The following is a 57,374-nucleotide window of genomic DNA, read 5'->3' as shown; positions in this document are numbered from 1 at the left end:
AGTTCACCAGGGCTGGGGTCGATCGCCAGTACTTTCTGACTGACCTCACGTTCACTCCGGTACTCAAGCCGAATGGCAAGAGCGTCATTCGCGTGACCTCAAGCAAGCCGGTACGTGAGCCTTACCTGAATTTCTTGGTCGAGGTGCTGTGGCCCAATGGCCGCCTGTTGCGCGAATACACGTTGCTGCTCGATCCGCCTCTCTACTCGCCGCAAACCGCTGCCGCCGCTGCGCCACAGCTGCCAGTAGCTGCCCCGGCGCCACGCCCGCTAGCCGCTCCCATTCAGCGTTCCGCCCCGCCAGCCAGTGCTCCGGTAGCGCGTGCGCCAGTCGCCGCGCCAAGTGCCCTGCAAGGCAGTGAATACAAGACCACCGCCAATGACACCCTGTGGGAAATTGCCCAGCGTGTGCGCGGTGGCGGCAGCGTGCATCAAACCATGCTGGCCATTCAGGATCTGAATCCTGATGCCTTTATCGGTGGCAATATCAATCGCCTCAAGAAAGGCCAGGTGTTGCGTCTACCCGAAGAGCAGCAGATCAAAAGCCGTGCCCAGACCGAAGCCGTGGCCCAGGTTGCTGAGCAGAATGCGGCCTGGCGCGAGGGGCGCAGCGTCGCTGCCAGCGCCCGTCAGTTGGATGCGACTAGGCGCAGTGTCGCTGGTGCCGCACCAGCCGAGGCCAAAACTCAGGACAGCCTGAAGCTGCTTTCCGCCGATAGCGGCAAGGCCGCCAGTGGCAGTGACGCAGGTGCTGCCGACAGCAAGGCACTGAGCGACAAATTGGCGGTGACCCAGGAAGGCCTGGATTCCACTCGCCGCGAGAACGAAGAGCTGAAAGGGCGCATGAGTGACCTGCAAGGTCAGCTCGAAAAATTGCAGCGTTTGATTCAACTGAAAGATGATCAGTTGGCCAAGCTGCAGGCGGATCTGGCCGCGCAAGGGCAGGCTCCTGCCTTGGAAGCTCCGGCCTTGGCGGCAGTACCTGCAGCTGCGCCGGTTGCCCCTGCGGAAGCCGAAGCTCCCGACTTTAACTACAGCGAGGAACCCGCGGCGCCAGCTGCTGAGCCCCAGCAGCCGGACGCTCAGCCTGCTGTAGCCGTTGAGCCTGCCGCGGCGCCCGTCGCCGAGGCGACGCCAGCTCCGGTGGTAAAAGCTGCTGCGCCAGTGGCTCCGGCCAAACCTGTTGAACAGCCGCCACAACTCAGCGCTCTCGATGATCTGCTCGCCAATCCTATGCTTCTCGGGATTGCCGCTGGTGGCGCTTCGCTCTTGCTGCTGATCGGGTTGATGATGTTGTCGCGCCGCAACGCATTGAAAGAAGCCGAGTTGCAAGAAAGTCTGGCCGCCGAGAGCAGTGGCAATGATTTCGATAGCGATATGGAACTGCCGGCCGACAGCTTCCCCGATGACCTTCTCGACAGCGCCGACAGCGCCGACAGCGCTGAACCAGGCGATGAGCGTGTGATTGCGCAGACCAACGATGCGCTGGGCGAGGCAGACATTTATATCGCCTATGGTCGCTTCAATCAGGCTGCCGAGTTGCTGCAAAATGCCATCAACGATGAGCCGCAACGCAGTGACCTGCGACTCAAGTTGATGGAGGTTTATGCCGAGTTGGGTGATCGCGATGGTTTCGCCCGCCAGGAAAGCGAATTGCGCGAAATAGGCGGTGCCGCCGCCGAGGTCGATCAACTGAAAGGCAAGTATCCGGCAATAGCCGTTATTGCCGGTGCTGGTGTGGCTGCCAGCGCCTTGGCCGATGATGATTTTTCCAGCTTCAGTCTGGATGATCTGAGCCTGGATGAGCCTGATCAGCCGGCCGCAGCGGTAGATGACCTGGATGATGCCTTCGATCTGAGTCTGGATGATCTCGAATCCGACCTTGAAGCCGATCTTGAGCGTGAGCTGCATGCTCCTGGCACCGATGCTTTACTGACCGACTGGGACAGCCTGTCATTGGCTAGTGATCTGGATTTGACTGCCCCGGCCGAGTCGCTGGCGGATAAAGACGATGACCTGGAATTCGATCTGAGCCTTGACGATGAGTCCGCCGATAGCGTGGAGTTGGAGGGGGAGCTGGCGGATTTCAGCCTGGAGTTGGATGCCGAGAGCAAGTCGGCAGTAGCCGAGGCCGAAGACGATGAGTTTCTGTTGAGCCTGGACGACGAGCCGACTGCCGAGCCAGCTGCTGATGAGTTGGCCGGGTTGGGTCTCGACCTGTCGAGCGATTCCGAGGTTGACGAATTCGACCTGTCCGATGATTTCGATCTGTCGCTAAACGCTGACGCTCCGGTTCAGCCCAACAGCGATAGTTTCGCTGCCCAGCTCGATGAAGTGACCGCGGAGCTGGATCAGTTCTCGGAGAGTCTGGATCAGCCCGCCGACTTGACTCAGCCTGCACCTGCACCTGCACCTGTCGCTGCGCTGCAAGGAATGGATCTGGATGGCGATGATGATTTCGATTTCCTCTCGGGCACCGATGAAACGGCGACCAAACTCGACCTGGCGCGCGCCTACATTGATATGGGCGATACCGAGGGTGCGCGTGACATCCTCGATGAAGTGATCGCCGAAGGTAACGATGATCAGCAGCAGGAAGCGCGTGAGCTGGTCACTAACTTGGTTTGATACATGTCTGATGCATTGCCCGCAACGGCAGCCGACTCGGCTGCCGTTGGCATTTACAGAGTCGCCCTCGGCGTCGAATATAAAGGCTCGCGTTACTGTGGCTTTCAGCGCCAGCGTGCCGGCGTGCCGACAATCCAGGCCTCCCTGGAAAAAGCCTTGTCGAAAGTCGCGGGTGGCGCCCCGGTCACCTTGAGTTGTGCCGGGCGCACCGATGCGCTGGTGCACGCCAGTGCTCAGGTGGTGCATTTCGATACGCCGGTCGAGCGTTCCACACTCGCCTGGGTCATGGGAGCCAACAGGAATCTGCCGACCGACATCAGTGTAGTGTGGGCCAAACTGATGCCGGCACACTTCGATGCGCGCTTCTGTGCCAAGGCCAGGCGTTATCGCTACGTGATCTACACCGATCAGGTTCGCCCGGCGCACATGGCTGAGGAAGTGACCTGGAATCATCGACCACTGGATATTGAGCGCATGCGCGAAGCGGCGAATGCCTTTGTCGGGACCCACGATTTCAGTGCCTTCCGCGCCCGCCAGTGCCAGGCCAAGTCGCCGATCAAGACGGTGCACCACCTGAAGTTGATCGAACATGGTCGCTTTATCGTGCTGGATATCCGGGCCAATGCATTCCTGCATCACATGGTGCGCAATATTGCCGGGGTATTGATGACCATCGGCGCTGGCGAGCAGCCGGTGGAGTGGGCGCGTGCGGTGCTGGAGACCGGAGTGCGGCGTACTGGTGGGGTGACCGCACATCCTCACGGGTTGTATCTGGTGCAAGTCGACTACCCGCAGGAGTTCGACTTGCCCACGCGTTATCTCGGGCCGCACTTCCTCGCGGGGCTGCCGGATGTGGCGGCAGACGCCTAGGCATTCCTTTGCTACCATCGGTTCTTTGCTGGAGGTATTCGCCCGTTGTCAGTCGTTCGCTGCAAGATCTGTGGAATTACCCGCGTAGAAGACGCATTGGCTGCTGTTGAGGCTGGTGCCGACGCCATTGGTCTGGTGTTTTATGCCAAGAGTCCGCGGGCCGTAACGGTGCCGCAGGCGCAGGCGATCCTCGCTGCGTTGCCGCCGTTCGTGACCACGGTGGGGCTGTTTGTCGATAGCACTCGCGGCGAATTGAACGCTATTCTCGATGCCGTGCCGCTGGATCTGTTGCAGTTCCATGGCGATGAAACTCCGGCCGCCTGCGAGGGCTTTCGGCGTCCCTACATCAAGGCGTTGCGGGTCAAGCCGGGCGTCGATATTGCTGCGCAGATCGGCCTGTATGGCTCTGCGGCGGGTGTTTTGCTGGATACTTTTGTGCCGGGCGTTCCGGGCGGTACCGGCGAGGCGTTCGACTGGTCATTGGTGCCTCGCGGCCTGCATATGCCGATTATCCTGGCGGGAGGCTTGACGCCCGGGAATGTACACGCCGCTATCGAGCAGGTGCAGCCCTATGCGGTGGATGTCAGTGGCGGCGTCGAGGCGAGCAAGGGGGTGAAGGATCGCGACAAGATTCATGCGTTCGTACGTGCAGTCAGGAGTGCCTGAACCGATGCTCATGCGATGTGACGACGCTGCAGGCTTGGCCGTCCATAACCCTGTTGCAGGTACTGTAATGATCGCCTTTGGCAGTCGAGATCAAGGTGGCGGGTGTTGCGCTTGCAGATGCCGGCCCCTATTGAGACTGCCTTCGTGAATTTGCTTGGATGTGCCGGTAAGGCCCTGTGCCAGACGCCTGTTCGAGCCCACTGTTTTGGAGAATCAAGAGCATGAGCAACTGGTTGGTAGACAAACTGATCCCATCGATCATGCGGTCCGAAGTCAAGAAGAGTTCGGTGCCCGAAGGCCTCTGGCACAAATGCCCGTCGTGCGATGCGGTGTTGTACAAGCCCGAGCTGGAGAAGACTCTGGATGTCTGCCCCAAGTGCAATCACCACATGCGCATCAATGCGCGTGCGCGCCTGGATATCTTCCTCGATGCCGAGGGTCGCGAAGAAATTGGCGCGGAACTGGAACCGGTTGATCGCCTGAAATTCCGCGACAGTAAGAAGTACAAGGATCGCCTGACTGGCGCGCAGAAGCAGACAGGCGAGAAAGACGCACTGATTGCCATGCGCGGCACTCTTGAAGCCATGCCGGTGGTGGCCTGTGCCTTCGAGTTCTCCTTCATGGGTGGTTCGATGGGGGCGGTCGTTGGCGAACGCTTTGTGCGCGCCGCCAATGTGGCACTGGAGCAGCGTTGCCCGTTCGTGTGCTTCTCTGCTTCGGGCGGTGCGCGCATGCAGGAAGCGCTGATTTCCCTGATGCAAATGGCCAAGACGTCTGCAGTGCTGGCGCGTCTGCGCGAAGAAGGCGTTCCGTTTATCTCGGTGCTGACCGATCCGGTCTATGGTGGCGTTTCCGCCAGCCTGGCCATGCTCGGTGATGTCATCGTCGCCGAACCCAAAGCGCTGATCGGTTTTGCCGGTCCGCGGGTGATCGAGCAGACGGTGCGAGAAAAACTCCCGGCTGGTTTCCAGCGCAGCGAGTTCCTCATCGAGCACGGTGCCATCGACATGATCATTCATCGCGAAGAGTTGCGCACGCGCCTGGCCAGGCTGCTGGCCCAGTTGATGGGGCTGCCGTCGCCTGTTACTGCTGCGTTGCCGGTCACGGCATGACCGAACGCTCCCTGGCCGATTGGCTGGCATACCTGGAGCAGTTGCATCCAAGTGCCATCGATATGGGGTTGGAACGGTCTGGGGCCGTGGCGCAGCGCTTGGGCTTGTCCAGGCCTGCGCCGCGGGTGATTACGGTCACCGGCACCAATGGCAAGGGTTCCACCTGTGCGTTTCTCGCTGCCTTGCTGCAGGCGCAGGGTCTCAATGTCGGGGTATACAGCTCACCTCACCTGTTGCGTTACAACGAGCGTGTGCAGATTGCTGGTGTCGAAGCCAGCGATGCCGAGCTTTGCCAGGCTTTCGCCGCAATCGAAGCCGCGCGCGGCGAGATTTCCCTGACCTATTTCGAGATGGGTACCCTGGCGGCGTTCTGGCTGTTTCAGCGCGCAGCGCTGGACGCCGTGGTACTGGAAGTTGGGCTGGGCGGACGACTGGATGCGGTCAATCTGATCGACGCCGATCTGGCCTTGGTGACCAGTATCGGCATCGATCATGCCGAATGGCTGGGCGATAATCGTGAGGCGGTTGCCTTCGAGAAAGCCGGTATTTTTCGTGCTGGCAAGCCGGCGTTGTGCGGTGATCTCGATCCGCCGCAGACGTTGCTGGAGCAAGTGGCGCTGTTGGATGCGCCGTTTTTTCTGCGCGGCCGCGATTACGACCTGAGCATCGAAGGGTCGGGCTGGTCCTGGTTTGGCTTGAATGGTCGAGGCGAGGTCTTGCGTCTTGAGCGTTTGCCATTGCTCGACCTGCCGATGGAAAACGCCGCGCTGGCCTTGCAAGCGTATGCGTTGCTCGATCTGCCCTGGCAGGCTGAGCAAATTGGCAGTGCCTTGTCGCGTACTCGGGTAACCGGTCGTCTGGATCGCAGAATACTGAATTGGCAGGGTAAGCCACTCACGTTGCTGCTGGATGTTGGGCATAATCCCCACGCGGCTGAGTATTTGGCGCAGCGCTTGTCTGGCAGGCCGTTGGCGGGCAGGCGATTTGCGGTGTTCGGACTGCTGGCCGACAAGGACTTGGCCGGGGTGGTATCACCCTTGCTCGATGAGGTCGTGGATTGGGCCGTGGCGCCGCTGCCGACCAGTCGCACGCGCTCGGCTGGCGAGTTGCAGGCGTATTTACACAATCGTGGGGCGCAGGTCACCGCCTATGCCGATGTGCAGGCGGCGTTGCAGGCGCAATGTACGCAGGCAACGGCGGGAGATGAAATACTGCTGTTCGGGTCTTTTTACTGCGTGGCCGAGGCCTTGGACTGGCTGGCCCGCCATGCCAAGGGGGATGTGCAGGATGGCTTTGCTGGATAAGGGGTTGAGGCAGCGCATTGTCGGCGCTTTGGTGTTGGTGGCCTTGGCGGTGATTTTTGTGCCCATGCTGCTGTCGCGTGAAGACGAGTTGCAGCGTGTGGTGGTCGATGCGCCGGCCATGCCGCAGGCGCCGGCCATGCCGCAGATTGAAATGCAGCCAGTGATCGTGCCGGAACCTCAGGTGTTGCCCGAGGATTTGCTGGCGGATGAGCCCATTGCCGAGGTCCCGGCCCCTGTGGATGTGGCGCCCGTGCCCGCACCACGGCCTGAGCCTGAACCGGTGGAGCCCCCCGCGTCAGTCAGTGCTCCAGCACAAGCTCCCGCCAGCCGTCTGGATGCCAACAGTTTGCCGGTCAGCTGGTCGGTGCAGTTGGCCAGTCTGTCCAGTCGGACGGGTGCGGAAACGCTGCAGAAAACCCTGCGCAGTCAGGGCTACGACGCCTATATCCGCCATGTGGATGGGATGAATCGGGTGTTTGTCGGCCCAGTGATCGAGCGAACCGAAGCCAATCGCTTGCGTGAGCAGTTGAACCGTCAGCACAAGCTCAGCGGCATTCTCGTGCGCTTTCAGCCGGAGCGCAGTTAGCGGGCTGTCGCGGTATTCTGCGAGCTGGCGACCCGCGCTTGCATGGTGCAACGCGCACGCGCTGAAAACAGTCAACGCCATCGTGGTAGCGGGGTTTTCGCGCGCGCGCCCAGCCCTGGCTTCAGCGCACAGGGTAATTTTCCTGCGGCCGGATAATCCTTTGCTTACCCCATGCGAGGGGCTCTGTTAAAATGCAGCGCCTTTTCCGTCGGTAACCTGCATCGTGGCATTCACTTGGGTCGATTGGGCGATTATCGCCATCATCGCCGTATCGAGCTTGATCAGTTTGAGCCGTGGTTTCGTCAAGGAAGCCTTGTCCTTGCTCACCTGGATCATTGCCGGTGTAGTTGCCTGGATGTTTGGTGGCGCGTTGTCCGAGCACCTTGGCGGATGGATCGAAACCCCTTCGGCGCGGGTGATAGCAGCCTGCGCCTTACTCTTCATCGTCACCTTGCTGGTTGGCGCGCTGGTCAATTACCTGATCAGCGAGCTGATCCGTGTCACCGGTCTTTCCGGCACCGATCGTTTTCTCGGTATGGTTTTCGGCGCCGCCCGTGGTGGCTTGCTGGTAGTCGTGCTGATTGGGCTGCTCAGCCTGGCGCCGGTACAGCAGGATCCGTGGTGGCAGCAGTCGACGCTGCTGCCGCACTTTTTAATGGTTGCGGACTGGTCGAAGAACCTCATTTTGGGGGTGTCCAGCCAGTGGCTTGCCAGCGGCATCAGCGTACCTGCTGAGTTGCCGTTCAAAGAAGCGCTGATGCAGCATAAACTGCCTTAAACGCATTCAGAATTAGCCTGTTTCACTTCAGTAGGGGTTGCGTCACATGTGTGGCATTGTCGGTATCGTCGGTAAATCGAACGTCAATCAGGCGCTGTATGACGGCCTAACCGTCCTCCAGCACCGCGGCCAGGATGCTGCCGGTATTGTCACCAGTCACGATGGGCGGCTGTTTTTGCGCAAGGACAATGGCCTGGTGCGCGATGTCTTCCATCAGCGTCATATGCAGCGCCTGGTCGGCCACATGGGCATCGGCCATGTGCGCTATCCCACCGCCGGCAGCTCCAGTTCGGCCGAGGCGCAGCCCTTCTACGTCAACTCGCCCTACGGCATCACCCTGGCGCACAACGGCAACCTGACTAACGTCGAACAGTTGGCCAAGGAAATCTACGAATCCGATCTGCGTCACGTGAACACCAACTCCGACTCGGAAGTGTTGCTCAACGTCTTCGCCCACGAACTGGCCCAGCGCGGCAAGTTGCAGCCGACCGAGGAAGACATCTTCGCCGCAGTCAGCCAGGTGCATCAGCGCTGCATCGGTGGTTACGCGGTGGTGGCGATGATCACCGGTTACGGCATCGTCGGTTTTCGTGACCCTAACGGCATTCGTCCGATTGTCTTCGGTCAGCGCCACACCGATGAAGGCGTGGAGTACATGATCGCCTCGGAAAGCGTGTCGCTGGACGTGCTCGGCTTTACCCTGATTCGCGATCTGGCGCCGGGCGAGGCGGTGTACATCACCGAGGACGGCAAGCTGTCGACTCGGCAGTGTGCGAGCAATCCGCATCTCTCGCCGTGCATCTTCGAGCATGTCTATCTGGCGCGTCCGGATTCGATCATGGACGGCGTCTCGGTGTACAAGGCGCGCTTGCGCATGGGCGAGAAACTGGCCGAGAAGATCCTCCGCGAGCGACCGGATCACGATATCGACGTGGTTATTCCGATCCCCGATACCAGCCGTACCTCGGCGCTGGAGCTGGCCAATCACCTCGGCGTGAAGTTCCGCGAAGGCTTCGTCAAGAACCGCTATATCGGGCGTACCTTCATCATGCCGGGTCAGGCTGCACGGAAGAAATCGGTACGGCAGAAGCTCAACGCCATCGAACTGGAGTTTCGCGGCAAGAACGTGATGCTGGTCGACGACTCCATCGTGCGCGGCACCACCTGCAAGCAGATCATCCAGATGGCTCGTGAAGCCGGTGCGAAGAACGTCTACTTCTGCTCGGCCGCGCCAGCAGTGCGTTACCCCAATGTGTACGGCATCGACATGCCGAGCGCCCACGAGCTGATCGCTCATAACCGCAGCACTGAAGAGGTCGCCGAGCTGATCGGGGCCGATTGGCTGGTGTACCAGGAGTTGTCCGATCTGATCGAGGCAGTTGGTGGCGGCAAGATCAAGATCGAGCACTTCGACTGCGCGGTATTCGATGGCCAGTACATCACTGGCGATGTCGATGAGTTTTACCTGAACAAGATCGAACAGGCGCGTAATGACGTCACCAAGGTCAAGTCCCAGGCGGTCAGCGCGATTATCGATTTGTATAACGACTAAGCGGCAAGCGTTAAGTCACAGGCTGCAAGGGTGTGGCCCAGATGCAATCGGGGCCACGGTTGGGTTGAAGGCGGAGAACATAGGCAATGACGATTGAATGGGATGCAGGTCGCCTGGATAGCGACCTCGACGGGGTGGGTTTCGACACCCTGGCGGTACGCGCCGGCCAGCATCGCTCGCCTGAGGGCGAACACAGCGAGGCGATTTACCCGACCTCCAGCTATGTGTTCCGCACCGCTGCCGATGCTGCCGCCCGCTTTGCCGGGGAAGTACCGGGTAACGTCTACTCGCGTTACACCAACCCCACGGTGCGCGCCTTCGAGGAGCGCATCGCCGCGCTGGAAGGTGCCGAGCAAGCCGTGGCGACCTCGTCCGGCATGTCGGCGATCCTGGCCATGGTCATGAGCCTATGCAGTGCTGGGGACCATGTCCTGGTCTCGCGCAGTGTATTTGGCTCAACCATCAGTCTGTTCGAGAAATACCTCAAGCGTTTCGGTGTGCAGGTCGACTATGTGCCACTGGCCGATTTGCACGCCTGGAGCGCTGCGTTCAAGCCCAACACCAAGCTGCTGTTCGTCGAGTCACCATCCAATCCGCTAGCCGAACTGGTGGATATCCGCGCGCTGGCGGAAATAGCCCACAGCAAGGGCGCTCTACTGGCGGTGGACAACTGCTTTTGCACGCCAGCGTTGCAGCAGCCGCTCAAGCTGGGGGCGGATATTGTCATGCATTCGGCGACCAAGTACATCGATGGCCAAGGCCGCAGCATGGGTGGCGTGGTGGCCGGCAAGGCGGAGTTGATGAAGGAGATGGTCGGATTTCTGCGTACCGCAGGGCCGACCCTCAGCCCGTTCAACGCCTGGATCTTTCTCAAGGGCTTGGAAACGCTACGTGTGCGCATGCAGGCGCATTGCGCCAGTTCCCAGCAGTTGGCCGAGTGGCTGGAACAGCAGCCGGGTATCGAGCATGTCTACTATTCGGGGTTGCCCAGCCACCCGCAGCATGAGTTGGCCAAGCGCCAACAGAGCGGCTTCGGCGCGGTGGTCAGTTTCGAAGTCAAGGGCGGCAAGGAGGCAGCCTGGCGCTTTATCGATGCGACGCGGGTGATTTCGATCACCACCAACCTGGGCGATACCAAAACCACCATCGCTCACCCCGCGACCACTTCCCATGGTCGTCTGTCGCCGGCCGAGCGTGCCAGCGCCGGTATCCGCGACAATCTGATTCGGGTGGCCGTGGGTTTGGAGGACATCGTCGATCTCAAGGCCGATCTGGCTCGCGGTTTGGCGGCGCTCTAACCGGCCGTTGAAAAAGGCCAGAGCGCTTTGTTCTGGCCAAACGTCGATCATGTTCTTCCTGCAGGCATCTGCGCCTAGCTCAGGCTGACTACGACCTGATCAACGATCAGGCCAACAGCATTGCGCTGCTACTCGGCCGCAAGTGGGTAGTCAGTGCCAGCTCAGAATCGGCCAGCCGGCCTGTTCGGCATGCTGGCGCAGCACCAGGTCCGGGTTGACCGCGCGCGGTTTGCTGACCCGTTGCAGCAGCGGTAGGTCATTGCGCGAGTCGGAGTAGAAGTAGGCGCCGTCCAGGCTTTCACCCTGTTGTTCGAGCCAGGCTTGCAGGCGCGTGACTTTGCCCTCGCGGTAGGTCAGCACCCCGTGGGTGCGGCCGCTGTAGGTGCCGTGTTGCTCCTCGAGGTCGATGGCCAGCACATCCTTGACCTTGAGACGCGCGGCGATGGCGCTGACCAGAAAATGCGCGGAAGCAGAGATAATCAGAATGCGGTCACCGGCGGCGCGGTGGTTGGCCAGGCAGCGGGTGGCGTCGCTGTACAGCAGCGGTTCGATCACATCCTCGACATAGGGCTCGACGACGAAGGCGACTTCCTCGGCGCTGCGCCCGACCAGAGGCGAGAGGCTGAAGGTCATATAATCCTCCATGGCCAGTTTACCTTCGGCATAGAGCGCCATCAGCTCATGGTCTTTCTTGATAAAACTCTCGCCGTCGACCCAGCCGAGCTTGGCCATTTCCGCGCTCCACAGGCTGGCGCAGTCACCGTGAATCAGGGTTTCGTCCAGATCGAAGATTGCCAGGGCCATTACGCCACCTCCCGGATCGCGTCGGCTTCGATGGTCAGCGCTATACGTTGGCCGCGGCCGTGCATGTCCTCGACCGAGCGGTTCAATACATCGACCAGCAACTCGACGCCACGGGCTTCGACGCGGTAACGGATGACGTTGCCGAGCAGGCTGTGGCTGCGGATTTGTCCCTCGATGCTGCCCTGGCTGCTGATCTGAATAGCCTCCGGGCGAATGGCGATACGGCTGCCGATCGGCCTGCCGAGCAAGCGGCTGGCGGCATCGGCATCGAGTAGGTTGTAGTTGCCGATAAAACCGGCGGCGAAGGCATCGATTGGCGCGGTGTAGAGGGTTTCCGCATCGCCGCTCTGGACGATCTTGCCGGCATTCATCAGAAAGATGCGGTCAGACATGACCAGGGCTTCTTCCTGGTCGTGGGTGACGAAGATGGTGGTCAGGCCGAGATCCTGCTGGATGGCGCGGATCTGTTCGCGCAGGTGTTTGCGGATGCGTGCATCCAGGGCCGAGAGCGGCTCGTCAAGCAACAGTAGGCGCGGGCGGGTCACCAGGGAGCGGGCCAGGGCCACACGCTGGCATTGGCCGCCGGACAGCTGATGCGGGTAGCGCGCGGCAAAGTCACCGAGTTCGACCATGTCCAGGGCTTCCTGAACACGCTGGACGCTTTCCTCCTTGCTGACCTTCTGCATACGTAGGCCGAAGGCGACGTTCTGCTGCACGGTCATATTTGGGAACAGCGCATAGCTCTGGAATACCATGCCGATGCCGCGCTTCTGCGGCGCTTGCGGCACCAGGTCTTCGCCATCGAGGAGGATCTGCCCACCGCCCACTTCGGTCAGACCGGCGATGCAGCGTAGCAGGGTGGACTTGCCGCAGCCCGAGGGGCCGAGCAGGGTGACGAATTCGCCCTTGCCGATTTCGCAGTTGATATCGCTGAAGATCGAGATATCGCCATAGCTTTTGTGCAGACTCTGGATGCTCAGGTAACTCATGACTTGTCCTTGTTCAGGCGGTTGGCGGCCCAAGTGAAGACCAGCACGAAGAAGAAGTAGGAAATCACCAGGGCGCTGTTGAAGTGGCCGCTGCTGTTTTTCATGTTGTTGAGGTAGACCTGCAGGGTTTCATAGCGGGTACCGACCAGCATGTTGGCGAACACGAACTCGCCGAACAGGAAGCTGAAGGAGAGGAACAGCGACACCATCAGGCCCTTGCGCAGGTTGGGCAGTACGACCAGAAATGCCGCCTTCCAAGTGCTGGCGCCGAGCAGGTGGGCGGCGTCCATCAGGTCCGGCAGGTTGATCGCCTGCAGGTTGTTGGTGATCGCCCGGTACATAAAAGGCAGGGCGATGGTGAAGTAGCAGCCGACCAGAATCCACGGTGTGCCGGTCATCGCCAGCGGCCCCGAGCCATACAGTTGCAACAGGCCCACCGAGGACACCACCGGCGGCACGGCGAAGGGCAGCAGGATCAGGATATTCATCAGCCCGTCGAGTTTGGGGAAGTGGTAATGCACCACGAACAGCAGCGGCAGAATCAACACCACCGACAACGCCAGGGCGCCAAAGCACACCAGCAGCGACCGGCCGAAGGCGTTGAGGAAACGCTGGTCGCTCCACAGCGCCAGGTACCACTTGAAGGTCAGGCCATCGGGCAGGATGCTCGCCGACCAACTGGTGGACAACGAATAGAGCAGGGTGCCGGCCAGCGGCGTCAGCAAAATCAGAAACAGCAGCCAGACCACTATGCGGTGGTAAAGCGCCGCTGGCGCAGGGTTAGCGCGAGACATGCTTGCTCCTCTTCAGCAACAGTTGATGGGCCACGGTGATCACTGCCATCAGGCCGACCAATATCATCGCCAGGGCGCTGGCCAGGTTTGGATCGAGGGAAATGTCGCCCGAAACCAGGCCGGCGATGCGGATCGGCATCACGTTGAAGTTACCGGTGGTCAGGTAGTACACGGTGGCGTAGGCGCCCAGGGCATTGGCCAGGAGGATGACGAAGGTGCCGAGCAGCGCCGGGGTCAGCACCGGCAGGCCGATATGCCGCCAGAAGTCCCAGGTGTTGGCGCCGAGCAGTGCGGCCGATTCGCGCCAGTCCTCGCGCAGGGCGTCGAAGGCCGGGTACAGCAGCAGCACGCCGAGGGGGATCTGAAAGTAGGTGTAGAGCACGATCAGGCCGTCCTTCGAGTAGAGGTTGAAGCTCTCGATTAGGCCGATCTTGATCAGCAGCAGGGTCAGCGCGCCGTTGAAACCGAGCAGGATGATGAAGGCGAAGGCCAGCGGTACGCCGGCAAAGTTGCTGGTCATGTTGGAGAAGGCCATGACGAAATCGCGCAGCTTTGAATCCACCTGATGCAGTGAATAGCTGCCGAGGATGGCAATGCTCATGCCGAACAGGCTCGACCAGAAGGAAATCTGCAGGCTGTGTTTGATCGCCTGCAGGTAGAACCTGGAATTGAACACCTTGGCGAAATTAGCCAGGCCCCAGCCTTCGGCGCTGTTCAGGCTGTTGACCGCCACCCACACCAGCGGCGCGATCTGGAATAGCAGAAAAAACACGGCGAAGGGCAACAGGCACAGTGCCGCCAACCATTTGCCCTTGAGCCGTGGCGATAGTCGAGCGCGCGGCGCGGCTATCGGCTGCGCTGCGCCGGGTAGCTTGGCGCTTCGTTCGAGTGACGCGCTCATTTCAATAGTTCTCTGCAAACGGGTTTGTCGTGGGCTGCGCCGAGCAGCTCACAGATGGTGCCGCACAGCTCGGTCTGCTTCGGCCGGGCGTCGAGGTTCAGGCTGAAGGCCGAGCCCAGCACGAACAGCGGCACTTCGCGTTCTTCGACGAGCAGGCCGTTGTGCGAGCGGTCGTTGTTCATGCCGTGGTCGGCGGTGACCAGCACCTGGTAGCCGGCATCGAGCCAGCCTTGCAGGTAGTCGGCGAGCAGGATGTCGGCGACCCGCGCGCTGTTGCGGTATTGCGCGCTATCGAGGCCGTGCTTGTGGCCGGCATCGTCGATGTTCATCGGGTGCACCAGGAGCAAGTTCGGGCTGTGGCGCCGGCGCAGGCTTTCCGCGTCGGCGAACAGGTGGGAATCGGGGTAGTGGTCGGCGTAGTAGAAATGGCCGTGCTGGATCGGCAGGTCGAGGTCATCGGTATGGCGGTCGCGGACGGCGTCGAAGGGCGCGCGGTTATACAGCTCGCTGACCCAGTGATAGGCCGCGGCGGCGGTGCTCAGGCCGGCAGCGCGGGCGTAGTGGAACAGGCTGCGCTGATTGGACAGGCGTACCACCTGATTGTGCACCACGCCACTGTCGATTGGCCTGACGCCGGTGAGGATGCATTCGTACAGCGGACGGGACAGTGAGGGCAGCTCGCATTCGAGCTTGTACAAGGCTGCGCGTTCGGCGCCGCAGTAGGCCTGCAGATGCCCCAGCGCATGCCGGGCCACCTCGTAATTCAGGCCATCCAGTACCACCAGGATGACGTTGTGCTTCATGGCAATCTCGATGGTTGCGTAGGATGGGTTGAGCTTGCGATACCCATCAAGGTGCGTGAAACATGGGTATCGCCGGCTCAACCCATCCTACGGCTGCTTATTACTCCATATTGATGATGACGTTCTCCTGCCATTGCTGCGGCAAGGCCTTGGAAGTGGCTTCCCAGGCGGCGGCATCCTTGATCGGCTGGACCTTGGCGTATTGCTCGTTAGGCAGCAGCTTGGCCTGAACCTCGGCCGGCAGGGTCAGGTGCTCGGCGCGGATCGGCCGGGCGTTGCCCTTGGCCAGGTTGATCTGGCCGGCGTCGCTGAGGATGTACTCGCGCGCCAGTTTGGCGGCGTTGGGGTTCTTCGCGTACTTGTTGATGATGGTGGTGTAGCCGGAGATCACCGAGCCGTCGGACGGAATCAGCACCTCGAAGCGACTCGGGTCGATCTGGTCGCGGTAGGAGAGGCCGTTGAAATCCCAGACCACGCCGACTTCCACTTCGCCTTTTTCCAGGGTCTGGATGGTCGGGTTGGCCAGCGACAAACGGCCCTGCTCGGCGATGGCGGCGAAGAAGTCCAGGCCCGGCTGAATGTTGGTCTCGTCACCGCCGTTGGCGATGGCCGCGGCCAGTACGCCATTGACCGCTTGGGCGGCGGCGCTGACGTCGCCGATGGCGATACGGTACTTGCCGGTTTTCAGGTCGGCCCAGCTTTTCGGCACATCCTTGACCAGCTGCTTGTTGACGATAAAGGCGATGGAACCGGTGTAGGCGAGCATCCAGTGGCCGTCGGCGTCCTTGGCCCAGCTCGGAATCTGTTCCCAGGTACTCGGTTTGTAGGCTTGGGTAACACCTTGCTGTACCGCAATGGGGCCGAACGCCGCACCAACGTCGCCGATATCGGCACTGGCGTTGTCTTTCTCGGCGGCGAATTTGGCGATCTCCTGGGCCGAGCTCATGTCGGTGTCCATGTGCTTGAGGCCGTAGAGCTTCTCCAGATCCACCCAGGTGTCTTTCCAGTTGGCCCAGCTGTCCGGCATGCCCACGCTGTTTACCGCGCCTTCTGCGCGTGCGGCTTGTTCCAGCGCTTGCAGGTCCGAGTCGGCAGCCATGGCCGAGGTTGCCAGGGCAATGGCCGAGCCCATCAATGAAGCTAGCAGCAGTTTTTTCATTGGAAACTCCTTTGCGGTGAGAGTGTTGGTCTAGATCAGCAAGACCCACGCCAATGTAGGCCCGACAAATGACAGTTTTATGATTGCCGGTTCCTCGCGGATGTCCAGATGCTTGGCGAGTCCGTGCAGAACAAGCGTAGACCATGAATAAGTGGCTGATTTTGTAGTGCACGTTGTGGTTTTCTGCTGGTATGGGAGGTGCTTGCTAGTCTGCTGTCATCGGCCGGTCATCTAGACTGCCTAGCCTTGCAACATGATTGCTGTGGATTAACGCGCTAGTTCATGCCCTGGAGTGGGGCTGGACTAGTCCAAAAGAGGAAGTCTGATGCGCGATGCAGCGCCGCGTGCGGTCACCACCATCTGTCGGGCCTTGCAAGAACAGATCGAGCATGGCCTGTTGGCGTCCGGCAGCCAGTTGCCGGCCGAGCGCAAGCTCAGTGAGGTCTTCGATACCACACGCATTACCCTGCGTGAGGCGCTCGGTCAGTTGGAGGCTCAGGGGCTGGTGTACCGCGAGGAGCGGCGCGGCTGGTTCGTCTCGCCGCCGCGGCTGGCCTACAATCCGCTGGTGCGCTCGCATTTTCATGCGATGGTCGCCGGGCAGGGGCGGGTGCCGGCCACCGAGGTGCTCTCGGCGCGGCTGCTCCCGGCGTCGGCGGAAATCTGCGAGCTGCTGGAATTGCCGGCGTTGTCCAGCGTGATCCAGATTCGCCGGGCACGGCGCATCGACGGACGCCTGGTGCTGTATGTCGAGCACTACCTCAATCCGAGCTATTTCCCCAGCGTACTCGACTTCGACCTGACCCTATCGCTGACCGAACTGTATGCCAGCGAATACGCCATTCATTACGGCCGGGTGCGTTTCGACATGGTGCCCACCGCTCTGCACAGCGAAGCCGCGGCGGCGCTGAAAGTGGCGGTGGGCAGCCCAGCGTTGCGCATCGTACGGATCAACCGCGATCAGCACGGCCGTCTGATCGATTGCGATCTGGAGTTTTGGCGCCACGACGCCCTGCATGTCAGCGTCGAGGTGCCGGAGTGATTCAGCGGCCCGGTGGCCACGCGTCATAGGTTGGTAGTTCGTCACCGGTAAGCCAGGGGCGATCATGGCTGGTCCAGATGTGCTGGGCCGGGCGTGCGCCGGGATCCTGATCGAGGGTCGCCACGCGGACGATGATATGGGCCTGGCCGGTACGTTCGGCGATCAAGTGCGAACCGCAGATCGAACAGAAACGGCGCAGTTTGCCGGGCGATGACTGGTAGCTGGACAGTTTTTCCTCGCCGCGCAACCAGCGGAAATCTTCGCGCAGCACCCCAGCAGTGCTGGCGAAGGCCGCTGCATGGGCTTTCTGGCAGGTCAGGCAGTGGCAATGACCGATCGGCTTGTCCAGCCGCTCGATGGCATAGGCCACCGCCCCGCATAGGCAGCTGCCGTTGATCATCAGGGCAGCTCGGCGCTGGCGTAGAAGGCCGTCAGCACCTTGACCAGGTGTGCCAGGTCGTGGCTACCGGCCAGTTCGCGGATCGAGTGCATAGCGAAGGTCGGCAGGCCGATATCCACGGTGCGCACGCCCAGCTGGCTGGCGGTGATCGGGCCGATGGTCGAGCCGCAGCCCATGTCGCTGCGGGTCACGAAGCTTTGCACCGGCACTTCGTTTTCCAGGCACAGATGGCGGAAGAAACCGGCGGTTTCGCTGCTGGTGGCGTAGCGCTGGTTGCTGTTGATCTTGATCACCGGGCCGGCGTTGAGCTTGGGACCGTGGTTGTCGTCGTGTTTGTCCGGGTAGTTGGGGTGCACCGCGTGGGCGTTGTCGGCGGAGACCAGCAGCGAGCGCTGGATGCTGCGCACGAAACCGTCGCCCTCCGGCAGCACGCGGCGCAGCACCTGTTCGAGCATCGGCCCATCGGCGCCGCAGGCCGAGCTGGAGCCGACCTCTTCATGGTCGGTACACACCAGCACGCAGCTTTCTTCCTCCGGGGCGGCGAGCAGGGCTTGCAGGCCGGCGTAGCAGGACAGCAGGTTATCCAGGCGCGCACCGGCGATGAAGTCGCCGTTCAGGCCGATCACCGCGGCGCTCTGGGTGTCGTAGAAGCTCAGCTCGAAGTCGAGCACCGCATCGGCACTGAAATCGTGCTCGCGAGCCAGTTGCTCGGTGAGCAGGGCGCGGAAGTCCGCCGCTTCGCTGCCGGCGAGCTGGGCCAGAATCGGCGGCAGTTCGTTCTGCGGGTTGATCGCCCAACCTTGATTGGCCTCGCGGTTGAGGTGGATGGCCAGATTGGGGATCACCGCGATCGGGAGTTGGAAATCGATCAGCTGGCTTTCCACTTTGCCGTCACGCCGGTAGGTCACCCGTCCGGCCAGGGACAGGTCACGGTCAAACCAGGGCGCGAACAATGCGCCGCCGTAGACTTCCACGCCGAGCTGGAAGAAACCCTGGCGTTGCAGTTCCGGCTGCGGCTTGACCCGCAGGCAGGGGCTGTCGGTGTGGGCACCAACCAGGCGAATACCGCCTTCAAGCGGTGAGCGCAGGCCCAGCTTGAAGGCGATGATCGAGGAGTCGTTGCGGGTGACGTAATAACGGCCGCCGGCTTCGGTATGCCAGGGCTCTCGTTCGTCGAGGTGCAGGTAGCCGGCAGCTTCCAGGCGCTGGGCCAGGCTCGCGGTGGCATGAAAGGGGGTGGGCGAGGCCTTGAGAAAGTCGATCAGGCCTTGATTGAGTTCTTCGCGCATGGGGCACTCCTGGCGGCAATGGCTGGAGTTTATCGGATTTGCCCGGCGGAATGGGCCGGGCTCTGCAAGGGATCAGGCGGGGATGGCAACCAGACTGAGCAGATAACCGTCGAACTCGACGAACTGGCCATCCAGTTCGCTGCCCGCCGGCCAGTCGCCGCTCAACTCGACCAGCAGGCGCAGTTGCGCGCTGCCGTCGGCGTGGCAACTCAGCAGCTCGGCGTCCTGGAAGTAGAAACGCTGTAAGACCAAGGGATAGAGCGCCTTGAACAGGCTTTCCTTGAACGAGAAGGTCAGACTGATGCGTTCTGCGCGCTGCTCGGGTGTCAGGCCCTGCAACTGCTGCAATTCGCCGGGGGTGAGGATTTCTCCGGCCAGGCGTTCGGCGCGCGTCGGCACCAGTCTGCGCTCCACATCCAGGCCCAGGCCGCGCCAGGCGCTGGTGTGCGCAACCATGGCGGCGGCCCAGCCGCTGCCGTGGGTGATCGAGCCGCTAACCTCGGCGGGCCACTGTGGCGCGCGGTCGGCGCCGACCGCCGGTACCGCGGCTATGCCGGTCACCCGGCGCAGGGCTTCGCGTGCGCACAGGCGGCCGGCGAGGTATTCGGCCTGGCGTTTGGCTACGCCGTTGACGGCCGCGATGCCGCTGCGGTCAAAGTCGCCGGCGTCGAGCCGCGCGGGATCGAAGCGCGTACTGATCAGCTGTACGCCGGGCAGCGCCCGGGGTAGAGGCCAGTGATCGCTCAGCGTGGTGCAGCAGGGGGGCAGGTAGAGGTCGCTCATGCCGGCATTCTGCCGGTTGCCGTGGCGGCCTGCCAGCGGCATGCGGGTTACATTTCTTTGCACAGCGACAACAAAGCTAAACCCATGGCTATGTGGATCTTTGTCAGACTAGCGGCTGCGTTGCTTCGGCAGCGCTGGTGAGGTTGTTGTTGCGCGCGGTGTGAGCCGAGTGCGACTTTTCTCTGAGAATGAGTGCGGGAGCCCGATTGGGCTCCCGTTTTTTTATTGTCCGCGACCAACTGTCATCTTGTATTCATCTTTGCTCTTTAGCTTGATTGGCATGTGCATTTATCGGCCAAAGTATCAAGCGGGAGGAACCACCAATGGATGACTATCAAGAAGAGCTGCTCGAGTCCCGCGCCTTTGACCAGGACGACGCCGAACCGGTTGAAGACGCCACCGAGATTTAATCCCAGTCGTCTGTCACAGGCCGTTAACGGCCTGGCGTTGGGCGCGGCGGAATTCGCCCGGAGTCTGCTGGTTCCAGCGCTTGAAGGCGCGCTGGAAAGCCTCGGCCGAGGCGAAACCGAGCAGATAGGCGATTTCACCGAAGGCCAGTTCGGTGTCGCGGATATAGGCCATGGCCAGGTCGCGGCGGGTTTCGTTGAGGATGGTGCGAAATTGCGTGCCTTCCTCGGCCAGCTTGCGCCGCAGGGTCCAGGTTGGCAGTTGCAGATTCGCGGCGACTTCCTGCAGGTCGGGCTCGCGTCCGTGCAGCAGCGGTCCGAGCATGCGGGTGATGCGCTCGCGCAGGCTGCGGGTGCGGGTCAGGTGCTCGAGTTCTCGTTCACAGATTGCCAGCAGCTGCTGCCAGGTACTCGGGCAGTGCTCGGGATTGCGCAGGTTGAGCGTGGCCTGCTGCAGACGTAGTTGGTTGTGCTCGCCAGCAAACTCCACCGGACAGTCGAACAGCTCGCTGTACTGCGCGCTGTAACTGGGTGCGGGAAACTCGATCTGAATTTTTTCCACCAGCAGGCGCTGATTGGCCAGGCTGCCCAGTTGCTGGGCCCAGCCGGCCAGCACCGAGTCGATGACGAAGCGGTTGTAGGCGTTGTACGGGCTGATCGAATAGAAGCGCAGCCAGGCCCCCTGGGCGTCTTCGTGGAGGCTGGACTGGCCGCGATAATTGGACGCATACAGTGGCTCGAAGCGGATCAGCGCCCGAGCTGCTTCACGCACGGTTGGTGCCTGGGCTGCGGTGACGCCGGCCAAGCCCACTTGGCTGAGGCGGCTCAGTTGGCCCATCAGCAAGCCGAGGCCGGGTTCGCCGGTCAGTTGAATGGCCGCATGACCCAGGCGCATGTAGCGCGGAATTGACAGGCGCGCCCTGGGCTCGGCCAGTCTGGCCGGGTCGAGGCCATAGTTGTCGAGCAGTGGCTGGGGATCCCGGCCAAGCTGGCGCACGGCATCGTCCAGACTGTGGATGAAGCCGACCGAGAGGTCGCCGAGGCGAACTCGTTGCGGTTTCACTCGCGGCCTATCCAGATGTTCAGCAGATGACTGCCTGGCGCCGGACTGGCTTGCTCGACCTCGCGGGGGATCAGCAGGATGTCCCGCGAGGCCCCGCCAATCGGCCAGTCCAGCTTGCCGCGCAGGAACAGCGCCGGGCTGCTGCGATCGCCATCAGCCAGGTGCACGCTGCTCTGCGGATAGCCGGGGCGCCAGTCGCGCTCAACCCGGTAATGCACTGCGCCGACGCTGAGACGTTGCGCCGCAGTGGCGTCGGCTCGCCAGGGCCAAGGCTCGAGGTGGGGGCTGCCCTGGATAGTGCCTTGCGGGGAAAACACCAGGCTGAGGTTGCGCAGCGGGCCTTCGCCGCTGCGCAGTCGGCCGTCTTCCACGCGCGGCTCGGGCAGCAGGATCGAGCCGGCCAGCAGGGTAACTCGGTACTCGCGGGCGAGACCGGCGAACAGTTGCTGGTAGTCATCGGCCATCTGCTCGGCTTTCATCCGCAGTAGGGCTTCATCCAGGCGCTCGGCATCCAGATTCAACAGCAGCGCCTTGATGGCCAGCAGCGGGTTGCCAAGCAGCAGCCAGTCGCGCACTTCCTGGCGACTGCGGGCCTGGTAGAACTCGACTTTCTCACCGCGCGCCAGCAGCCAGGTGCCGATATGCTCGGGCAGCGCCACCAGGGTGTCGGGGCGGAGCAGGCCGGCGTCGCGAGCGTTATCTAGGGCGGCGGCGAGTTTCAGGCGCAGGTGGGCCGGGCTCTGGTAATCCATCGGGTAGAGCTGCGGGCGGATCAACAGCAGATTGCCGCGCGTCTGCGCCGGTGCCGGCTCGCTGCTGATCGAGCTGCGCAGATCGGACAGGTAGTGGGCGTCTGGACGCCGTTCGGCCCAGACCAGGAATGCCAGCAGGCAACCGGCGACAATCAGGGTGACGAGCAATATCGATAGTTTACGGATCATGGCTACAGGGTAGGTCGATGAGTGGGGGGCTGCCAAGTGGCGGAGTTAATTTTGATCATCATTTTGTAACTTTTGGTCATTGAGGCGCCGGGGCCAGCTCTTTATTGTCTGGTTCATACCGACCGTGGTCCAGTTGAGACCACGGCATTCCGTGAAATGCACACGCTCGATGTGGAGACTTCCATGACTGCACGCTATCCGAACCTGCTGGCCCCGCTGGATCTGGGCTTCACCACCTTGCGTAACCGCACCCTGATGGGCTCCATGCACACCGGTCTGGAAGAGAAGCCGGGTGGCTTCGAGCGGATGGCCGCCTATTTCGCCGAGCGTGCCCGTGGCGGCGTCGGCCTGATGGTCACCGGCGGCATCGGTCCCAACGAGGAAGGTGGCGTTTACTCCGGGGCGGCCAAGCTGACCACCGCCGAAGAGGCGCACAAGCACAGGATCGTCACCCAGGCCGTGCACGAGGCGGGCGGCAAGATCTGCATGCAGATCCTGCATGCCGGGCGCTATGCCTACAGCCCCAAGTCGGTGGCACCGAGTGCCATCCAGGCGCCGATCAATCCGTTCAAGCCCAAAGAACTGGACGAAGAGGGCATCGAGAAGCAGATCCAGGACTTCGTCACCTGCTCGCTGCTGGCCCAGCAGGCCGAGTATGACGGCGTCGAGATCATGGGTTCGGAAGGCTACTTCATCAACCAGTTCCTCGTTGCCCACACCAACCACCGCAGCGACCGCTGGGGCGGCAGCTACGCCAACCGTATGCGCCTGGCGGTGGAGATCGTCCGCCGCGTGCGCGAGGCGGTGGGGGCGAACTTCATTATTATTTATCGCCTGTCGATGCTCGACCTGGTCGAAGGAGGCAGCAGCTGGGACGAGGTCGTGTTGCTGGCCAAGGCCATCGAGCAGGCTGGCGCAACCCTGATCAACACCGGCATCGGCTGGCATGAAGCGCGCATTCCGACCATCGCCACCAAGGTGCCGCGTGCGGCCTTCACCAAGGTCACCGCCAAGCTGCGCGGCGAGGTCAAGATCCCGCTGATCACCACCAACCGCATCAATACCCCGGAAATTGCCGAACAGGTGCTGGCCGAAGGCGACGCCGACATGGTATCCATGGCCCGCCCGTTCCTCGCCGACCCGGAGTTCGTCAACAAGGCCGCCGCCGGCCGCGCGGACGAGATCAACACCTGCATCGGCTGCAACCAGGCCTGCCTGGATCACACCTTCGGCGGCAAACTGACCAGTTGCCTAGTCAACCCGCGCGCCTGTCACGAGACCGAGCTCAATTACATTGCCACTACCCACGTGAAAAAAGTCGCCGTGGTGGGTGCCGGCCCGGCTGGCCTGGCTGCCGCCACCGTGGCCGCCGAGCGTGGCCACAGCGTGACCCTGTTCGACTCGGCCAGCGAAATCGGCGGTCAGTTCAACGTAGCCAAGCGCGTGCCGGGCAAGGAAGAGTTCTTCGAAACCCTGCGCTATTTCAAGCGCAAGCTGGAAACCACGGGCGTCGATCTGCACCTGAACACCCGAGTCAGTGCCGAGGAACTGGCCAAGGGCGGCTTCGACGAAGTCATCCTGGCCACCGGCATTGCCCCGCGCACGCCGGCGATTAACGGTGTGGATCACCCCAAGGTGATCAGCTACCTGGATGCCATCCTCGAGCGCAAGCCGGTTGGCCAGCAGGTTGCAGTGATCGGCGCCGGTGGTATCGGCTTTGACGTCTCCGAATTCATCACCCATCAGGGCGAGTCCACTAGCCTCAATCGCGAGGCATTCTGGAAGGAGTGGGGGATCGACACCCAACTGCAAGCCCGTGGCGGCGTCGCCGGGATCCAGGCTCAGCCCCATGCCGCGGCGCGTCAGGTATTCCTCCTGCAGCGCAAGAAGTCCAAGGTTGGCGACGGCCTGGGCAAGACCACTGGCTGGATTCACCGTGCCGGTCTGAAGAACAAAAAAGTACAGATGCTCAATTCGGTCGAGTACCTAAAGGTCGACGACGAGGGGTTGCACATTCGTATTGGCGAGGGCGAACCGCAGGTGCTGGCGGTGGATACCGTGATCCTGTGCGCAGGCCAGGATCCGCTGCGCGAGTTGCAGGACGGGCTGGTCGCAATCGGGCAAAGCGTGCACCTGATCGGCGGTGCTGATGTGGCTACCGAGTTGGACGCCAAGCGGGCGATCGATCAGGGTTCGCGTCTGGCTGCGCAGCTATGACGGGCGCGCCTAACACGACTGCAGCGCTGGCCGTGCAACCGGCGGTGGCCGAGGCACTGGATAAATGGCATGCAATGATTGCTGCCGGTGATCTGAGTGCGCTGCCGGCGCTGCTGCATCCGCAGGCGGTATTTCGCTCGCCCATGGCCTTCAAACCCTATCTGGGCGCTCCGCTGGTGAGCTTGATTCTCGGCACGGTAGTCAAGGTCTTCGAAGACTTCCATTACCATCGCCAACTGGCCAGCGTCGATGGCCTCGATGTGGTGCTGGAGTTCGCTGCCAAGGTGGGTGGCCGCGAGCTTAAGGGTATCGATATGATCCGCTTCGATGAGCAGGGAAAGATTGTCGAATTCGAGGTGATGATCCGGCCAATGAGCGGCTTGCAAGTGTTGGGTGATGAAATGGCCAGACGTTTGGCGCCATTGTTGTCCGGCCAAACGTCCTAACCGATTGCACCAAACCCATCACAGTTTTGCTCTGCCGCAGGCTCGCTCGAGCTTGGCGGCCGAGCGACTGCCAACCCAGTCACATTGCTGGTGTCGGCTTTTCCCCTAGACTTGCCTGAATATAGCAATAGCGGCTGTATAGTGGGTTTCTTCTTGCTTGTCAGGCATCTTGCGAAAGCTTGGCAAACGGTTGTGAGCAGAGCGTTCGTGTGATTGCTCGTTACCTGCGTTAGCTGATTCCAGCGTATTGGCCTAGAGGGAAACCGATGAGCATGCAGAACAAGCCGCAGATGGTTGAGGCCGTGATGTTCTTCAGTGAGCGGGGTGACATCTGCAAGCAGATGTTCTTTGCCGAGTTCGAGGCCTTGCTCGATGGCGTGGTCAACATGCCGGCGTTCGCCGATCAGCAGCTGCGTATTGCCTATGTGGCGATCAATTCGCGCCTGTTGATCCGTGCGGTGGTGTTCTTCTATCTGGACTTTGACGAAAAAGGCGCGCCGGACTCGGGCTGGAATATTCCCCTGCAGCATCTGTCCGAGCGTGCCGGGCGTGGCCCCGACCTCGGTGCCGGACCGATTCGGCTAGCCTGCCGCAGTCAGTGTCCGGTGTCCTGGCACCAAATGCACCTGTGGGATCCGAATCTGGCACCTGGGCACAATGACCTGGTGCTGCTACGTGACGCCGTCAAGCGCAACAACCTGGGCTTACTGGTCGAGGATGATAGCGCCTTGGCGATTGCTCCCGAGCGCCTGCACATGGCGTCGGAAGACAAGTGGTATGCACCCGATGCGGCCGCGGAAGTGGCCAATAAAGTCGCCGAGACGATGGAGCAGGAACACCGCCTGAAGACCGCCCAGCTGATCAAGCAGCAGCGGTTGCGCATCAGCAGCCTGAGCCAGCAACGCGAAGAGGAAGTGGCCAAGCTCAAGTTGGCCAATGAACAACAATGCGAGAGTCTTCAGGCGCAGGCGAGCGAGCTGCGCCAGGCGTTGCGCCAACAGCAGGAGTTGAACGCTACTCTCAAGGCGCAATTGACGGTTCAGGCGGCCAGCATGCAATCGGTCCGCGAGGAAATGACCGAGAAAATGCGCGGGTTGGAGCGTCATGGCCGGACTGAGGGCGAGATTTTGCGGGTGCAGTTCGAGAATGAACTGCAAGCCAAAATCGCCTCTGCGGTGGCCGAATACAAAGAGCAAGTCGCCATTCGCGATGTCGAACTCGCCTACCGCAATGAGCAGGACGCGCAGTCGCATGATGAGGTCGAGCGGCTCAAGCGTCAGTGCGACGAACTGGTCGGCCAGGGCGGCGAGCAGATTCTCGAACGCCTGGCCATGCTCGGTGTGGTCTTCGTGGTCTATCACCCTGGCGCCGGGCACCTGACCATTCCCTTGCAGGACATCGGCAGCTATCGGGACAACCCCATGGCCTATGCCGCGGCCAAGTGTTTCGTTTCCGAAGTGCAGTATCGCCAGTGGCTGGCGCACTACCAGCAACCGAGTTGCGAGGCCGCACTGCCCAGTGGTCAGCGTTGCGCCATCCCGATCGATCGGGTCGACACCCCGAGCCGCTTCACCGTTGGTAATTCCAACTGCTGCGAGCGGCATAAGGCCGGTAGCCGCTTGCGCACAGTCGGTTAGGTCTTGCCACTCGTTGACCCCGACTGGGCGCCCAAGGTAGCGCTCGAGCCCTTGCATCTGGATTGGCTGGCGGCAGCCGAGGTCGAGCTGGCAGTGTTGCGCCTGGATCTGATCGATCCGCTGATCAGTGGCAACAAATGGTTCAAGCTGGCGCCCTACCTGCAAGCGGCCAGCGCGGTCGGCGCCGAGGGGCTGATCAGTCTCGGCGGCGCACATTCCAACCATCTGCACGCGCTGGCCGCTGCGGGCAAACGCTTCGACTTTCCCACGGTTGGTTTGCTCCGCGGCACGCCGCAGGACACGCCTACCGTGCGCGATCTGCAGCGCTTCGGCATGCAGCTGCACTGGCTCGGCTATGGTGGCTATCGCGCCCGCCATCAGCCGGGTTTCTGGGAACCCTGGCGTGAGCGTTATTGCACCCTGTATCCGGTGCCTGAGGGCGGCGGTGGTTTGCCGGGGGCTATGGGTTGTAGCGGGTTGGTGAGCCAGGTGCAGGAGCAGCTGAGCGTACTCGGTTGGGCGGATTATCACGGCTGGTGGCTGGCTGCGGGCACGGGAACGACCCTGGCGGGCCTGGTGCTGGGCGAGGCCGGTGCTCATCCGGTCTACGGCGCCGTGGCGGTGCCTGCCGATCATGGCGTGGCGCAAAACGTGCGGGCACTTCTCGACGAGGCGAGTGCAGCAGATGGCGGCTATCAGTTGCTGGATGCCAGTCGCGGTGGTTTTGCCAAGGTCGATGCGGCGTTGCTGGAATTTCTTCGAGCCAGTGAAGCGGCCAGTGGGTTGGTGTTGGAACCGCTGTATACCGCCAAGGCGCTAATGGCGTTGCGCCAGCGCGTCGAGGCCGGTTACTTTGAGCGCGGCAGTCGTCTGCTGTTCGTGCATACCGGCGGCTTGCAAGGGCGCGCCGCGGCGTTGCGCCAGCCTGAGACGGAGCATGCAAATCGGTGAAAAAACCCTCGCTACGAAGTTGGCAATTTGCGCACCCTCAGAGTCTTGACCAGCGGAGCCTGGATACCCATGAGTAGCCCCCTGAAGCCTGAACAGTTGCGCAGTTTTACGCCGCTTAATGTGCTGTCCGAACAGCAGTGGCGGGAGCTGCGCAGTCAGTTGGTACCACAGCCGCTGCTGGCCGGGCAGCTGCTCTTTCGCCACGGCGACCAGGCGGCCCTGACTTACTACCTGCTCGCTGGAGAGTTGCTGCTACAGACGCCCAATGGTCAGCAGCAACGTCTGATCGCCGGCAGTGAGGCCAGTTGTCACCCGCTGTCGCCCAGCTTGCCGCGTCTGCATGAAGCGCGTGCCGTAACCGATGCCAGCCTGCTGGCGGTGGACACGGCAACGCTCAACCGGCTGCTGACCTGGCGGCTGGCCTATCAGGATTTGCTCCTCGAACTTGGCCAAAAGCATGCCGATGTGGAGTGGCTGGAGCGTCTTCTGCAGAATCCCATATTCGCCAAGGTGCCGCCGAGCAATGTACGCACCATGCTTGGGCGTCTACAGCGTATCGAACTGGCGGCGGGCACTACCCTGTTGCGTGAAGGGGAGACTGGCGATTGCTGTTATTTCCTCGAAAGCGGTCGCGCCGAAGTGATTCGTGGTGCCGCTAGCGAGCAGCAGGTGTTGGCCGAGCTGGAAGTGGGTGCCTGTTTTGGTGAAGAAGCCCTGCTCGCCGATCGACCACGCAATGCCACAGTGACCCTGCTCGACGATGGTGTGGTGTTGCGTCTCTATCGCCAGGACTTCTTCTCGTTGCTCAAGGCTCCGGTGGTCGATGAAGTCTCGCTGGGCGAAGCGGCACGCCTGCTGGCGGCCGGTGCACAGTGGCTGGATGTGCGCCTGCAAGAGGAATACGAGCAGGCCCATGCCTTGGAATCCCTGCATATGCCGTTGCAGCTCCTGCGCCTGAAGGCGCGGCTGCTGGATAAAGCGCGTACCTATCTGTGCTATTGCGACAGTGGTAAACGCAGCGCCAGTGCGGTGTTCTTGCTGGCGCAGCTGGGCTTCAGTGCCTACGCGCTGCGCGCGGGCTTGGATGTGCTGCCGGCGGTGCAGCGCGATGCCTTGATGTGCGAAAGCGGTTCGGGTTACCTGGCACGTTCCGGCGGACGTACCGAACGCAGCCGCTAATCAGGATTGCCACGGGACGCCGCCGGCACCCGGCTCGGCGTCAGTGGTTGACGATTGCCCTGGAGTCTCACGGGCTATTTTTCAGCAGCGTCAGGGGTTGCTGACGGCCAGTCATCGCTGACCAGAAACACCCGCTCTACCTCCTGCCAGTCGCCCTGTGGGCTGCGCTGCAGCCCTACCAGTAATTGCGCCTTGGCCTGCGGCTGCAGGGCGTGCAGCCAGTCTTGCAGGGTCTCGGCGGACCACCGGTCGGCACGCTCGACTCGCGCAGGTGCCAGCCAGGCTGCGCGTGGCAACGGCTGCCAGCAGCCGTCGGCGTTCTGTGCGGCGAAACCAGGCCAGTCACGCCGGTGCAGCCAGCGGCCAGTCAAGTGCTGCGGGTTGGCCCCCAGAGGTGGCGCGCAAGGCTTTGCCCAGGGGTAGAACAAGTACCCGCCGAGCCAGAGCGCCGCCTGGGCAGTGCACAGGTTGAGTTCCGCCAGCGCCGGGCGTGCTGCGCCGCGTGCCGACATGGGCAGCTGGTGCTGGCTGAGATGGTCGAGCTTGATATCCAGGCGGTCATGGCAGCCTGGACCGATCCAGTGAGCGAGTTCGGCGCCGCTTTGCCGTTGCGGGCCGAGATAGAATTTGATCGCCAGTTCCAGGTGGTGCACGCCTTCCTCATCGCGCAACAGCAAGTCGAGTTCGCCTAGGGTCTGCCCGTTTTCGCGGATCGGCAGGTTGGCCGCCAGTACTTCGATGCCGGGGGCGGCGTGCAGGGCGAATTGCCAGAGACGTTCGTAATACAGGCCCAGGCGGCGCACCGAACTCTGCGCCAGCCAGTTCAGCAAACTGCCAGGGTCGCGGTCGAGGCGGGTCAGCCAGTCGGCCAGCGCGCCAGGCGCGCGGCTCCATGGGCTGGCGCTGAGGGGGTGGCGTTGCGGCCATGGTAGGCTGCTCAGCAGCGGCGGTGACAGCAGCACCCAGGCCAAATCCCGCACCACGGGTTGGCGCAATTGCTGCTGCAGGTCGGTCAGCGCGGGAAAAGGCATCATCATTCGAGCATAGCGCCAAATTCTTGCGTGGCGGTGGTTAAGCGTTCGCGGTTTGGCTTGGCGCAACTGCCGCGAGTTTGCTGCTGCCGCAGGCTTTCGCCCATAATCGAGACTGTCTAGATCCAGAGCCTGCGGGAGCACCATGGAGCAATTTCGTAATATCGGCATCATCGGCCGTCTGGGTAGCACCCAGGTGCTGGAGACCGTGCGCCGGCTGAAGAGGTTTCTGATCGACCGTCACCTGCATGTGATTCTCGAAGACACCATTGCCGAAGTGCTGCCAGGTCATGGCTTGCAAACCTCCTCGCGGAAAATTCTTGGCGAGGTCTGCGATCTGGTTATCGTCGTCGGCGGCGATGGCAGCATGCTCGGCGCCGCCCGTGCACTGGCGCGGCACAAGGTGCCGGTGCTGGGGGTTAACCGCGGCAGCCTAGGCTTTCTCACCGATATCCGTCCGGATGAGCTGGAACTCAAGGTCGCCCAGGTGCTGGAAGGCAACTACCTGACCGAGAACCGTTTCTTGCTGGAGGCTGAGGTGCGTCGCCATGGCGAAGCGATCGGTCAGGGCGATGCGCTCAACGACGTGGTGCTGCACCCGGGTAAATCGACGCGGATGATTGAGTTCGAGTTGTTCATCGATGGCCAGTTCGTCTGCAGCCAGAAGGCCGATGGCCTGATCGTCGCCACGCCGACCGGCTCCACGGCCTATGCGCTGTCCGCCGGCGGGCCAATCATGCACCCCAAGCTGGATGCCATGGTCATAGTGCCGATGTACCCGCATACGTTGTCCAGCCGGCCGATTGTGGTGGATGGCAACAGCGAGCTGAAAATCGTCGTGTCCAAGGATATGCAGATCTACCCGCAGGTTTCCTGCGATGGGCAGAATCACTTCACCTGCGCGCCCGGCGATACTGTCACGGTAAGCAAGAAGCCGCAGAAGCTGTGCCTGATCCATCCGCTCGATCACAACTACTACGAGGTCTGCCGCAACAAGTTGGGTTGGGGCAGTCGGCTCGGCGGTGGGGGCGGCTGAATGCACCTTGATCCCGCACGTGGCTATGACCTGATTGGTGACATTCACGGTTGTGCGCTTACCCTCGAACGCCTGCTCGATACCCTCGGTTATCGGCGCCAGGGCGGTGTCTGGCGACATCCGCAGCGCATGGCGATTTTTCTCGGTGACCTGGTCGATCGCGGTCCGCGTATCCGTGAAGCCCTGCATCTGGTCCATGACATGGTTCAGGCCGGCGAGGCGCTGTGCATCATGGGCAATCATGAATTCTATGCCCTCGGCTGGAGCACCCTGGCCGCGCCTGGCAGTGGTCAGCACTATGTGCGCGAGCACACGCCGCGGCATGCCCGGCTGATCAAGGAGACCCTGGAGCAGTTCGCGGCCTATTCCGCAGAATGGTCCGAGTTTCTTGCCTGGTTCTACGAGTTGCCGTTGTTCATCGATGCCGGGCATTTCCGCGTGGTGCATGCCTGCTGGGACGCCGGCCTGATCGAGCCATTGCGCGCGCAGTTTCCCGACGCGTGCATCGACGAGCATTTTCTCCAGGCCTCGGCCGTGCCGGGTAGTTTTGCCAATACCGCCCTGGATCGTCTGCTGCGCGGCACCGACATGCGCCTGCCGCACGGCCTGACCTTGACCAGTGGTGAGGGCTTCACCCGTGCGCATTTTCGCACCAAATTCTGGGAGGAAGATCCGCAGACCTACGGCGATATCGTCTTCCAGCCCGATGCCTTGCCGGAGTTGGCCGCACAAACGCCGCTGAGCGAACTGCAAAAAAACGAGCTGCTGCGCTATGGCGCCGATCAGCCACTGCTGTTCGTCGGTCACTATTGGCGCAGCGGCAAGCCGGCACCGATCCGTCCCAACCTGGTCTGTCTGGATTACAGCGCGGTGTTGAACGGCAAGCTGGTGGCTTACCGGCTGGATCAGGAAACGCGCCTGGATCCGCACAAGTTCGTCTCGGTCGACGTACAGCGCTCGCAGGCGCCGCGATGAGCCCGGTTGCCGTCTTGCGTCTGCCGATCCAGACCGATCTCAGTGGTTTCATCGTCCTGTTGCGGCGTTTGCAGGTGCCGCACCGGGTCTCCGAGGAAGCTGGCGAACAGGTGTTGTGGGTGCCGGGCGAGTTGGACGAGCAAGTGCGCGATCTGTATCTGCGCTACCCCCAGGGCGATGCGGCGCTGCAGGCGCCTGCAGCGCCGCAGGCTGCGGCGGGGGTTGTCGAGCAGTTGCGCGACAGCCCGCTGACGGCCGGCATGCTGGGGCTGACCCTGCTGGTGGCCGCGCTGACCGCGCTGGGCGACAACTTCGCGGCGATCCGCTGGTTGAGCTTCGTCGATTTCCGCATTCAGGGCGATTACATCTATTTCAGTTACCTGGCCGAAATGCTCGAAACGCGGCAGTGGTGGCGTCTGATCACGCCGATGCTGATCCATTTCGGCCTGCTGCACCTGACGATGAACGCGCTCTGGTACTGGGTGCTGGGGCGGCGTATTGAGGCGCGCCAGGGGCCGTGGATGCTGCTCGGGCTGACGCTGCTGTTCAGCCTGGCATCCAACCTTGCCCAGTACAGCTTTTCCGGACCGGCCTTGTTTGGCGGCTTGTCTGGTGTGCTCTACGGCCTGTTGGGGCACTGCTGGCTATTTCAGCTGCTGGCGCCGAATGCCGAGTATCGCCTGCCGCGTGGCGTGCTGGTGATGATGCTGGCCTGGCTGCTGATCTGCATGACGGGCATCTTCGAACTGCTGCAGTTTGGCGCGATTGCCAATGCCGCCCATGTCGGCGGATTGCTCGCTGGTTGCGCTACCGGTCTGCTCGGTGGAGCGCTGGCGCGTCAGCGCGCTGACAGATGATTGCACTGGTCTGCGCCAAGCGCTCGCGGGCGCCTGGCGCAGCCGGTAAACTGCGGCTTCGTATTCGGAGGTATCCATGTCGTCCTTTCTCCAAGCAATTGAAAATATCACCCCGCAAATTCATCAGAGCCTGAAGTTGGCCCTGGAAATCGGCAAGTGGCCCGATGGGCGCAAGCTGACCCTGGAGCAAAAGGAACTGACTCTGCAGGCGCTGATCGCCTGGGAAGCCCGTAATCTCCCCGAGGATCAACGTATCGGTTACATGGGCGAGCAGGCCTGCGGCTCCACGTCCGAGCCGGCACCTAACCTGCTGTTCAAGTCTGCGGATGCCCTGCACTGATGGCTGAGTTGGCACGCGGTGCTCTGAGCAAGATGGCGGTGCGTCTGGATGCGCCTGTGCAGTACACCTTTCGTCTGGACGATCAAGAGGTGGCGGTCAATCCATTGATCGGCAAGACCTTGCGCCTCGAATACCTGGGCGCTATCCATTGCAGCCACTGCGGGCGCAAGACCAAGACCAGTTTCAGCCAGGGCTACTGCTACCCCTGCATGAAGAAGCTGGCGCAGTGCGATATCTGCATCATGAGTCCGGAACGCTGCCACTACGACGCCGGCACCTGCCGCGAACCGAGCTGGGGCGAGCAGTTCTGCATGACCGATCATGTGGTCTACCTGGCCAATTCCTCGGGCGTGAAGGTCGGTATCACCCGCGCCACGCAGATTCCGACACGCTGGATGGACCAGGGCGCGAGCCAGGCGTTGCCGATTCTGCGGGTGGCCACCCGTCAGCAGTCGGGCTTCGTCGAAGATCTGCTGCGCACTCAGGTCGCGGACAAGACTAACTGGCGCGCCTTGCTCAAGGGCGACGCCGCGCCGGTCGATCTGCCGGCGATTCGTGATCAGCTGTTCGCCAGTTGTGGCGCGGGGCTTACCGAGTTGCAGCAGCGCTTCGGCATTCAGGCGATTCAGCCACTGAGCGATCAACAGCCGGTGGCCATCCGTTATCCAATCGAGGCCTACCCGGCCAAGATCAGCAGCTTCAACCTGGACAAGAATCCGCTTGCCGAAGGTACCCTGCTCGGCATCAAGGGCCAGTACCTGATGTTCGACACCGGCGTGATCAATATCCGCAAATACACCAGCTATCAGTTGGCCGTCCACCAACTGGCCGTCTGACCACCACTTGCAGCTTGCAGCTTGCAGCTTGCGGCTGCCTCGAAGAGGCCACCATGCGCACCGAACAACCGAAGATGATTTACCTCAAGGACTATCAGGCGCCTGACTACCTGATCGACGAGACGCACCTGACCTTCGAGTTGTTCGAGGATCACACGCTGGTGCATGCGCAGCTGGTGATGCGGCGCAATCCGGCCTGTGCGGCCGGCGACCTGCCGGCGCTGATGTTGGACGGCCAGGAGCTGGAGCTGCTCAGCCTGTCCCTCGATGGTGAAACGCTGGCTGCTGGCGATTACCAGTTCAGCGCCAGCCACCTGAGTCTGCAGCCCAGGAGTGCCAGTTTCGTCATCGACAGCAGCGTGCGCATCCACCCAGAGCGCAATACCGCCCTGGAGGGTCTGTACAAGTCCGGCAGCATGTTCTGCACCCAATGCGAGGCCGAGGGCTTCCGCAAGATCACTTACTACCTCGATCGCCCAGACGTGATGAGCAAGTTCACCACCACCCTGAGCGCCGAGCAGCATAGCTACCCGGTGCTGTTGTCCAACGGCAACCCGATTGCCAGCGGCCCGGAAGAGACTGCCCCTGGAAAGAGTGTTCGGCACTGGGCGACCTGGCAGGATCCGTTCATGAAGCCGGCCTACCTGTTCGCCTTGGTCGCTGGTGACCTCTGGTGCGTGGAAGACAGCTTCACCACCCTGAGTGCGCGCGAGGTGGCGCTGCGCATCTATGTCGAGCCGGAAAACGTCGACAAGGTGCAGCACGCCATGGACAGCCTGAAGAAGGCGATGAAGTGGGACGAGCAGGTATATGGCCGCGAGTACGACCTGGACATCTTCATGATCGTCGCGGTCAACGACTTCAACATGGGCGCCATGGAGAACAAGGGCCTCAACATCTTCAACTCCAGCTGCGTGCTGGCCAAGGCCGAGACTGCCACCGACGCCGCCCATCAGCGGGTCGAGGCGGTGGTGGCACACGAGTATTTCCACAACTGGTCGGGCAACCGGGTGACCTGTCGCGACTGGTTCCAGCTATCGCTCAAGGAAGGTTTCACCGTGTTCCGCGACGCCGAGTTCAGCGCCGACATGAACTCGCACACGGTCAAACGCATCGAGGACGTGGCCTACCTGCGCACCCATCAGTTCGCCGAGGATGCCGGCCCCATGGCTCATCCGGTGCGCCCTGAGGCCTTCATGGAGATTTCCAACTTCTACACCCTGACCGTTTACGAGAAGGGTTCGGAAGTGGTGCGTATGATCCGCACCCTGGTCGGTGCCGAGGGCTTCCGCCAGGGCAGCGACCTGTACTTCGAGCGCCACGATGGCCAGGCCGTGACCTGCGATGACTTTATCAAGGCCATGGAAGATGCCAATGCTGTCGACCTGAGCCAGTTCAAGCGCTGGTACAGCCAGGGTGGTACGCCGCGTTTGGCCGTCAGCGAGGCTTACGATGCCGCCGCCAAGACCTACAGCTTGACCTTCCGCCAGAGCTGTCCGGCCACGCCGGGGCAGCGCGACAAGCAGCCCTTCGTGATTCCCGTGGAACTGGGACTGCTCGGCGCACAGGGCCAGGCATTGCCGCTGCGTATGGCAGGTGAAGCCAGCGCCGGCGCGGCGTCGCGAGTGATCTCGATCACCGCGGCCGAGCAGGTGGTGACCTTTGTCGATGTTGCCGAGCACCCGCTGCCCTCGTTGCTGCGTGGTTTCTCCGCGCCGGTCAAACTGAGCTTCCCTTACAGCCGCGATCAGTTGATGTTCCTCATGCAGCACGACAGCGACGGCTTCAACCGCTGGGAAGCCGGTCAGCAGTTGTCCGTGCAGGTGTTGCAGGAGTTGATCGGCCAGCATCAGCGCGGCGAGCCTTTGCAGCTGGACCAACGTCTGGTCAGTGCACTGCGCAGCGTGCTGGAGAACGATCAGCTGGATCAGGCCATGGTCGCCGAGTTGCTCTCGTTGCCGGGGGCGGCTTACCTCAGCGAAATCAGCGAAGTGGCCGATGTCGATGCCATTCATGGCGCCCGCGAATTCGCCCGCAAGCAACTGGCCGACGCACTGTTCGATCTGCTGTGGCTGCGTTACCAGGCCAATCGCGAGCTTTCGCGCAGCACTGCCTATGTCGCCGAGGCCGAGCACTTCGCCCGACGCAGCCTGCAGAACATAGCGCTGTCCTACCTGATGCTCAGCGGCAAGCCCGAGGTGCTGGCGGGTTGTCTGGAACAGTTGGAGGTGTGCGACAACATGACCGAGCGCCTGGCGGCTGTGGCGGTGCTGGTCAATTCACCGTTCGAGGAGGAAAAAGCCAAGGCGCTGGCCAGCTTCGCCGACTTCTTCAAGGACAACCCGTTGGTCATGGATCAGTGGTTCAGCGTCCAGGCGGCCTGCAGCCTGCCGGGCGCCTTGACGCGGGTGCAGCAACTGATGGAACACCCAGCCTTTACCCTGAAAAACCCGAACAAGGTGCGCGCCCTGATTGGGGCATTCACTGGGCAGAACCCGGTCAACTTTCATCAGGTCGACGGCAGCGGCTATCGCTTCCTGGCCGATCAGGTGATTACCCTGAATGCCCTCAACCCGCAGATCGCCGCGCGGCTGCTCGGGCCATTAACCCGCTGGGGCAAATACGACGACGCTCGCCAGGCCTTGATGAAGGCCGAGTTGCAGAGAGTTCTCGCGTCTGGCGAGCTGTCCAGCGATGTGTTCGAGGTGGTCAGCAAAAGCCTCGCTTAATACCTGCGCTAGCGCTCTGAAAGTCTTATCGGTCGCTGACCGGTAAGACTTTTTTGCTAGATGAAATATCCGCAAGTCTGGCTTTTGCGCAGTAGAACAGCGTTAAGTCCGACAGGCTGCTAGGTATTGGCTTAATCGAACGCGTTGGCCGGCACTTGGCTGTAATTGATTTTTTGCTGTGTTTTGTTCATGGCCGATGGGCTATTTGCGGCAAAAGACCACAAAAGCAGCATGGATCTGTCTACGGCGTAGCGCTGACGACACCGAGCTGTTCAGTGGCACCCTGGGTCTCTACGACTGGGCGCGGTTCCTACCACAGCAACAAGGTCACCAGTCCCGAGGTCGGCTGCAGGTCGGTCACTTGAATCCGGCGGTCACGCGCAACGAGTTGCACCGGCTGTGGGTCGTCGCGGTACACGCTGATGTTCGTGTAGTGTTGGCCAAAGGCCGCTACAGTGATGGCGGCCTTTGTGCATCAGTCAGTCGAATAAGCTGTCAATCACGCGGGCTGGCCTTAACAAAACATAACGTCACGCCGATTGTCAGGCCTTTCGAAAGCTCGCTAGCATAGGCGGTCTGTTAAAAAGCAGTACCACAATAACAACAAGGGGGAAGGTATATGAGTGAGCCCGTCAAGCGGCGCACCCGGACCGGTCTGTTCAACGCACCGGCGTTGTGCTTTTACTCGCCGCTGGCTAAAGCGCTCTCGCTCTGCAGTGTGCTGTCCATGCTGATTTTCGCTGCCGCGCCATTGCAGGCGAAAACCGCCACCGATGCAGCCGTCCGTTACTCGATCGAGTCGCCGAAAGCCCAGGAAAAACTGCTGCTGGATGTCACCCGCGTTGGTCAGCGCCTGGTGGCTGTGGGTGATCGCGGTCATATCCTCTACTCCGACGACAACGCCGTCAGCTGGGTCCAGGCCAAGGTGCCGACCCGGCAGATGCTCACCGCGGTGTTCTTTGTCGATGACCAGTACGGTTGGGCGGTTGGCCACGACGCACAGATTCTCGCCAGTAACGATGGCGGCGCTACCTGGGTCAAACAATTCGAGAACCTGAAGCGCGAGGCGCCGTTGCTGGATGTCTGGTTCAAGGACCGCAACAACGGTTATGCCGTAGGTGCCTACGGCGCGATGCTGGAAACCACCAATGGTGGGGCGAACTGGGAAGATGTCAGCGAGCGCATTGAAAACGAAGGCGGCTATCACCTGAACGCCATAGTCGCGGTCAAGGATGCCGGGTTGTTCGTCGTTGGCGAACTGGGCGGCATGTTCCGTTCAGCCGATTGGGGGCAAACCTGGGAAACCATGCAGGGTCCCTATGAGGGCTCACTGTTTGGCGCTCTTGATACCAGCGAAGCAGGTAGCCTGCTGGTCTACGGTCTGCGTGGCCATCTGTTCCGCTCCGCCGATTTCGGTGATAGCTGGCAACGAATCGAGCTGAATACCCCAAATAACGGCCCGCTGGAGTTCGGCCTGGCCGATGGCAATCGACTTGCCGACGGCTCTATCGTGGTGGTTGGGCATGGCGGTACCGTGCTGAAAAGCAGCGATGACGGGCGCACCTTCAGTTTGCTCAATCGCGTCGACCGGCTCTCGCTAGCGGGCATCACTGCACTGGATAACGGCAACCTGATTCTGGTGGGGCAGGGCGGCGTCCACGTCGCTTCGCCGACTGGCGCCGATCTGGGCCAACAATAATAAGCCGGGAGAGTTTGCATGAGTAAGCATCAACAACAACCTGCGTCTGTCCTCGAGCGGTTGATCTTCAACAATCGTCCGGCCGTCATTGTGCTGTGCCTGCTGATCAGTGTTTTTCTGTTCTATCAAGCTGCCCAGGTGCGCCCACAAACCAGCTTCGAGAAGATGATCCCGCTGGGCCATCCCTATATCCAGAAGATGCTCGAGCATCGCAACGACCTGGCGAACCTGGGTAATACCGTGCGCATTTCGGTGGAGGCGGTCGATGGCGACATCTTCAGCAAGGAATACATGGAGACGCTGCGTCAGATCAACGACGAAGTGTTCTACATTCCCGGTGTCGATCGTTCCGGCCTGAAATCGCTGTGGAGCCCGAGCGTACGCTGGACCGAGGTGACCGAAGAAGGCTTCGCCGGCGGCGAAGTGATTCCGCAGACCTACGACGGCTCCAGCGACAGCCTGGAAGATTTGCGCAGCAATATCCTCAAGTCCGGGCAGGTTGGCCGGCTGGTGTCGAACAACTTCAAGTCGAGCATCGTCGATGTGCCGCTGCTGGAGGCCTACCCTGACCCTGAGGATCAGAGCCAGCTAGTCCCGCTGGACTACCAGAAATTCTCCCACGAGCTGGAAGAGAAGATTCGCGATAAGTACCAGGCGCAAAACCCTAATGTGAAAGTGCACATCATCGGGTTTGCCAAGAAAGTAGGCGATCTGATCGATGGGCTGGTCGGCGTGGCCTTGTTCTTTGCCGTGGCTATTGCCATCACCTTCGCCCTGCTGTTGTGGTTCACCCATTGTTTCAAGAGCACCATGGCGGTGGTCGTAACCACCCTGATCGCGGTTGTCTGGCAGTTGGGTTTGCTGCATACCCTGGGCTTCGGCCTCGATCCCTATTCGATGCTGGTGCCGTTTCTGGTCTTCGCCATCGGTATCTCCCATGGGGTGCAGAAGATCAACGGTATCGCCATCGCCTCCGGAGAGGCGACGAGCCCGTTGGCTGCCGCGCGCATGGCGTTCCGCCAGCTGTTTATTCCCGGGTTGGTCGCCTTGCTGTCGGATGCAGTCGGCTTCATTACCTTGTTGCTGATTGATATCGGCGTGATCCGTGAGCTGGCCATCGGCGCGTCTATGGGTGTGGCGGTGATCATCCTGACCAACCTGATCCTGCTGCCGGTGATGATTTCCTACATTGGCATCAGCAAGAAGGCCGTCAGAATCAGCCGTGAAGAGGCGGCCAAGGATCACCCGCTCTGGCGTCTGCTTTCCAACTTCGCCCACCCGATGGTGGCGCCGGTGTCCGTGCTGGTTGCCGTGGTGGCCTTGGCCGGTGGCGTTTGGTATGGCCAGAACCTGAAGATCGGCGACCTCGATCAGGGCGCGCCCGAGTTGCACCCGGACTCGCGCTACAACCTGGATAACGACTTCGTCATCCGCAACTACTCGACCAGCTCCGACGTGCTGGTGGTGATGGTCAAGACCGGATCGGAAGGCTGTTCGACCTACCAGACCCTGTCAGCCATGGACGAGCTGATGTGGACGATGGAAAACACCGAGGGCGTGCAGTCGGCCATTTCCATGGTCACGGTGTCGCGTCAGGTGATCAAGGGCATGAACGAGGGCAACCTGAAATGGGAAACCCTGTCGCGTAACCAGGACGTGCTGAACAACTCGATTGCGCGTGCCGACGGTTTGTACAACGCCGATTGCTCGGTAGCGCCGGTGCTGGTGTTCCTCAACGACCACAAGGCGGAAACCCTGGAGCGTGCGGTCGCGGTGGTCGAAGACTTCGCCAAGGAAACCAACAAGGAAGGTCTTGAGTTCATCCTGGCTGCCGGTAACGCTGGTATCGAAGCGGCCACCAACGAGGTGATCGCTGCATCGGAGACCACCATGCTGGTGGCGGTCTATGCTGCCGTGAGCTTCATGTGCCTGCTCACCTTCCGCTCGGTTGCCGCCACCCTCTGCGTGATTCTGCCGCTGGTGTTGACCTCGGTACTGGGCAACGCGCTGATGGCCTACATGGGCATCGGGGTCAAGGTGGCGACCCTGCCGGTGATCGCCCTGGGCGTAGGCATCGGTGTCGACTACGGCATCTACATCTACAGTCGCCTGGAAACCTACCTGCGCCAAGGGCTGTCGTTGCAGGAGGCTTACTACGAGACCCTCAAGTCGACGGGTAAGGCCGTGCTGTTCACCGGTGTATGCCTGGCGATCGGCGTGGCGACCTGGATCTTCTCGGCGATCAAGTTCCAGGCCGACATGGGCCTGATGCTGACCTTCATGTTCCTCTGGAACATGATCGGCGCGATCTGGCTGCTGCCGGCACTGGCCCGTTTCCTGATCAACCCGGAGAAGCTGCGTAACAAAGCCTGATAGACAGGCGCAGCACTAAAAAAACCGCGGCCTTTGGGTCGCGGTTTTTTTTTGTGTGCTTCGCCTGTCAGTGGCAAATGCCCCGCTAACAGGGGGCAAGGCAAGGCGCACTGGCAGTGCGCCTACCGTCGAATCCCCAAGCGGTGCAGGCTACCGCCCGGGGATTGTGGTCAGTCGACAAATAGATCAGGGATCAGCGTGCCGCCAGCGGGAGCGAAACGGTACTGCTCGAATTCGCTTTGGCCCTGTTCGCGCAGGATGTCCTCGTCGATCAACAGGCGTCCACTGATGCTGCGCCCGGTACTGGTCAGGATGGCGTGGGCGGCGTCGGCCATGATCGCCGGGGTGCGCGCGCGTTTGAAGGCGTCGCGGCTGCCCAGTTCGAACTCGATGGCGGCGGTGGCGATCATGGTCTTGGGCCACAGTGAATTGACGCTGATGGCGTACTTCTTGAATTCCTCGCTCATGCCCAGGGTCAGCATGCTCATGCCGTACTTGGTCACGGTGTAGGGACCGTGTTGGGCGAACCACTTGCTGTCCATATTCAGCGGCGGCGACAGGTTGAGGATATGCCCGTTGCTACTCTTTTTCAGGTACGGCAGCGCGGCCTGACTGCAGACCATTACCGCCCGGGTGTTGATCTGGAACATCAGGTCGAAGCGCTTGGGCTCCAGGTGCTCGACGCCGACCAGCTTGATCGCGCCGGCGTTATTGATCAGCCCATCGATGCCGCCAAAATGCTCGGCAGCCTTGGCCATGGCGGTTTTTACTGCCTGTTCGTCGCGCACATCCAGTTGCAGGGCCAGGGCCTTGCCGCCGGCGGCTTCGACCTCGGCCGCCACCGAATGGATGGTGCCCGGCAGCTTGGTATGGGGCTCGGCGCTTTTCGCCGCGATGACGATGTTGGCGCCGTCGCGTGCTGCGCGCAGGGCGAACTCGCGGCCGATACCGCGGCTGGCGCCGGTGATGAACAGGGTTTTGCCTTGCAGTGACATAGGGCCGCTCCGTGATCTGTTGTTATTCGTATGGTCGCTTTTGTAGGATGGGTTGAGCGTAGCGATACCCACCAATGTTGCGTGCCGATGGGTATCGCTTTGCTCAACCCATCCTACGTCTCTGCCATTAAGCGTCGTTGGCTTCGATTTCAACCAACAATTGGCGGTTCTTCACCTGGTCGCCCTGGTTGACGCCAACACGCCGGACCACGCCGTCGATGCTGGCTTTGAGTGAGTGTTCCATCTTCATCGCCTCCAGCACCACCAGCAGTTGACCCTTGCTGACGGGGCTGCCTTCCGCGACCAGTACCTCGATAATCGCCCCATCCATCGGCGCCTTGACGCTGCCGGAACTGGCACCTGCGGCGCTGCTGACCGGCAGGTGGGTAATGTCAGTGAATTGCAGATTGCCGTTATGGCCATACAGCCAGAGCTTGCCGTCTTGCAAATGATAGGCCAGGCGCTGGCGAATGCCGTCCAGTTGCAGGGTGGCCCAGCGGCCGTCGCACGCCAGCAGCTTGAGGCTGATCGACTGCTCGCCGATCTTGGCCAGCAGGCTGGGTTGTACGCCGTCGGCCAGCACCTCCAGCTCGACGCTATGCTGCTGCTCGCCTTGTTCCAGAACAAAACGCCAGGGCGCGTTGCCGGCATTGCGCCAGCCGGCCAGGCCGCTCTGGTGGGCGCGGGCATTGGCCGATTGCTGGTAGAGCAGGGCCGCAGCCACCGCCAGCTCGGCGGGGTTAGGCGGCTGCGGGCTCAGGCTCGGGTCCGCGGCAAAATGCTCGGCGATAAAGGCGGTGGTGGCGTTACCCGCAGCGAACTCAGGGTGCTTCAGCAGGTTGGCGAGGAAACGCTGGTTGCCGTTGACCCCCAGCAGCACGCAGTCCTCCACCGCGCGCAGCAGCTTGCGCCGCGCTTCGTCGCGGGTCGCGCCATAGGCGATGACCTTGGCCAGCATCGGGTCGTAAAACGGGCTGATGACCTGGCCTTCGACCAGGCCGTGGTCGATGCGGATGCCGTCGAGCAAGGCCGGCTCCCAGCGCAGCACCTGGCCGGTCTGCGGCAGGAAATTGCGGCTCACATCCTCGGCGTATAGGCGCACTTCCATGGCGTGGCCGGTGAGGCGAATCTCCTCCTGCTTGAGCGGCAGAACCTGGCCTTCGGCGACGCGAATCTGCCAGGCCACCAGGTCCTGGCCGGTAATCAGCTCGGTGACTGGATGTTCGACCTGCAGGCGGGTGTTCATTTCCAGGAAGAAGAACTCGCCACTCTGATCGAGCAGGAATTCCACGGTGCCGGCGCCGACATAGTCGACCGAGGCGGCGGCCTTGACAGCCGCTGCGCCCATGGCCTGGCGCAGTTGGGGCGTCATCAACGGGCAGGGCGCTTCCTCGACCACCTTCTGGTGGCGGCGCTGCACCGAGCAGTCACGCTCACCGAGGTAGACGATATTGCCGTGCTGGTCGCCGAACACCTGGATTTCCACATGGCGCGGCTGAAGCACTGCCCGCTCAAGGATCAGCTCGCCGCAGCCGAAGGCGTTCTGCGCTTCCGAGCGGGCGGTGCGGATCTGCGCCAGCAACTCGGACGCGTCATGGACCAGACGCATACCGCGGCCACCGCCACCGGCGCTGGCCTTGATCATCAGCGGGTAGCCGATGCGCTGGGCTTCGCGGCTCAGGGTCTGGTCGTCCTGCTCGGCGCCTTCGTAGCCCGGGATGCAGGGCACGCCGGCTGCGAGCATGGCGATCTTCGACAGGCGTTTGCTGCCCATCAGGTGGATGGCCTCGACGCTCGGGCCGATAAACACGATGCCGGCCGCCTCGCAGGCGCGGGCGAAATCGGCATTCTCCGAGAGAAAACCGTAGCCGGGGTGAATCGCATCGGCGCCAGTCTTCAGCGCCGCCACGATAATCGCGTTGATCTGCAGATAAGACTGATTGACCTGGGCCGGGCCGATACACACCGCCTGGTCGGCCTCCTGTACATGGCGCGAATCGGTATCGGCCTCGGAGTAGACCGCCACGGTGCGGTAGCCCAAATCCTTGGCGGTGCGCATCACCCGGCAGGCGATCTCGCCGCGGTTGGCGATCAGAATCTTGTTAAAGGCGGGCATCTGTGTGCTCCTGCTGCTTGTAAGTGTGGCGATCAGATTGTGTGTGGGGGGGCCGGGCGGCGATCCGCTTTAGCCGCGAGACAACAATGCCCGTCGCGGCTAAAGCCCCTCCCACAGGGTTATTCAGCGGCCCATTTCGGCGCGCGTTTTTGCACAAAGGCCATGGTGCCCTCGATTCCTTCAGCACCGGTTACCGCCGCGGCGAACTGGCCGGCGGCGTGGTCGAGCAGACCGCCGAGGTTTTCCGTTTCGCTGGCTAGCAGCAGGGCCTTGGTTGCGGCATTGGCCTGCGGTGCGCAGTTACGTACCTGGCTCAGAGACTGCTGCAGGCGGGCCTCAATGGCATCTGCGCAGCCCTCGCTGAAGTGCACCAGGCCCAGACGCTCGGCTTCGCTGCCATTGAAGCGGGCGGCGGTCAGCGCCAGGCGCCGGGTCTGGGTCAAGCCGATGCGTTTAACCACAAAAGGCGCGATCTGTGCGGGCAGAATACCCAGGGTGGTTTCCGGCAGGCCGAACTTGGCATCTTGGTGGCAGATGGCAATATCCGAGACGCAGGCCAGGCCGAAGCCGCCGCCGAGCACTGCGCCTTCCAGTACGGCAATCAGCACCTGGGGAGTGTGTTGTGCTTCTTCCAGCAGGCTGCCGAAGGCGCGGTTCAGGGCGCGGTAGGCGTCAGCCCCGGTAGCGCGAGCACTGGCCATGTCCTTGATATCCCCGCCGGCACAGAAATGCCCGCCGGCGCCGCGCAGCACGATGGCGCGCACGCTCAGGTCATCGCGCACGGCGGCCAGCACCGCGCGCAGCTCGCCGACCATGGCCAGGCTCATGGCATTGCGACTGTCCGGGCGGTTGAGGGTGACGTGCAGCACGCCCTCGGCCCGTTCCAGCAACAGGGTTTCCGTGTTTGGTAGTTCAGCCATCACCGGCTCCTCGTGATCGTTCCTACGCTCTGCGTGGGAATGTGCTTTGCAGCGCTCTGCGTCGCTGGGACGCGGAGCGTCCCGTTATGGGTTCCCACGCCGAGCGTGGGAACCCTCGACGACTTCAGGCTTTTTTCTTGCCGGGCAGGATGCCCATCAACTTGCAGATGATGCCCAGCATGATTTCGTCGGCACCGCCGCCAATGGAGACCAGACGCACGTCGCGGTAGGCGCGGGCAACCGGGTTGTCCCACATGTAGCCCATCCCGCCCCAGTACTGCAGGCAGCTGTCGGTGACTTCACGACCCAGGCGGCCGGCCTTGAGCTTGGCCATCGAGGCCAGGTTGGTCACGTCCTTGCCGCGGATATATTGCTCGGTGGCCTGGTAGACCAGGGCGCGCAGGCATTCGACTTCGGTCTGCAACTCGGCCATGCGGAAGTGGATGACCTGGTTGTCGATCAGCGCGTTGCCGAAGGTCTTGCGCTCCTTGCAGTAGTCGATGGTGGCGTCGATGCAATGCTCCAGGCCCTTGATCATGTTGGCCGCGCCGAACAGGCGTTCTTCCTGGAACTGCAGCATCTGCATCATGAAACCGGCGCCTTCGTGGCCGATGCGATAGCGCTGCGGGACGCGCACATCGTCGAAGAACACCTGGGCGGTCTCCGAGCTGCGCATACCGAGCTTGTCCAGGTGCGGGCTGACGCTGATGCCTGGGGTGTTCATCGGCACCATGATCAGTGACTTGTTAACGTGTGGCTTGTCGTCCGAGGTGTTGGCCAGCAGGCAGATAAAGTCGGCGGATGGCGAGTTGGTGATCCACATCTTGCTGCCGTTGATCACATAGTCGTCGCCGTCTTTCTTGGCGGTGGTTTTCAGTCCTGCCACATCGGAACCGGCGCCAACTTCGGAGACGCCGATACAGCCGACCATTTCGCCGCTGATGGCCGGGCGCAGAAACTCGTCACGCAGCTCGTCGGAGCCGAAGCGCGCCAGAGCCGGGGTGCACATGTCGGTCTGCACGCCGATGGACATGGGGATGCCGCCGCAGATGATGGTGCCGAACTCTTCGGCGGCGACGATCGAGTAGCTGTAGTCCAGGCCCATACCGCCGAATTTTTCCGGCTTGGAGATACCCAGTAGGCCGAGGTCGCCGGCTTTCTTGAAGATGTCGTGGATCGGGAAGCGGCCGTCCTTTTCCCACTGCTCGACATGCGGATTGATTTCCCTCTCGACAAAATTACGCACCGTGCGACGCAGCTCTTCGTGTTCCTGGGTAAAGATCATTTTTATAGTTCTCCGTATCGACTGGGCTCGGTAGGGCGGGTGAAACCCGCCAATCATGTGGCGGGTTTCACCCGCCTACGGTGTATGGATTCAGAATCTCGCAACGCCAAAGCTGTTGGATTTCAGTGGCCGCACCGCGGCCTCGGCGCAAATATCCAGCAGGTAGCCGAGCAGCTTGCGCGTGTCGCGTGGGTCAATCAGGCCGTCATCCCACAGGCTGGCGGTGCCGTACAGCGCGGTGGATTGGCTGTCGAGTTTCTGCGCGGTGACCTGTTCGAGCATGTCGAGCATCTGCGGATCGGCCTGCTTGCCTAGCTTGGCGTGCTTGTCCTCGGTGACGATGCGCAGCACCTTGCCGGCCTGGGCGCCGCCCATGACAGCGGTCTTGCTGTTGGGCCAGGCGAAGATAAAGCGCGGGTCCAGACCGCGGCCGCACATGGCGTAGTTGCCGGCGCCGTAGGAACCGCCGACCACTATGGTCAGTTTGGGCACCGTGGCGTTGGCCACGGCCTGGATCATTTTCGAGCCGTGCTTGATCACGCCCTGCTGTTCGGCCTCGGTGCCGACCATAAAACCGGTGGTGTTGTGAAAGAACAGGATTGGCGTGTTGCTCTGCTCGCACAGTTGGATAAATTGCGCCGCCTTGGCCGCGCCTTGCGGGGTGATCGGGCCGTTGTTACCGATAAAGCCGCAGGGTTGGCCTTCGATCTGCAGATGGCCGCAGACGGTCTGGTTATCGAACTCGTTCTTGAAGTCGAGAAACGCCGAGCCATCGGCGATGCGGGCGATGATTTCGCGTACGTCGTAGGGCTTCTTCGCATCGGCTGGCACCAGGCCGAGCAGTTCGTCGACCGGGTACAGCGGTTCGCGGTAGCTCTTCAGCGTCCGCGCCGGCAGCTGGGCGTTCCACGGCAGCATGGCGAGAATTTCGCGGGCGATGCGCACGCCGTCGGCGTCGTTTTCCGCCAGGTATTCGGCGGTGCCGGCGACCTGGGCGTGCATCTCGGCGCCGCCCAGTTGTTCATCGGTGGCGATCTCGCCGGTCGCGGCTTTCAGCAGCGGCGGGCCGGCGAGGAACATCTTGGCCTTGCCACGCACCACCACCACATAATCTGACAACCCCGGCTGGTAGGCCCCGCCAGCGGTGCTGGAGCCGTGCACCACGGTGATCTGCGGCAGGCCCATGGCCGACATGCGCGCCTGGTTGGCGAATCCGCGCGCGCCCTCGACGAAGATGTCGGCGGCGTAGTTGAGGTTGGCGCCGCCGCTTTCGGTCAGCGCCACCACTGGCAGTTTGTTCTCGAAGGCGATCTGCTGCAGGCGCAGGGTCTTCTTCAGTCCGCTGGGGCTGATGGTGCCGCCCTTGATCGCGCTGTTGCTGGCGCTGATCAGGCAGCGCACCCCGGCGATATAGCCGATGCCGGAGATAATCCCGCCGCCGGCCTGGCTGCCGTCCTTGTCATCGTGCAGCTTGTAGCCGGCCAGCGAGCACAGTTCGAGAAACGGCGCGCCGGGGTCGAGTAACAGGTTCAGGCGTTCGCGCGGCAGTAACTGGCCGCGGTTTTCGAACTTGGCCTTGGCTTCAGCAGCCTTGTTCAGGCAGTTCTGTTCGATCTCGCGAAAGCTCGCCACGGCGGCGAGCATGGCTTCACGGTTGTTGGCGAAGTCTTCGCCATGCACGTCGATGTCGGACTGGATAACCGGCATAGGAGTTACTCCTCGCCTTTGAGTACATCGGGGACATAGGCCCGATGGAAACCGTCGTAGGCGACGCTGTTCTTCGCCTTGCCCAAGGTCCAGGCGCGGCTGCCCTGGCTGGCGGCCCCGTCGATGCGGATGGTATTGCCGCTGATAAAGTTGGCACCCGGGGTCAGCAGAAAGACGATGGCGGATGCCACTTCCGATTCGCTGCCGATGCGTTGCAGCGGCACGTGATCTTTGAGCGAGCGGATCATGCTCTTCATCGACTCGGGGTAGGTGTCCATGCCGCTGGAGGCGATCCAGCCCGGTGCCACGGCATTGACCCGCACCCCGGCGTGGCCCCACTCGACAGCGGCGGTCTTGGTGAAATTCTCCATACCGGCGCGCGCCGCGCCCGAGTGGCCCATGCCGGGCATGCCGCCCCACATGTCGGCGAGCATGTTGACGATGCTGCCACCGTGTTTGCTCATGCTTTGCAGGAACACTTCCTTGGCGATCAGGAAACCGCCGACCAGGTTGGTGCGCACCACGGTCTCGAAGCCTTTCTGGTTGATGCCGATCAGCGGCGCGGGAAACTGGCCGCCGGCATTGTTGACCAGGTGATGGATCTGTCCGCGTTCGGCCACCACGGTTTTGACCATGGCCTTAACCGCTTCCTCGTCACGGATGTCGCAGACCTGCAAGCTGGAGCTGCCGCCGTCTTCGCCGATTTCAGCGCAGGTGGCTTCGAGTTTTTCCAGCTTGCGCCCGACCAGCACCACATGGGCACCCAGGTGGGCCAGTTCATGGGCGGTGCAACGGCCGATGCCGCTGCCGCCGCCGGTGACCATGATGCTCTGGCCGCTGAACAGGCCGGGTTTGTACACGGAGTTGTAGGTCATTGCTCATCCTCTTGCCGATGGTTCCCATGCTCTGCGTGGGAACCGCTCTTGCTCTGTGTCCCATGCGACGCTGAGCGTCGCGGGATGCATTCCGAATTACAGTGAATCGGCCAATGCTTTGGGCACCGGCACCGGGAATTCCAGCAGCTGCTGGGCAAAGGCCTTGCCTTGCGGGTCGATGCGCAAGCTGGCGATGCCGCCGCCGCCCAGGGCGTTTTCCAGCAGGAAGTTCAGGCTATGGCTGCCGGGCAGGTACCAGCGAGTCACCTTGCCGGTTTGCGGGTCCAGCGTGTGTTGCATCCATTCGGCCACGGCACCCTCGCTCAGCGCAGCGGCGATCCAGGCCAAGTATTCGGGCTTTCTGGCCATGATGCCGATATTGCTGTGAGTGCCCTTGTCGCCAGAGCGCGCCACGGCCAGCTTGATTAGCGGCACGCGGGTGTCGGCCTGGCCGGCTGGGGTCGGGGCGGCGATATCGCTGGCGATCTGTGTGCGATCCAGTGTCGTGATCTGCGGCATGGCCACCGCTGTACGTTCACCGTTTATCTCCACTTCCAGCGCGCAGGCGTTCTTGTCGGCGAGGAAGCTGAACAGGCGAATCACCGGGTACACCGTGGGGCGGCCGCCGACTATGCCGGTCAGGCCAGGCGCCATGCCGGTGGCGGCCTGGGCGATCTCGCGGGAGAACAACACCAAGGCTTCTTTCTTGGCGTGGCGCACGGCGATCTTGATCACGATTTCGCGGCTGTCTTGCCTCTGGCCGTGAGCGCCGTAAGTGGCCTCGGAACCCAGCAGTTCGATGCTGACTTCCCTGTAGGGACCCCAGCCGCGCTCGGCGAACAGCTCTGCGGTCTTGTTGATAATCGCCTGGCTAACCCGCTGGGCTTTCTTCAGAGCATCGATGCCGGCCATCAGGCAGCTGGCGGTGCAGCGGAAACCATCCGGGTAAGTGGCGCTGACCTTGTATTGCGCGGTGGGCGGCAGGCCGCGCGCACCTTTGAGTTCGACCCGGTCTTTGCCAACCTGAGCCAGGGTGACCTGGGTGAAATCGCACAGCACATCGGGCAGGTAATAGGCACGCGGGTCGCCAATCTCGTAGAGCATCTGCTCGCCGACGGTAAAAGGCGTGACCAAGCCGCCGGAACCCTGCGGCTTGGTCACGACAAAGCTGCCATCGGCTGCCACTTCCACCACGGGAAAACCGATGTGCTCGTAGTCCGGCACGCTTTGCCAGTCGGTGAAGTTGCCGCCGGTGCACTGCGCGCCGCATTCGATGATGTGCCCGGCCAGCGCGGCCTGGGCCAGTTGGTCGTAATCGCTCCAGGCCCAGCCGAACTCATGCACCAGCGCCGCGCTGACCACCGCACTGTCGACCACGCGGCCGGTGATGACGATATCCGCACCGAGCTTCAAGGCCTCGACTATGCCCGGTGCACCGAGGTAAGCGTTGACCGAGACGCAGAAGGGCGGCAACGGCGCGCCGCTGAACATTTCCACGGTGCCGGCCTTGCCCAGTTCGCCGAGCTTGGGTTGCAGGTTGTCGCCATGCAGCACGGCAATCTTCAGATTCACCCCAGCCTGTTCGCAGGCCGCAGCCAGGGCGGCGGCGCAGGCGCTGGGGTTGACCCCGCCGGCATTGCTGATCACGCGGATGTTGTTCTGCGCGATGTCGGCCAGCAGCGGCGCGAGGGTTTCCACGAAGTCGCTGGCGTAGCCGGCATCCGGCTGCTTCATTCGCGCTCCGGCCATGATCGACATGGTCACTTCGGCCAGGTAATCGAACACCAGATAATCCAGTTCGCTGCCCTTTACCAGCTGGGCGGCGGCGGTGCAGGTGTCGCCCCAGAAGGCGGAGGCGCAGCCGATGCGTACGGTTTTAGTCATTGGAGGATCCGCAACACATGAATAAGGTGAATTGAAGGCTACCAAGCAAGCGCTTGGTTGAAAAGCCCCGGGGTCGATATTTATCAAGCAAAGTGCGGCCAAGCGCTTGCTTGGGTGGCCCGCGCAGCATAAATTTCACCAATAACGACAAACACTTGGGCAAATAGCCGGAAAATGGCCGTTTTGTCCAAGTCATATAGAAGGCTGGAGAGTATTAAGCGTGGATGACCAACAAGCTCAGGCGGTGATGCGGGACCTGATGACCCGTGGGCAGATCACCGATCCGGACAGCGCCCGCGGCAAACTGCTGCAGACCGCGGCGCACCTGTTTCGCAGCAAGGGTTACGAACGCACCACGGTGCGCGACCTGGCCAGCGCGGTGGGTATCCAATCGGGCAGCATCTTTCATCACTTCAAGAGCAAGGACGAGATCCTGCGCTCGGTGATGGAGGAAACCATTCGCTACAACACCGCCTTGATGCAGGCTTCGTTGGCCGAGGCGAGCAACTTGCGTGAGCGCGTGCTGGCGCTGATCCGCTGCGAACTGCAGTCGATCATGGGCGGCACCGGCGAGGCCATGGCGGTGTTGGTCTACGAATGGCGTTCGCTCTCGGAGCCCAGCCAGCAATTTATCCTCGAATTGCGCGATACCTATGAGCAGCTGTGGCTGGACGTCCTGAGCGAGGCCCAGGCAGAGGGATACTTCAAGGCCGATCCCTTCATCCTCCGACGTTTCCTCACCGGTGCCTTGAGTTGGACCACTACCTGGTTCCGTCCTGAAGGACCGATGAGCCTGGATCAACTGGCCGAAGAGGCGCTTTCGCTGGTACTCAAAGAGGTTTGAGCGTTCAATAGCTGACAATGGCCTTTTGGCACTACTGCAGCGGTTAGGGAATATCCGCCCAGCTGACACAAGGAGCCGCTCGCGGCCTGGTGTCGCTTTCGAGGTGTGTGATTTGCGTGTGCTATTCCGGGGGCTGCTGACTGCGTTGTGTCTGTTGATCGCCTGGCCGGTGCTGGCCGCCGAGCAGGTGCGGGTTGGCGCCTACCATTTCCCTCCTTACGTGATTAAGCCGGAAAGCGCCGCGCCCAGAGGTGTGCTGCCGGAATTGTTGGCGGCCCTGAATGGTTTGCAGAGCACCTATCGGTTCAGTCTGGTGCCAACCTCGGTGGCCCGCCGTTACCGCGATCTGGAAAGTGGCCGCTTCGATCTGATTCTGTTCGAGTCGCCGGGGTGGGGTTGGCAGAATACGGCGCATACCGCACTGGATCTGCATATCGAAGATGCTGAAGTCTATGTCGCACTCGCCGAGCCGGGACGCGACCAGGGCTATTTCGCTCAGCTCAAGGGTAAGCGGCTGGCGCTATACAGTGGCTATCACTATGGCTTCGCCGGCTTCAATGCGAATCAGCAATTCCTCCGTGAGAACTTTGCTGCGGTGCTGACCTACTCACATGACAGCAACCTGCTGATGCTGATACGTGATCGGGCCGATATTGCAGTGATTACCCGCTCTTACCTGCAGAACTACCAGAGTCGTCACCCCAAGCGCAGTAAGGCGTTGCTGGTATCGCAGCGGGTCGATCAGTATTACCAGCACCATGCGTTGTTCCGTGTGCAATCCCCGTTGATGCCAGAGACTTTCGCCGGGTTGCTGCTGGAGCTGAATCGTAATGGGCAGCTGGACGCCTTGCTCCAGAGTTATCATCTGGTGGTGCCGGAACCTCTGCTAAATGACTGAAATCACTCTGCTCGGTCAGCTTTCCCTGGAATAGGCTGTTTTTCGAGCGCAAATATGGATGCGGGGGTGTGTATGTCGCGGTTGCTGCGCAGGCTGGTCATGGGGTGTGCACTGTGCGTGGCGATACTGGCTACGGGGCCGCTTGCAGCCCAGCAAGTGGTGCATGTGGGCGGTGCTTTTTTCCCGCCTTATGTACTTAAGGCGGAGCAGTCGCAGCGTGCCGGCTTGCTGCCGCAATTGCTCGATGCGCTCAACCGGGCGCAAAGCGATTTTAACTTCATCGTGCGACCGACCTCGATTCCCCGGCGTTTCCGGGATTTCGAACAGGGGCGGATTGACATGTCGATGTTCGAAAACTCGGCCTGGGGTTGGCAGGACATTGCCCACACCGTCGTCGACATGGGGCTGGAAGATGCTGAAGTGTTTGTCGCACGGGTCGAGCCGGAGCGCGGGCAGGGGTATTTTAAGCGGCTCAGAGGCAAGCGTCTGGCGCTGTTCAATGGCTACCATTATGGTTTCGCCGACTTCAATGCCGAGCCGCAATTTCTCGCGAAAAACTTCAATGCGACCCTGAGCTATTCCCACGACAGCAACTTGCTCATGGTGCTGCATGGACGAGCGGATATCGCCCTGGCCACGCGTTCCTATGTCAGCGATTTTCTCGAGCGTCATCGGCAATACGCCGGGCAGTTGCTGATTTCCCAGCGGGTCGACCAACGCTATCAACATCAGGTGCTGCTGCGCCCCGCAGCACCAATCAGTGCGGCGCAACTTGGCCGGTTATTCGAGCAGTTACGCAGCAATGGCCAATTGGCCGCCATCTTCGCTCCTTTGCAGATCAGGGTCAGGCCAGGCGCAGCGGATAGCTCAGTAACAGCAGGTGTGACAGATTGACCGCAGCGTGCAGGGCAACCGCCAGGCTCAGTCGGCCACTGTAGTGAAACACCAGGCCGTAACCCAGGCCGGCGATACCGGCGACCACGGCAAATAACGGACTGAAGGGTGCATGCACGGCGCCGAACAGCACGGCAGTCAGCAGGATGCCCGGGCAGATACCCAGCCAGCTGACCAGGCGAGTCTGCAGCAGGCCGCGAAACAGCAGCTCTTCGGCCAGGACCGCCACGCCCAGGTTGACCGCCAGCCACAGCCACAACTCCGTCGGCCATTTTGGCTGCCAGCCAACCAGGCCCAGAGCCAAGGCCAGCAGTGGTATGCCGACCAACGTCAGCAGCGCCACTGCCCCGGCTCGTTGCGTTTGGGTGCGACGGGCGTGGGGTTGGCCCAGCCACCACGCCAGCAAGGTCAAGCCAACCAGCAATTTGTCCCAGGACAGGCGCACGGCGTAAGGCGCCGCATCGCGGCTGATCTGCCGTGGCGGTGACAATGGCCAGGCCGCGAAGCCCGGTATCAGGTGGGCGGCGAGGGCAAGGCTGGCGAGCAGGCTGAGGCTCCACCACAGGCGCTTGGGCAGTGCTTGGTCGGCAGCCAGCAGGAGGGCGATGAAGAGCAGGCCGGCGGCCAGCCCGATGGGTTGGATAAAACCCAGGCCAAAGCCCAGCCCCAGGCCGAGGGTTGGTAGCAACAGGCGAAGATGTAGCGGCACGGCAGCTCCTTGTAAGGAGCCGCAGTTTAGCGGCGCAGCCCGCCCAGCGTTACTCGAAATAACGCCCGAGCAAGTGCGGGTCGTCGAAGTGGGCACGGCCGATAAAGGCCGTGGCATGCGTGCCCCACTGCCGTATAGCACCCGGCGAAACGACACCGGATGGCCACAGCAGCCAGCGTTCCAGGCGCTCGCTGCCGGGTACTAGGCCGTCTTTGCCGTACAGGCTGCGCTGGCCTTGTGGGTGAGGCAATTGGCGCAACTGATCGAGCGGGATGCGTTGGTAGAGCAGGGTGGGGTAGGGCGAACGGCGGGCATCGATCCAGTGCAGGCGATGCTCGCCTGCGCTCAGCCACAGGGTCGGCGCCGTATCGCCATTGAAGCTCAGGCGTTGGCTCAGGCGTGCTTCTTGATCCACGTTCTGGCGCACTTGCAGGGGCGAGTCCGCCGGCAGGTAAAAACTGTGCCAGCAGCCACAGGGATGGATGCTGTCATAGAGCAGGGCCTTGCCTTGCTGGTCGAGGGTGACGCGCCAGAGCAAACCGTCCAGCTCGCCACCGTACAGATCCACGGCGTTGGGCTTGGGTCGCTGGCTGAACCAGAGCTGGTAGATCAGTTGCAGGTGCCAGCGGCCATTCAACTGGCTCCAGCTGCTGTGCTGGTAAAGGCGTGCCTGCAGCGGATTAAACGCGCGGCTGCCATCAGGGCGGTAATACGGGCTGCCGATACGGTCGCTGCGGCCGGCTTGGGCGATTTTCAGCCAGGGCGCGTGGCGGGCGAACAGCGCGTCGAGTTGCTGTGCATCCGCCTGCGGCAGGCCCAAGCTATCTTCATGCAATATCAGCGGCAGTGGCTGCGCCGCTGGCGGAATTGGCTGGTAGCTTAGCCACTGCGCGCCGTCCGCGGGCGCAGTGGCTTGGCCGGCAGCTTGCTGCCAAGCGGCAATGCCTTGGCGGAAGATCGGCTTGAACAGCGGATAGAGGCCCAGGGTGCGTGCCCAGTCACGGTAGTCGTCGGGCACTTGCGCGGCTTCGACTGCGCGGGCAAACGCCTTGGGGTCGGCGCCCAGGCGTTCGACCTGGCGGGCGCGGCAGGCACCGAGCGCCTCTTGCCGGGCTGGGCTGCTCCAGTCGTGACGCTGGGTCGCTGGTAATTGGCCAATTTCGATCCGGCTGGCCTCGGTGTCGCGTGCGGCCAGGTGTTGCAGCCACAGACGGCGCTGCGCCGGGCTATCTGCGTTTGCGCCAAGGGCCGCGAGGACTCTATCGCTGCGCAGGCCGATAAAGCCGGGCAAACGGTGGTACTGCGCATCCTGATAAGCCTGGGTGGCCAGCGGCAATTGCGTGAACAACGCCGCACAGTTTTCAGTCGATGCGGGTTGCCAATGTGCACAGCCCGCCAATAGGCCGGCCAGCAGACTAACGCTTGCGAGCGTCCTCGGCGTCCTGGGCTTCCATCTCGATTTTTCGTTCACGGACTTTCTGCAGTTGTTCGTCGGTTAGCGGCAGGGGTTTGGCAGTACGCAGCAGCACCATCAAGCCGCCCACGATAGAGCCTAGAACGAGAACTATCAGTAACCAGATATACCAGGGCATGGTCGGCTCTTCGGCGGCGGGGTGGAGTCCTCACCATATCGCGCCTGGCCGGGCTTGTCAGGTTGGTAATTGCGCCACGGCCTGCAGGTTGCTGTCGTGCTCAATCTTCACGCCGGAGAGTTGCAGGCCCTGCTCACGGGTTATTCCGACCTGGATGCAGCGGTGGCGGCGCTAAACAGTGGCGGCATCTTCCGCTACCTGAGAAAACCCCGGGACCAGCAGGAAATGGCCTTCACTCTGCGCCAGCCGGCGCAGATAGTTACGCGCCTGGCGCAGGTGCCGCGCGAGGCGCGTGAGCGGGAAAAGGTCGGCAGTTTGCTGGGGATGTTGGGCCGCCTGCGCGAACGCCTGACGGCGTAGGGCGGCCCAGGCGGCGAGCGGCTTAGCGGCGCACCTGCTTGAGTGTCTCGGCAATCAGGAAGGCCAGTTCCAGCGACTGGTCGGCGTTCATCCGTGGGTCGCAGTGAGTGTGGTAACGGTCCGACAACCCTGCTTCGGTGATCGGCCGCGCGCCGCCGATGCATTCGGTGACGTTCTGTCCGGTCATCTCGATATGGATGCCGCCGGCGTAGCTGCCCTCGGCCTGGTGCACGGCGAAGAACTGCTTCACTTCGGCGAGGATCTGCGCGAAGTCGCGGGTCTTATAGCCGCTGCTGGCCTTGATGGTGTTGCCGTGCATGGGGTCGGAACTCCACAGCACCTGCTTGCCTTCGCCCTGCACCTTGCGCACCAGGGCCGGCATGTGGGCTTCGACCTTGTCCGCGCCCATGCGCACGATCAGGTTGAGGCGGCCTGGGTCGTTATCCGGGTTGAGGATGTCGATCAGGCGGATCAGCTCGTCCGGGTCCATGCTCGGACCGACCTTGACCCCGATCGGGTTGCCGACGCCGCGCAGGAACTCGACGTGGGCGCCATCCAGCTGGCGGGTACGGTCGCCGATCCACAACATGTGCGCCGAGCAGGCGTAGGCGCCGCCGGTGAGGCTGTCCTTGCGCACGAAGGCTTCTTCGTAGTTGAGCAGCAGCGCCTCATGGGCGGTGAAGAAGCTGGTTTCGCGCAGTTGCGGCGAAGTGTCCATGCCACAGGCACGCATGAAGGCCAGGGTTTCGTCAATGCGATCAGCCAGCAGGCTATATTTCTCGGCCAGCGCCGAATTGGCGATGAAGTCGAGGTTCCACTGGTGGACCTGATGCAGGTCGGCGAAGCCGCCCTGGGCGAATGCGCGCAGCAGATTCAGGCTGGCGGTGGACTGGTGATAAGCCTGCAGCAGGCGCTCCGGGTCCGGCACCCGGCTCTTGGTGTCGAAGCCGATACCGTTGACGATGTCGCCGCGGTAAGCCGGCAGGGTGGTATCGCCGATGGTTTCATCGTTGGCCGAGCGCGGTTTGGCGAACTGCCCGGCCATGCGCCCGACTTTCACCACCGGGCAACCGGCGGCGAAGGTCATGACGATGGCCATCTGCAGCAGCACCTTGAAAGTGTCGCGGATCTTCGCCGCGCTGAATTCGGCAAAACTCTCGGCGCAGTCGCCACCCTGCAACAGGAATGCACGACCCTGGGTCACCTCGCCAAACTGGCGGCGCAACTCTCGAGCTTCACCGGCGAACACCAGCGGCGGATAGCCGGCCAGAGTCTGCTCGACCTTGGCCAGGTGGGCGGCGTCGGGGTAGTGCGGCTGTTGCTGGATTGGCTTGCTTCTCCAGCTTTCAGGACTCCAGGGTTGCGACATGATGGTTCTCGGCTTCAGGCGGTTAATTAGGCAGATGGGCATGGTAACCGATCAGCCTGTGCCTTCAAGCCGATAGGCATGATAGCGCCGCTGCATAACCGCCCGGATAGTGGCCTGGCAGGTCTTGCTCTGGGCCAGCCGCAAGACGCCGCAAAGCAGGCAACGGTGAATTATCGCGTGACCCGGCGCGGGTGCTTCATTGACAATTGTCACCTTTACCCTGGTGCGACTGGTCGGGGCTGTCAGGCTGGAGAGCGATCAATGCCAGGTTTACCCCCGGTGGAAGAGTTGCAAGACGAGGTCCTGCTCGCCGAAGTGCAAGATGCGTTCGGCGTGATCCGGGTGATCGAGATCGGCGAGTACCGTTTTCTCGAATTTGGCGACTCGGTTGAGCAGAGTTGTGTGTTTACTGCCGACCCGTGTTGGCTGGAGTACGACTACACCCGTGCCAT

General features: G+C 62.0%; 50 protein-coding genes and 1 pseudogene (2 of these 51 running past the window's edge). 28 read left to right on the top strand and 23 right to left on the bottom strand.

The genetic code is table 11. The annotated features are described in order from the left end of the window. The 9 genes from VCJ09_RS16040 to VCJ09_RS16000 all read left to right on the top strand — a co-directional run. A protein-coding gene (locus VCJ09_RS16040) for a FimV/HubP family polar landmark protein (RefSeq protein ID WP_324731136.1) crosses the window boundary here: on the top strand, positions 1-2,627 show its 3' portion. It extends 196 nt beyond the left edge of the window; the window shows 2,627 of its 2,823 coding nt (coding positions 197-2,823); its start codon lies off the left edge, out of view; its stop codon occupies positions 2,625-2,627. Positions 2,628-2,630: 3 nt separating this feature from the next. Beyond that, entirely contained in the window at positions 2,631-3,497 is an 867-nt protein-coding gene (gene truA / locus VCJ09_RS16035) for a tRNA pseudouridine(38-40) synthase TruA (RefSeq protein ID WP_324731135.1), read from the top strand. A 45-nt stretch (positions 3,498-3,542) separates the two neighbouring features. Continuing rightward, entirely contained in the window at positions 3,543-4,163 is a 621-nt protein-coding gene (locus VCJ09_RS16030; protein ID WP_324731134.1) for a phosphoribosylanthranilate isomerase, read from the top strand. A gap of 221 nt (positions 4,164-4,384) precedes the next feature. Then, positions 4,385-5,275, top strand: coding sequence for an acetyl-CoA carboxylase, carboxyltransferase subunit beta (gene accD, locus VCJ09_RS16025; protein ID WP_324731133.1), 891 nt, complete (start codon positions 4,385-4,387; stop codon positions 5,273-5,275). Next, a complete protein-coding gene (gene folC / locus VCJ09_RS16020) occupies positions 5,272-6,579 on the top strand; it encodes a bifunctional tetrahydrofolate synthase/dihydrofolate synthase (protein ID WP_324731132.1) in 1,308 nt (435 codons plus the stop codon). Before accD ends, folC begins: the two co-directional genes overlap by 4 nt. Next, on the top strand, positions 6,563-7,165 hold the full coding sequence (locus VCJ09_RS16015) for an SPOR domain-containing protein (protein WP_324731131.1): 603 nt from the start codon (positions 6,563-6,565) through the stop codon (positions 7,163-7,165). Before folC ends, VCJ09_RS16015 begins: the two co-directional genes overlap by 17 nt. 223 nt (positions 7,166-7,388) lie before the next feature. Next, entirely contained in the window at positions 7,389-7,943 is a 555-nt protein-coding gene (locus tag VCJ09_RS16010) for a CvpA family protein (protein WP_324731130.1), read from the top strand. A gap of 46 nt (positions 7,944-7,989) precedes the next feature. Continuing rightward, entirely contained in the window at positions 7,990-9,495 is a 1,506-nt protein-coding gene (purF, locus tag VCJ09_RS16005) for an amidophosphoribosyltransferase (RefSeq protein WP_079202590.1), read from the top strand. 86 nt (positions 9,496-9,581) lie between these two features. After that, positions 9,582-10,793 carry an O-succinylhomoserine sulfhydrylase gene (locus VCJ09_RS16000; RefSeq protein ID WP_324731129.1) on the top strand — a complete coding sequence of 404 codons (1,212 nt, stop codon included), beginning with the start codon at positions 9,582-9,584 and terminating at the stop codon, positions 10,791-10,793. Between the two features lie 150 nt (positions 10,794-10,943). On the opposite strand, the gene VCJ09_RS15995 is transcribed toward VCJ09_RS16000, so the two are convergent. The 6 genes from VCJ09_RS15995 to VCJ09_RS15970 form a co-directional block, all read right to left on the bottom strand. Next, positions 10,944-11,597, bottom strand: a complete 654-nt coding sequence (locus VCJ09_RS15995; protein WP_324731128.1) for an HAD family hydrolase — start codon at positions 11,595-11,597, stop codon at positions 10,944-10,946. Then, the gene (locus VCJ09_RS15990; protein ID WP_324731127.1) at positions 11,597-12,586 is read right to left on the bottom strand and encodes an ABC transporter ATP-binding protein; all 990 of its coding nucleotides are present in this window, start codon (positions 12,584-12,586) and stop codon (positions 11,597-11,599) included. The genes VCJ09_RS15995 and VCJ09_RS15990 overlap by 1 nt, the downstream gene beginning before the upstream one ends. Beyond that, the gene (locus VCJ09_RS15985) at positions 12,583-13,380 is read right to left on the bottom strand and encodes an ABC transporter permease (protein WP_324731125.1); all 798 of its coding nucleotides are present in this window, start codon (positions 13,378-13,380) and stop codon (positions 12,583-12,585) included. Before VCJ09_RS15985 ends, VCJ09_RS15990 begins: the two co-directional genes overlap by 4 nt. Further along, positions 13,367-14,281 (bottom strand): ABC transporter permease, encoded by a 915-nt coding sequence (locus tag VCJ09_RS15980; protein WP_324731124.1) that lies wholly within the window; start codon positions 14,279-14,281, stop codon positions 13,367-13,369. Before VCJ09_RS15980 ends, VCJ09_RS15985 begins: the two co-directional genes overlap by 14 nt. Continuing rightward, on the bottom strand, positions 14,278-15,084 hold the full coding sequence (locus tag VCJ09_RS15975) for an alkaline phosphatase family protein (RefSeq protein ID WP_324731123.1): 807 nt from the start codon (positions 15,082-15,084) through the stop codon (positions 14,278-14,280). The genes VCJ09_RS15980 and VCJ09_RS15975 overlap by 4 nt, the downstream gene beginning before the upstream one ends. A 100-nt stretch (positions 15,085-15,184) precedes the next feature. Beyond that, positions 15,185-16,243 carry an ABC transporter substrate-binding protein gene (locus tag VCJ09_RS15970; RefSeq protein ID WP_324731122.1) on the bottom strand — a complete coding sequence of 353 codons (1,059 nt, stop codon included), beginning with the start codon at positions 16,241-16,243 and terminating at the stop codon, positions 15,185-15,187. A gap of 325 nt (positions 16,244-16,568) precedes the next feature. On the opposite strand from VCJ09_RS15970, the gene VCJ09_RS15965 reads away from it, so the two are divergent. After that, the gene (locus tag VCJ09_RS15965; protein WP_324731121.1) at positions 16,569-17,285 is read left to right on the top strand and encodes a UTRA domain-containing protein; all 717 of its coding nucleotides are present in this window, start codon (positions 16,569-16,571) and stop codon (positions 17,283-17,285) included. A gap of 1 nt (position 17,286) precedes the next feature. Here the strand turns inward: VCJ09_RS15965 and VCJ09_RS15960 are convergent, their stop codons facing one another. From VCJ09_RS15960 to VCJ09_RS15940, 5 genes are all read right to left on the bottom strand, one after another. Continuing rightward, positions 17,287-17,685: a GFA family protein gene (locus VCJ09_RS15960; RefSeq protein WP_324731120.1), complete on the bottom strand. Its 399-nt coding sequence runs from the start codon at positions 17,683-17,685 to the stop codon at positions 17,287-17,289. Beyond that, on the bottom strand, positions 17,685-18,974 hold the full coding sequence (locus VCJ09_RS15955; protein ID WP_324731119.1) for a M18 family aminopeptidase: 1,290 nt from the start codon (positions 18,972-18,974) through the stop codon (positions 17,685-17,687). The genes VCJ09_RS15960 and VCJ09_RS15955 overlap by 1 nt, the downstream gene beginning before the upstream one ends. A gap of 72 nt (positions 18,975-19,046) precedes the next feature. Beyond that, a complete protein-coding gene (locus VCJ09_RS15950) occupies positions 19,047-19,757 on the bottom strand; it encodes a 4'-phosphopantetheinyl transferase family protein (protein WP_324734677.1) in 711 nt (236 codons plus the stop codon). A gap of 423 nt (positions 19,758-20,180) precedes the next feature. Beyond that, positions 20,181-21,227 carry an AraC family transcriptional regulator gene (locus VCJ09_RS15945; protein ID WP_324731118.1) on the bottom strand — a complete coding sequence of 349 codons (1,047 nt, stop codon included), beginning with the start codon at positions 21,225-21,227 and terminating at the stop codon, positions 20,181-20,183. Then, entirely contained in the window at positions 21,224-22,168 is a 945-nt protein-coding gene (locus VCJ09_RS15940) for a carbon-nitrogen hydrolase family protein (protein WP_324731117.1), read from the bottom strand. The genes VCJ09_RS15945 and VCJ09_RS15940 overlap by 4 nt, the downstream gene beginning before the upstream one ends. A 183-nt stretch (positions 22,169-22,351) precedes the next feature. Between VCJ09_RS15940 and VCJ09_RS15935 the strand changes: the two genes are divergently transcribed. The 5 genes from VCJ09_RS15935 (at position 22,352) to VCJ09_RS15915 (ending at position 28,598) form a co-directional block, all read left to right on the top strand. After that, complete coding sequence (locus VCJ09_RS15935) at positions 22,352-24,385, top strand: NADPH-dependent 2,4-dienoyl-CoA reductase (protein ID WP_324731116.1); 2,034 nt, start codon at positions 22,352-22,354, stop codon at positions 24,383-24,385. Then, on the top strand, positions 24,382-24,831 hold the full coding sequence (locus VCJ09_RS15930) for a nuclear transport factor 2 family protein (protein ID WP_324731115.1): 450 nt from the start codon (positions 24,382-24,384) through the stop codon (positions 24,829-24,831). Before VCJ09_RS15935 ends, VCJ09_RS15930 begins: the two co-directional genes overlap by 4 nt. Positions 24,832-25,097: 266 nt before the next feature. Next, positions 25,098-26,468 carry a chromosome partitioning protein ParA gene (locus VCJ09_RS15925; protein WP_324731114.1) on the top strand — a complete coding sequence of 457 codons (1,371 nt, stop codon included), beginning with the start codon at positions 25,098-25,100 and terminating at the stop codon, positions 26,466-26,468. Between the two features lie 3 nt (positions 26,469-26,471). Next, positions 26,472-27,419: a 1-aminocyclopropane-1-carboxylate deaminase/D-cysteine desulfhydrase gene (locus tag VCJ09_RS15920; RefSeq protein WP_324731113.1), complete on the top strand. Its 948-nt coding sequence runs from the start codon at positions 26,472-26,474 to the stop codon at positions 27,417-27,419. Between the two features lie 69 nt (positions 27,420-27,488). Continuing rightward, the gene (locus VCJ09_RS15915; protein WP_324731112.1) at positions 27,489-28,598 is read left to right on the top strand and encodes a cyclic nucleotide-binding domain-containing protein; all 1,110 of its coding nucleotides are present in this window, start codon (positions 27,489-27,491) and stop codon (positions 28,596-28,598) included. 74 nt (positions 28,599-28,672) lie between these two features. On the opposite strand, the gene VCJ09_RS15910 is transcribed toward VCJ09_RS15915, so the two are convergent. Then, complete coding sequence (locus tag VCJ09_RS15910; protein ID WP_324731110.1) at positions 28,673-29,632, bottom strand: DUF1853 family protein; 960 nt, start codon at positions 29,630-29,632, stop codon at positions 28,673-28,675. Positions 29,633-29,774: 142 nt separating this feature from the next. Between VCJ09_RS15910 and VCJ09_RS15905 the strand changes: the two genes are divergently transcribed. The 8 genes from VCJ09_RS15905 (at position 29,775) to VCJ09_RS15870 (ending at position 40,474) form a co-directional block, all read left to right on the top strand. Then, complete coding sequence (locus VCJ09_RS15905; RefSeq protein WP_079202572.1) at positions 29,775-30,665, top strand: NAD(+) kinase; 891 nt, start codon at positions 29,775-29,777, stop codon at positions 30,663-30,665. Next, positions 30,666-31,640: a metallophosphoesterase gene (locus tag VCJ09_RS15900; protein WP_324731109.1), complete on the top strand. Its 975-nt coding sequence runs from the start codon at positions 30,666-30,668 to the stop codon at positions 31,638-31,640. Further along, complete coding sequence (locus tag VCJ09_RS15895) at positions 31,637-32,497, top strand: rhomboid family intramembrane serine protease (protein ID WP_324731108.1); 861 nt, start codon at positions 31,637-31,639, stop codon at positions 32,495-32,497. The genes VCJ09_RS15900 and VCJ09_RS15895 overlap by 4 nt, the downstream gene beginning before the upstream one ends. A 76-nt stretch (positions 32,498-32,573) precedes the next feature. Then, positions 32,574-32,837: a YeaC family protein gene (locus VCJ09_RS15890; protein WP_324731107.1), complete on the top strand. Its 264-nt coding sequence runs from the start codon at positions 32,574-32,576 to the stop codon at positions 32,835-32,837. Next, the gene (locus tag VCJ09_RS15885; protein WP_324731106.1) at positions 32,837-33,673 is read left to right on the top strand and encodes a DUF2797 domain-containing protein; all 837 of its coding nucleotides are present in this window, start codon (positions 32,837-32,839) and stop codon (positions 33,671-33,673) included. Before VCJ09_RS15890 ends, VCJ09_RS15885 begins: the two co-directional genes overlap by 1 nt. A gap of 53 nt (positions 33,674-33,726) precedes the next feature. Continuing rightward, a complete protein-coding gene (gene pepN, locus VCJ09_RS15880) occupies positions 33,727-36,402 on the top strand; it encodes an aminopeptidase N (RefSeq protein ID WP_324731105.1) in 2,676 nt (891 codons plus the stop codon). 619 nt (positions 36,403-37,021) lie between these two features. After that, positions 37,022-38,101 carry a WD40/YVTN/BNR-like repeat-containing protein gene (locus VCJ09_RS15875; RefSeq protein WP_324731104.1) on the top strand — a complete coding sequence of 360 codons (1,080 nt, stop codon included), beginning with the start codon at positions 37,022-37,024 and terminating at the stop codon, positions 38,099-38,101. 18 nt (positions 38,102-38,119) lie between these two features. Next, positions 38,120-40,474 carry an efflux RND transporter permease subunit gene (locus VCJ09_RS15870; RefSeq protein WP_324731103.1) on the top strand — a complete coding sequence of 785 codons (2,355 nt, stop codon included), beginning with the start codon at positions 38,120-38,122 and terminating at the stop codon, positions 40,472-40,474. A gap of 170 nt (positions 40,475-40,644) precedes the next feature. Here the strand turns inward: VCJ09_RS15870 and VCJ09_RS15865 are convergent, their stop codons facing one another. From VCJ09_RS15865 to VCJ09_RS15835, 7 genes are all read right to left on the bottom strand, one after another. Continuing rightward, positions 40,645-41,469, bottom strand: coding sequence for an SDR family oxidoreductase (locus VCJ09_RS15865; protein ID WP_324731102.1), 825 nt, complete (start codon positions 41,467-41,469; stop codon positions 40,645-40,647). A 127-nt stretch (positions 41,470-41,596) separates the two neighbouring features. Beyond that, positions 41,597-43,585 (bottom strand): acetyl/propionyl/methylcrotonyl-CoA carboxylase subunit alpha, encoded by a 1,989-nt coding sequence (locus VCJ09_RS15860; protein ID WP_324731101.1) that lies wholly within the window; start codon positions 43,583-43,585, stop codon positions 41,597-41,599. 119 nt (positions 43,586-43,704) lie between these two features. Continuing rightward, positions 43,705-44,505 (bottom strand): enoyl-CoA hydratase/isomerase family protein, encoded by an 801-nt coding sequence (locus VCJ09_RS15855; protein ID WP_324731100.1) that lies wholly within the window; start codon positions 44,503-44,505, stop codon positions 43,705-43,707. A 124-nt stretch (positions 44,506-44,629) separates the two neighbouring features. Further along, positions 44,630-45,790 (bottom strand): citronellyl-CoA dehydrogenase, encoded by a 1,161-nt coding sequence (atuD, locus tag VCJ09_RS15850; protein WP_324731099.1) that lies wholly within the window; start codon positions 45,788-45,790, stop codon positions 44,630-44,632. A gap of 90 nt (positions 45,791-45,880) precedes the next feature. After that, positions 45,881-47,497 (bottom strand): geranyl-CoA carboxylase subunit beta, encoded by a 1,617-nt coding sequence (gene atuC, locus VCJ09_RS15845; protein ID WP_324731098.1) that lies wholly within the window; start codon positions 47,495-47,497, stop codon positions 45,881-45,883. Between the two features lie 5 nt (positions 47,498-47,502). Next, positions 47,503-48,372, bottom strand: coding sequence for an SDR family oxidoreductase (locus VCJ09_RS15840; RefSeq protein WP_324731097.1), 870 nt, complete (start codon positions 48,370-48,372; stop codon positions 47,503-47,505). Positions 48,373-48,468: 96 nt separating this feature from the next. Continuing rightward, positions 48,469-50,256, bottom strand: coding sequence for an acyclic terpene utilization AtuA family protein (locus VCJ09_RS15835; protein ID WP_324731096.1), 1,788 nt, complete (start codon positions 50,254-50,256; stop codon positions 48,469-48,471). 220 nt (positions 50,257-50,476) lie between these two features. Between VCJ09_RS15835 and VCJ09_RS15830 the strand changes: the two genes are divergently transcribed. The 3 genes from VCJ09_RS15830 to VCJ09_RS15820 all read left to right on the top strand — a co-directional run bounded on the left by VCJ09_RS15830 (position 50,477) and on the right by VCJ09_RS15820 (position 52,892). Then, the gene (locus VCJ09_RS15830) at positions 50,477-51,100 is read left to right on the top strand and encodes a TetR/AcrR family transcriptional regulator (protein WP_079202557.1); all 624 of its coding nucleotides are present in this window, start codon (positions 50,477-50,479) and stop codon (positions 51,098-51,100) included. A 112-nt stretch (positions 51,101-51,212) separates the two neighbouring features. Then, complete coding sequence (locus VCJ09_RS15825; protein ID WP_407692973.1) at positions 51,213-51,998, top strand: substrate-binding periplasmic protein; 786 nt, start codon at positions 51,213-51,215, stop codon at positions 51,996-51,998. 72 nt (positions 51,999-52,070) lie between these two features. Further along, complete coding sequence (locus tag VCJ09_RS15820; RefSeq protein ID WP_407692972.1) at positions 52,071-52,892, top strand: amino acid ABC transporter substrate-binding protein; 822 nt, start codon at positions 52,071-52,073, stop codon at positions 52,890-52,892. Here the strand turns inward: VCJ09_RS15820 and VCJ09_RS15815 are convergent. From VCJ09_RS15815 to VCJ09_RS15805, 3 genes are all read right to left on the bottom strand, one after another. After that, on the bottom strand, positions 52,843-53,601 hold the full coding sequence (locus tag VCJ09_RS15815; protein ID WP_324731095.1) for a CPBP family intramembrane glutamic endopeptidase: 759 nt from the start codon (positions 53,599-53,601) through the stop codon (positions 52,843-52,845). The two genes, VCJ09_RS15820 and VCJ09_RS15815, sit on opposite strands and share 50 nt — an antisense overlap. Positions 53,602-53,650: 49 nt before the next feature. After that, complete coding sequence (locus VCJ09_RS15810) at positions 53,651-54,949, bottom strand: hypothetical protein (RefSeq protein WP_324731094.1); 1,299 nt, start codon at positions 54,947-54,949, stop codon at positions 53,651-53,653. Between the two features lie 67 nt (positions 54,950-55,016). Then, complete coding sequence (locus tag VCJ09_RS15805; RefSeq protein ID WP_324731093.1) at positions 55,017-55,193, bottom strand: DUF2897 family protein; 177 nt, start codon at positions 55,191-55,193, stop codon at positions 55,017-55,019. A gap of 258 nt (positions 55,194-55,451) precedes the next feature. Here VCJ09_RS15805 and VCJ09_RS15800 point away from each other — a divergent pair. Continuing rightward, positions 55,452-55,553 (top strand): annotated as a pseudogene (locus VCJ09_RS15800) (response regulator); the annotation flags it as partial. Between the two features lie 22 nt (positions 55,554-55,575). Here VCJ09_RS15800 and VCJ09_RS15795 read toward each other — a convergent pair. Continuing rightward, on the bottom strand, positions 55,576-56,922 hold the full coding sequence (locus VCJ09_RS15795) for a class II 3-deoxy-7-phosphoheptulonate synthase (protein ID WP_324731092.1): 1,347 nt from the start codon (positions 56,920-56,922) through the stop codon (positions 55,576-55,578). Positions 56,923-57,183: 261 nt separating this feature from the next. Here VCJ09_RS15795 and VCJ09_RS15790 point away from each other — a divergent pair, with 261 nt between their 5' ends. Beyond that, positions 57,184-57,374 carry the beginning of a spermidine synthase gene (locus VCJ09_RS15790; RefSeq protein WP_324731091.1) on the top strand. It continues 583 nt past the right edge of the window, so the window shows 191 of its 774 coding nt (coding positions 1-191); it begins with the start codon at positions 57,184-57,186; the stop codon falls past the right edge of the window.

This window comes from Pseudomonas paeninsulae (genome assembly GCF_035621475.1).
Lineage (GTDB): Bacteria > Pseudomonadota > Gammaproteobacteria > Pseudomonadales > Pseudomonadaceae > Aquipseudomonas > Aquipseudomonas paeninsulae.
The sequence above is the reverse complement of the archived record's forward strand: the minus strand, read 5'-3'. Positions and strand labels throughout refer to the sequence as shown.

Coding starts and splice junctions, on each gene's coding strand:
- VCJ09_RS15935 (WP_324731116.1), top strand. CDS start 22,352: ATGACTGCACGCTATCCGAACCTGCTGGCCCCGCTGGATCTGGGCTTC.
- VCJ09_RS15885 (WP_324731106.1), top strand. CDS start 32,837: ATGGCTGAGTTGGCACGCGGTGCTCTGAGCAAGATGGCGGTGCGTCTG.
- VCJ09_RS15950 (WP_324734677.1), bottom strand. CDS start 19,757: ATGAGCGACCTCTACCTGCCCCCCTGCTGCACCACGCTGAGCGATCAC.
- VCJ09_RS15925 (WP_324731114.1), top strand. CDS start 25,098: ATGAGCATGCAGAACAAGCCGCAGATGGTTGAGGCCGTGATGTTCTTC.
- atuD (WP_324731099.1), bottom strand. CDS start 45,790: ATGATCTTTACCCAGGAACACGAAGAGCTGCGTCGCACGGTGCGTAAT.
- VCJ09_RS15840 (WP_324731097.1), bottom strand. CDS start 48,372: ATGACCTACAACTCCGTGTACAAACCCGGCCTGTTCAGCGGCCAGAGC.
- VCJ09_RS15835 (WP_324731096.1), bottom strand. CDS start 50,256: ATGACTAAAACCGTACGCATCGGCTGCGCCTCCGCCTTCTGGGGCGAC.
- VCJ09_RS15905 (WP_079202572.1), top strand. CDS start 29,775: ATGGAGCAATTTCGTAATATCGGCATCATCGGCCGTCTGGGTAGCACC.
- VCJ09_RS15860 (WP_324731101.1), bottom strand. CDS start 43,585: ATGCCCGCCTTTAACAAGATTCTGATCGCCAACCGCGGCGAGATCGCC.
- VCJ09_RS15890 (WP_324731107.1), top strand. CDS start 32,574: ATGTCGTCCTTTCTCCAAGCAATTGAAAATATCACCCCGCAAATTCAT.
- VCJ09_RS15975 (WP_324731123.1), bottom strand. CDS start 15,084: ATGAAGCACAACGTCATCCTGGTGGTACTGGATGGCCTGAATTACGAG.
- folC (WP_324731132.1), top strand. CDS start 5,272: ATGACCGAACGCTCCCTGGCCGATTGGCTGGCATACCTGGAGCAGTTG.
- VCJ09_RS15980 (WP_324731124.1), bottom strand. CDS start 14,281: ATGAGCGCGTCACTCGAACGAAGCGCCAAGCTACCCGGCGCAGCGCAG.
- atuC (WP_324731098.1), bottom strand. CDS start 47,497: ATGCCGGTTATCCAGTCCGACATCGACGTGCATGGCGAAGACTTCGCC.
- VCJ09_RS15930 (WP_324731115.1), top strand. CDS start 24,382: ATGACGGGCGCGCCTAACACGACTGCAGCGCTGGCCGTGCAACCGGCG.
- pepN (WP_324731105.1), top strand. CDS start 33,727: ATGCGCACCGAACAACCGAAGATGATTTACCTCAAGGACTATCAGGCG.
- VCJ09_RS15995 (WP_324731128.1), bottom strand. CDS start 11,597: ATGGCCCTGGCAATCTTCGATCTGGACGAAACCCTGATTCACGGTGAC.
- VCJ09_RS15990 (WP_324731127.1), bottom strand. CDS start 12,586: ATGAGTTACCTGAGCATCCAGAGTCTGCACAAAAGCTATGGCGATATC.
- VCJ09_RS15940 (WP_324731117.1), bottom strand. CDS start 22,168: ATGATCCGTAAACTATCGATATTGCTCGTCACCCTGATTGTCGCCGGT.
- truA (WP_324731135.1), top strand. CDS start 2,631: ATGTCTGATGCATTGCCCGCAACGGCAGCCGACTCGGCTGCCGTTGGC.
- accD (WP_324731133.1), top strand. CDS start 4,385: ATGAGCAACTGGTTGGTAGACAAACTGATCCCATCGATCATGCGGTCC.
- VCJ09_RS15900 (WP_324731109.1), top strand. CDS start 30,666: ATGCACCTTGATCCCGCACGTGGCTATGACCTGATTGGTGACATTCAC.
- VCJ09_RS15855 (WP_324731100.1), bottom strand. CDS start 44,505: ATGGCTGAACTACCAAACACGGAAACCCTGTTGCTGGAACGGGCCGAG.
- VCJ09_RS15795 (WP_324731092.1), bottom strand. CDS start 56,922: ATGTCGCAACCCTGGAGTCCTGAAAGCTGGAGAAGCAAGCCAATCCAG.
- VCJ09_RS15910 (WP_324731110.1), bottom strand. CDS start 29,632: ATGATGCCTTTTCCCGCGCTGACCGACCTGCAGCAGCAATTGCGCCAA.
- VCJ09_RS15960 (WP_324731120.1), bottom strand. CDS start 17,685: ATGATCAACGGCAGCTGCCTATGCGGGGCGGTGGCCTATGCCATCGAG.
- VCJ09_RS15870 (WP_324731103.1), top strand. CDS start 38,120: ATGAGTAAGCATCAACAACAACCTGCGTCTGTCCTCGAGCGGTTGATC.
- VCJ09_RS15865 (WP_324731102.1), bottom strand. CDS start 41,469: ATGTCACTGCAAGGCAAAACCCTGTTCATCACCGGCGCCAGCCGCGGT.
- VCJ09_RS15965 (WP_324731121.1), top strand. CDS start 16,569: ATGCGCGATGCAGCGCCGCGTGCGGTCACCACCATCTGTCGGGCCTTG.
- VCJ09_RS15820 (WP_407692972.1), top strand. CDS start 52,071: ATGTCGCGGTTGCTGCGCAGGCTGGTCATGGGGTGTGCACTGTGCGTG.
- VCJ09_RS15915 (WP_324731112.1), top strand. CDS start 27,489: ATGAGTAGCCCCCTGAAGCCTGAACAGTTGCGCAGTTTTACGCCGCTT.
- VCJ09_RS15985 (WP_324731125.1), bottom strand. CDS start 13,380: ATGTCTCGCGCTAACCCTGCGCCAGCGGCGCTTTACCACCGCATAGTG.
- VCJ09_RS15895 (WP_324731108.1), top strand. CDS start 31,637: ATGAGCCCGGTTGCCGTCTTGCGTCTGCCGATCCAGACCGATCTCAGT.
- purF (WP_079202590.1), top strand. CDS start 7,990: ATGTGTGGCATTGTCGGTATCGTCGGTAAATCGAACGTCAATCAGGCG.
- VCJ09_RS16015 (WP_324731131.1), top strand. CDS start 6,563: ATGGCTTTGCTGGATAAGGGGTTGAGGCAGCGCATTGTCGGCGCTTTG.
- VCJ09_RS16000 (WP_324731129.1), top strand. CDS start 9,582: ATGACGATTGAATGGGATGCAGGTCGCCTGGATAGCGACCTCGACGGG.
- VCJ09_RS15955 (WP_324731119.1), bottom strand. CDS start 18,974: ATGCGCGAAGAACTCAATCAAGGCCTGATCGACTTTCTCAAGGCCTCG.
- VCJ09_RS15875 (WP_324731104.1), top strand. CDS start 37,022: ATGAGTGAGCCCGTCAAGCGGCGCACCCGGACCGGTCTGTTCAACGCA.
- VCJ09_RS15970 (WP_324731122.1), bottom strand. CDS start 16,243: ATGAAAAAACTGCTGCTAGCTTCATTGATGGGCTCGGCCATTGCCCTG.
- VCJ09_RS15805 (WP_324731093.1), bottom strand. CDS start 55,193: ATGCCCTGGTATATCTGGTTACTGATAGTTCTCGTTCTAGGCTCTATC.